This window comes from Saccharothrix espanaensis DSM 44229, from assembly GCF_000328705.1.
In the GTDB taxonomy this organism is placed as follows: domain Bacteria; phylum Actinomycetota; class Actinomycetes; order Mycobacteriales; family Pseudonocardiaceae; genus Actinosynnema; species Actinosynnema espanaense.
The window spans coordinates 3,370,644-3,428,171 of the sequence record NC_019673.1; the positions used below are offsets into that span (position 1 = coordinate 3,370,644).

Sequence of the window (57,528 nt, forward strand, 5' to 3'; positions counted from 1 at the left end):
GTGCTCTACGCGCCGCTGGTGGGGCGGATCGCGCCCGGCATCAGCGGGCTCGCGGGGGTGCTGCTCGCGGCCACGTTCGCGGTGTTCCTCGGGCTGTCCGTGCTCGCCCACGAACTCGGGCACAGCCTGGTCGCGCTGCGGCTGGGGCTGCCGGTGCGGCGGCTGCGGCTGTTCCTGCTCGGCGGGGTGTCCGAGGTGATGCGCACGCCGACCAGGCCCGGTCACGAGGGGATGATCGCGGCGGCCGGGCCGGTCGTGTCGATCGTGCTGGCCGGGGTGTTCGCGCTGGGCGCGATGGCGATCCCGCAGCCCGACGCGGTGTGGCTGTTGATCGCGCAGACCGCGTTCGCCAACGCCGCCGTCGCGGTGTTCAACCTGCTGCCCGGCCTGCCGCTGGACGGCGGGCGGATCCTGCGGGCCGGCGTGTGGGCGGTCACCGGGCGCCGCGCGACCGGCACGAAGGCCGCCGTGGCCGGTGGCGGGGTGGTGGCCGCGGCGCTGGTCGTGTGGGCGGTCTGGGGCCTGATGGCGGGCACCGAGGACCGCTGGATCCGGTTCGGGGTCTGCCTGGTCACCGCGTGGTTCGTGGTGGCCGGGGCGCGCGGCGAACTCGCCGCCGAGCGCAAGCGCACCTGGCCGGAGGGGCTCACCCTGGGCGAACTGGTCCGGCCGGTGCTCCAACTGCCCGCCGAGAGCCCGGTGTCCGGGGCGCTGACCGCCTCCGCCGGGCGCGGGGTCGTGCTGGTCCGCGCGGACGGCGTCGCGGCCGGGCTGCTCGACCGCGAGCTGGCCCAGCGCCTCGCGGCCACCTCGCCGCACGCGCCCGCCGAGCAGGCCGCCGTCCCGATCCGGCCGGAGACCGTGCTGCTGGAGAACGAGACCGGCGACGAGGTCGTGGAACGCGTGCAGGGCACCGCCGCGTGGGAGTACCTGGTGGTCGACCTGGAAGGACGGCCCGCGGGCGTGCTGCGCCGCGAGGACCTCAAAGCCGCCCTGGATCGTCGCTGAGCAGACCGGCGTCCTGCGCGAGGATCGCCGCCTGCACCCGCGACCGCAGGTCCAGCTTCGTCAGCACGCGGGACACGTGCGTCTTCACGGTCGTCTCGCCGATGTGCAGCTTTCGCCCGATCTGGTGATTCGACAGACCTTCGCCGAGGCACCGCAGCACGTCCACCTCGCGCTCGGTCAACGCGTCCAGCGCCGGCGGGCGGCTGCGCGGCGCGGACGACGCGAACTCGCGCATCAACCGCCGCGTCACGCTCGGCGCGAGCACCCCGTCACCGGCCGCGACCTGCCGCACGGCTTCCACCAGCGCCGGGGCCTCCACGGACTTCAACAGGAAGCCCGCCGCACCCGCGCGCAACGCCCCGTGCACGTACTCGTCGAGGTCGAACGTGGTCAGCACGAGCACCTCGCACACCCCGCTCAACTGACGGGTCGCCTCGATCCCGTCCACGCCGGGCATCCGGATGTCCATCAGCACGACGTCCGGCCGCAGCTCACGGGCCAGCCGCACGGCCGCCGCGCCGTCCGCCGCCTCGCCCACCACCTCGATGCCGTCCGCGCCGCCCAGGATCATCACCAGACCCGTCCGGATCGCCGCGTGGTCGTCCGCCACCAGGACCGTCGTCACAGGGGCGCCCTCTGGGGAGCTGTCTGGGGTGCTCACAGGGGCAACTCCGCCCGTACCAGCCACTGGTCACCGTCCCGGCCCGCGACCAACGTGCCGTGGACCGCGTGCGCGCGCTCCGCCATGCTCACCAACCCCGTCCCCGAGCCCTTCGACGCCTCGCGCGCCGTGTTGCGCACGACCACCACGAGCCGCCTTATCTGCCGTTCCACCCGTACCGACGCCGACGAGCCGTGCTTGAGGGCGTTGGTCAGAGCTTCCTGGAGGATCCGGTACGCCGCCACGTCCACGGCGACCGGCAGGTCCTCCACGCGGTCCATCTCGAAGTCGACGTCCAGCCCGCCCGCGCGGGCCGACTCGACCAGCCGCCCGGCGTCGGCCAGCCGCACCGCCACCGGCTCGTCCACCGGGTCGTCGGCCCGCAGCACGTCGATCATGGTGCGCATCTCCTCCAGCGACCGCACGCTGTTCTCCCGCACCGACCGGAGCACCGTCCGCACGGTCTCCGAGTCCGCCGGCATGGACAGCACCGCCTCGGACTGGATCGCGATCGCGGACAGGTGCCCGGCGATGACGTCGTGCAGGTCACGGGCCATCCGGTTGCGCTCGGCGTCCACCGCCGCCCGCCGGTCCAGCTCGGCGATCCGGGCCACCTGCCGCGCGCTGTCCCGGTGCTGCCGGATGTTGGTCGCCCACCACACCGGCACGCCGAACAGCGAGAAGACCTGGAAGCCGGCGTAGATCGACTCCCGCCAGTCGAACAGCACCGCCACGGTCAGCGTCAGCCCGAGCGTCGCGACCGCGACCACCCCGATCAACGCCTGGTGCAGCCTGCGCGGCCCCTCCAACGTCACCACGAACAGCACGTCGACGAACACCATGATCACCGGCAGGCTGAGCCCGAGGGTCAGGTCCACGGCGGCTGCCGCGGCGACCGTGACCAGCGCGAACGCGGGCAGGCTGCGGCGGAACGCGGTGCCGACGCACGCCACGGCCAGGACCGCCACGTGGGTGCCGAGCGGTGCGTCCGCGCTGCGGCGCGAGAACACCACGTCCATCTCGAGGTGGTAGATCAGCATCCCGATGGCGAGAAAACCGACCGCGACCAGCAGGTCTCGGTTCTTCGGCCGGAACTTCACCCCCGAATCTCAACACACGCCCGCGTGACCGGTCGTCCTACGAAGTGATGACACCCGGTCGATCCGCCCACTGACGCGCCGCACGTGCTCCGAGCAGCAGTGTTCTCCTCGTGGGCGAACTGCTGGTCGTGGTCATCGTGGCGTGTGAGATCGGTTTCTGGGCGGTACTGGGGGCGGGCTTGTTCGCCCGGTACGTGCTGCGGATGCCGAAACTGGGTGCGGTGCTGTTGGTGTGCACGCCGCTGGTGGACGTGGTGCTGCTCGTGGCGACCGTCTTCGACCTGCGGTCGGGGGGCGAGGCGAAGACGGCGCACGGGCTGGCGGCCATCTACCTGGGGGTCAGCATCGCGTTCGGGCACAGCATGCTGCGGTGGGCCGACCAGCGGTTCGCCCACCGGTTCGCGGGCGGTCCGCCGCCGGTCAAGCCGCCCAAGCACGGCGTCGAGCGGGTCCGCCACGAGTGGCGCGAGTGGTTCAAGTTCCTGCTCGCGTGGGCCGTCGCCGGTGCCGTGGTGCTGCTGTTGACCTTCGTCGTGAGCACGCCGGAACGCACCGAGGTCCTGTGGGGGCAGATGCGGGGGATGTCGGTCGTGGGGCTGATCTGGCTGGTCGGCTGGCCGGTCTTCTACTCGGCGAAAGAGGCGACCGCGAAGGTCGCCGGGAGGGGGGAGTGATGCGCGAGTTCATCGGGATCATCCTGCTGGTGCCGCAGGGGCTGGTGCCGTTGGTGCTGATCGCGCTGGGTGTGGAGAGCCAGGGCTGGTCCTTGGCGATGCACCTGCCGCCGTGGGCGCAGCTGCCCGGCGCGATCGCGTTCGCGGTCGTCGGCGCGCTGCTGACGGTGTCCGGGATCCGCTCGGAGCGAGGCCGCTGAGCTGGGCCGCCGGACCTTCTGCGACCATCGTGCGCCGTTGTACGCAGGTTTGTTCAGGAGGTTCGCCGCGGTGAGCACCGCCAGTGGTCCGTTCCAGCCCGGAGACCGGGTGCAGTTGACCGACCCGAAGGGACGGCACTACACGATCGTGCTCGAACCGGGCAAGGAGTACCACACCCACCGTGGGGCGTTGTCGCACGACAGCCTGATCGGCCGGCCGGAGGGGTCGGTCGTCGCGTCGGTCGGCGGCACGTCGTTCCTGGCGCTGCGGCCGCTGCTGTCCGACTACGTGCTGTCGATGCCGCGTGGCGCCCAGGTGATCTACCCCAAGGACGCCGCGCAGATCGTGATGTACGGGGACGTGTTCCCCGGTGCGCGGGTCCTGGAGGCCGGAGCGGGCTCGGGCGCCTTGACGTGCTCGCTGCTGCGCGCGGTGGGGGAGAAGGGCAGCGTCACGTCTTACGAGGTCCGCCAGGACCACGCCGACCACGCGATCCGCAACGTCGAGCAGTTCTTCGGCGAACGCCCCGGTAACTGGTCGCTCACCGTCAGTGACCTCGCCGAGCACGAGGGCGAGGTCGACCGGGTCGTGCTGGACATGCTCTCGCCGTGGGAGGTGCTGCCCACCGTGGCGCGCAGCCTCATCCCCGGCGGTGTGCTGGTCGTGTACGTGGCGACCACGACGCAGCTGTCCAAGGTGACCGAGGCCATCCGTGAGCAGCAGCACTGGACCGAGCCGCACGCGTGGGAGACGCTCGTGCGCCCCTGGCACGTCGTCGGCCTCGCGGTGCGCCCGGAGCACCGCATGATCGGCCACACGGCGTTCCTGCTGACCACCCGCCGGCTGGCCGACGGCGTCACGCCGCCGCGCCCGCAGCGCCGCCCGTCCAAGGGCTGAAACATCCGCTGAAACACCCGCTGAACAGCGAAAACGGCCCGTGCACCGGAGTGCGCGGGCCGTTGTCGTCCGACGGCTACTTCTTCTCGCAGGCCACCCAGCCCGCGTCGGTCTTGACGAACGGGACCTTGTTGGTCGTGTCGCCCTTCATGAGCTCCTTGAGCTCGTCCGGGACGCCCTCCAACTTGATCGCGATCTCCGCCTCGGCGTGCGTTTCGTCCTTCTCGGTGACGCTGTTGACGGTGGCGGTGAGCTTGATGTTCTTCGCCGCCTCCTGCATCGCCTTCATCTTGTCCTGCAACTCCGGCGGCAGGCTGCCGAGGCTCTTCTCGATCTGCTTGTTGATCTCGTCGGGGTCGAACGCCTTCTTCAGGTCGTCGATCTCCTTCTGGTCCTCGGCACAGGTCAGCGTGCGCAGCTTGTCGTAGTCCTTGCTCGACATGGCCGCCGCGAAGCTGTCCGCCGCGTCCTTCGGCGAGCTGTTGGAGCCGCCGCCGAGGGTCAGGATCAGGACCACCACGACCCCGATCACCAGGACACCGCCACCGGCCAGGATCCAGGGCAGGGGGCTCTTCTTGCGGGGCGGGCCGTACGGATCGCCGAATCCACCCGGTTGGCCGTACCCGGGCTGCCCGAACTGGCCGGGCGGCCCGTAGGGCGGCTGGCCGGGGCCGGGCTGACCCGGCTGGCCGGGGGGTGGGAAACCGCCCGGCGGAGGTCCGTAGCCGGGCTGCTGCTGCCCACCCTGTGGGAAGCCCTGGGGCGGCGGGGGGTACCCGCCGGGCTGCTGCCCGTGCCCCGGCTGCTGACCGAATTGGCCTGGTTGTCGGCCGGATTGGCCCGGCTGCTGACCGAAGGGGCCCGGCTGCTGCGGCGGGACGGACATCACGTTCTCCTAGAACTTTCCGCTGGTGGCAGTGGAGACTGCCCGGAACACGCAAGTAGTGCTCGTACTTGGACGCACGGTAGCCGGTTGGCGGTTCCGCCAAGCACCGGGATGGAGCAGTTCATCCGGCCGAGCGGGGGGAATGTGTGATCACACGACCTCCTCGACCGGCCGGGGTGGCCGCTTTTGTCGGTGATCGCCGGTACCGTTGTCGTACGAACACGGGAGGAGGGTGCCGACATGCAGCACGGTCATCCCGGCAGCCGGCCCGATGAGGGCGGCGAGCTGAACAAGGGCAACAACTCTGGTGAGCTGACGGCGCAGATCAGGTTCCTCGAGGACGAGATCGCGTTGTTGCGCCGAAAGCTGACGGAATCCCCACGACACGTCCGCCTGCTGGAGCAGAGGCTCGCGGAGGCGACGGAACGCGTCAGCCAACTCACCGAGCGCAACACGAAGCTCATCGACACCCTTCGAGAAGCACGGAGCCAACTCCTCGCGCTGCGCGAGGAAGTGGACCGCCTGGCCCAGCCTCCCAGCGGGTACGGCGTGTTCCTGGCGCGGTTCGAGGACGGCACGGTGGACGTGTTCACCTCCGGCCGCCGGATGCGCGTCTCGGTGTCGCCGGCCGTCGAGTCGGCGTCGCTCGTGCTCGGCCAGTCGGTGCGCCTGAACGAGGCGCTGACGGTGGTCGAGGGCGGCGACTTCGAGCGGACCGGCGAGGTCTGCACGCTGCGTGAGATCCTGGAGTCGGACGACGCCTCCATCGGCCGGGCCCTGGTCGTCGGGCACGCCGACGAGGAGCGCGTCGTGTGGCTCGCGCAGCCGCTGATGGACGCCCCGCTCAAGTCCGGTGACTCGCTGCTGGTCGACTCGAAGGCGGGCTTCGCCTACGAGCGGGTCCCCAAGGCCGAGGTCGAGGACCTCGTGCTGGAAGAGGTCCCGGACGTCAAGTACGAGGACATCGGCGGCCTGTTCCGGCAGATCGAGCAGATCCGCGACGCCGTGGAACTGCCCTTCCTGCACGCCGACCTGTTCCGCGAGTACAAGCTGCGCCCGCCCAAGGGCGTGCTGCTCTACGGCCCTCCCGGCTGCGGCAAGACGCTCATCGCGAAGGCCGTGGCGAACTCCCTGGCCAAGCAGGTCGCCGCCGCGCGCGGCGAGGACCACCGCGAGGCGAAGAGCTTCTTCCTCAACATCAAGGGCCCCGAACTGCTCAACAAGTTCGTGGGCGAGACCGAACGGCACATCCGGCTGATCTTCCAGCGCGCGCGGGAGAAGGCCTCCGAGGGCACCCCGGTGATCGTGTTCTTCGACGAGATGGACTCGATCTTCCGCACCCGCGGCAGCGGGGTGTCCTCCGACGTCGAGACGACGATCGTGCCCCAGCTCCTCAGCGAGATCGACGGCGTCGAGGGCCTGGAGAACGTGATCGTGATCGGCGCGTCCAACCGCGAGGACATGATCGACCCGGCGATCCTGCGTCCGGGCCGACTGGACGTGAAGATCAAGATTGAACGTCCCGACGCCGAGGGCGCGAAGGACATCTTCAACAAGTACCTGACGCCCGACCTGCCGATCCACGCCGACGACCTGGCGGAGTTCGGCGGCGACCCCTCCGCGTGCATCGACGGCATGGTGCAGCACACCGTGGAGCGGATGTACGAGGAGTCGGAGGAGAACCGGTTCCTGGAGGTCACCTACGCCAACGGTGACAAGGAGGTCCTGTACTTCCGGGACTTCAACTCGGGCGCGATGATCCAGAACATCGTCGACCGGGCCAAGAAGGCGGCCATCAAGAGCCTGCTGGACACCAAGCAGCCGGGTCTGTCGGTGCGGCACCTGCTCGACGCGATCGTGGACGAGTTCGCGGAGAACGAGGACCTGCCGAACACGACGAACCCGGACGACTGGGCCCGGATCTCCGGCAAGAAGGGCGAGCGGATCGTGTACATCCGCACCCTCGTGACCGGCAAGAACCAGGAGTCCGGTCGGGCGATCGACACCGCCACGAACACCGGCCAGTACCTGTAGCACGACCTCGGGAGCCCGTCCGGCGGCCGGACCGCCGGGCGGGCTCCCGCGCGTGGTTCACCCGGCGGGCGCGACCAGGCCGGACTCGTAGGCCGCGATCACCAGCTGGGCCCGGTCGCGGGCCTGCAACTTGTGCAGCAGCCGGCCGATGTGGGTCTTGACCGTGCCCACCGACAGGTGCAGCTCCCGGGTGATCTCGGTGTTGGACAGGCCCCGCGCGATCAGCGCGAGCACCTCCCGCTCCCGGTCGGTGACCCCGGTCAGCCGGACGGTCCTGCGCTCGGGCAGCCGGGCGAACTCGGCGATCAGCCGGCGGGTGACCGAGGGGGACAGCAGGCCGTCGCCGTCGGCGACCACCCGGATCGCGGCGAGCAGCTCGGCGGGCGGCGTGTCCTTGAGCAGGAACCCGCTGGCACCGGCCCGCAGCGCCGAGTACACGTACTCGTCCAGGTCGAACGTGGTCAGGATCAGCACCCGCGCGGACGAGAACGCCGAGAGCTCCCGGGTCGCGGCGATGCCGTCCATGCCGGGCATCCGGACGTCCATCAGCACCACCTGGGGCGAGGTCTCCCGCACCACGGACACCGCCGCGGCACCGTCACCGGCCTCGCCCACCACCCGCAGGTCCGGTGCCGAGTCCACCAGCACCCGGAAGCTGCCGCGCAACAACGCCTGGTCGTCGACCACCACCACGTCGATCACGCGAACGGCACCTCGGCCGACACCTGGAACCCGCCGTCGCCGCGCGGTCCCGCCGAGAACGTCCCCCCGTACACCGCCACCCGCTCCCTCATCCCGATCAGACCGTGCCCGCCGCCGGTGGAGCCGAGCACGCGTTCGCCCGGCCCGTCGTCGGTCACCGAGATGCGCACCGCTGCCTCCCCGACTTCCACGACCACCGCGCACCGGGCCGGTGCCGCGTGCTTGACCACGTTCGTGACCGACTCCTGCACGATCCGGAACACGGTCAACCCGACCGCCTCCGGCAATTGTCCACCGGTCACCGACAGCTCGACCGGAACCCCGGCCATCGACGCCCGTCCCAGCAATCCGGGCAAGTCGGCCAAACCGGGCATGGGGGCCAGTTCGGCGTCGGAATCGGACCGCAACACCCCCAGCAGCCGCCGCATCTCCACCAACGTGCTCCGGCTGGCGGTCTCGATCACCTGCAACGCCTCCTGGGCCTGCTCGGGCTGCTCGGCGGCCACGTGGTTCGCGATCCCGGCTTTCACCGCGATCAGCGACAGGCTGTGCGCGACCACGTCGTGCAGTTCCCGGGCGATCCGCATCCGCTCGTCCACGACCGCCCGCGCCGCGTGTTCCGCCGCCTGGCGCTCGGCGTAGCCGCGGCGGACCTGCGTGGACCGGCCCAACGCCCAGGCACCGCCGGACAGCAGCACCACGAACGCGGCCAGGCCGATGTCGTCCGGCCACGGCTCACCGATGAAGATCGACACCGCCGACAGCACCAGAGAGCAGACCAACGCACCTACGGCGCGCTTGTGGGCCACTACCGCCGCGACCATGTACAAGGCGAACGCCGTGGGCACGAAAGGCTCCAGCGTGATGTGCACGGTGGTGGCGACGGTCTGCGCGACCACCACGACACCGAACACCGCCAACGGCCACTTCCGCCGGACCGCGAGTGGCAGCCCGATCAGGACCGCCAGGGCGTACCCGAACCACAGCGGCACGGTCGCCGCCCGTTGCTCGGCGAACCCGAGGTACGTCACCGTCACGGCCACGCCCGCGACCACGTCGAGTGCGAACAGGTACGCCGTGGGCAGCCATCGGACGAAGCGGGATCTCACCGGCCGAACCTAACGGCCCCGGCCGGGCACCACATCGGACCGTGGTCCGACCTCGGCCGAAGACCTCCGTCCGATCCGGCGGGCCGGCGCGACCGCGAAGCTCGTCACCGTGATCGAAGTACGCGAACTCACCAAGCGCCACGGCAGCGCCAGAGCCGTCGACGGCCTGAGCTTCGAGGTGAAACCCGGTTACGTGGCGGGCTTCCTGGGCCCGAACGGCGCGGGGAAGTCCACCACGATGCGGGTCATCCTCGGGCTGGACCGCCCCACCTCCGGCGAGGCCCTCGTCAACGGCCGGCACTACGCCGACATCGAACACCCCATGCGCCACGTGGGCGCGCTCCTGGACGCCGGCGCGGTGCACGGTGGCCGCAGCGCCCATAACCACCTGAACGTGCTCGCACGCAGCAATGGCATCGGCCGGGCCCGCGTGGTGCAGACGCTCGAACAGGTCGGGCTCGCGGGCGTGGCCGACCGCCGGGTCTCGACCCTCTCGCTGGGCATGAAGCAACGCCTCGGCGTGGCCGCCGCCCTGCTCGGCGATCCGGGCGTGCTGCTGTTCGACGAGCCGGTCAACGGCCTGGACCCGGAGGGCATCCGCTGGATCCGGCACCTCATGCGCGGGCTGGCCGCCGAGGGGCGGACCGTCCTGGTCTCCAGCCACCTGATGAGCGAGATGGCGCTGACCGCCGACCGGGTGATCGTCATCGGCCGGGGCCGGTTGATCCTGGAGGCGTCCATGCAGGACCTGGCCGACCGGTTCCAGAAGGACGTCCTCGTCCGCACCTCCGCCCGCGCCGAACTGGCGGAATCGCTGCGGCGGGCGGGTGCCGAGGTCCGCTCCGAGCCGGACGCGCTGATCGTGCACGGGCTCACCGCCTACGACATCGGCGAACTGGCCGCGCGCCACCACCTCCCGGTGCACGAGCTGACCCCGAGGACGGCGTCGCTGGAGGACGCCTACCTGGAGCTGACCGAGGACAGCGCCGAGTACCGCACCGAGTACCGCACCGAGGGGGTGGCCCGGTGACCGACGCGCTCGCTTCCGAGTTCCTCAAGCTCCGGACCGTCCGCTCGACGGTGCACCTGCTGCTGTCGCTGGCGTTGACGCTGGCGGCGGGCGTGCTGGTGTCGTACCTGATGACCGCCGACTACGACGCGCAGCCGCCGGAGGTGCAGGCCCGTTTCGGGTCCGCCGACCCGGGCATGGTGGTGGTGACGTTCGGCCAGTTCGTGCTCGGCGTGCTGGGCGCGCTGGCGGTGACCTCGGAGTACGGCAGCGGGATGATCCGCACCGCGTTGGTGTCCGTGCCCCGGCGCAGGTCGTTGCTGCTGGCCAAGACCGTCGTCGTCGGAGGGGTGTCGACGGTGGTGGGCGCGGTGGTGACGCTGCTGGCGTACCTGGCGGGCGAGGCGATCACGGGCGACCGGCCCAAGCCGATCTCGGCCTACGACTCGTTCGCCGAGGCGTGGCCGACGCTGCTGGCGAGCACGGCCGCGCTGGCGCTGCTCGGTCTGCTCGGGCTGGGCCTGGGGTTCCTGCTGCGGTCCACGGCGGGCACTCTGGTCACGTTGTGCGGGCTGCTGTTCGTGCTCCCGGCGATGACGATGTTGCTGCCCTCGCCGTGGGACGAACGGGTGAGCGCGGTGATGCTGCCGGGCTTGCCGGCACAACTCGCCGGTCACCTCCCGGACGCGCCGCTGACACCGTGGGGAGCAGCGCTGTTCATGGTGATGTACCTGGTAGCGGCCTTGGGCGGGGGATTGGTGGCGTTGTCGCGCCGGGACGCCTGAGTGTCTTGACGGACGCGGAGCGTGGTCACTACAGTCCGATTCATAGTAAGGAAACTTTCCTGACTAATTCCGCTCAGTCACCGCCGCCCAGACCGAGAGGGGAGAGCCGCATGGCACGGCTCCGGATCGCACTGGCCCTGGCGGCCACGCTCGCACTACCCGGCGTCCTGGTGGGCGCGGCACAAGCGGCACCCACGCCCGGGTTGTCGACCCAGGCGGCAGCCGCCCTGCCCGCGGGCTCGCCCGCCGCGGTCAACGGCCAGCTCAAGGTGTGCGGCGTCAAGCTGTGCAACAAGTACGGCAAGCCGATCCAGCTCCGCGGCATGAGCACGCACGGCATCCAGTGGTACTCGCAGTGCGTCAAGACCGCCTCGCTCGACGCGCTGGCGGGCGACTGGAAGGCCGACGTCCTCCGGATCTCCATGTACATCCAGGAAGACGGGTACGAGACCAACCCGCGCAAGTTCACCGACATGGTGCACGGGTACATCGAGGAGGCCACCAAGCGCGGCCTGTACGCCCTGGTCGACTGGCACCAGCTCGACCCCGGCGACCCGAACTACAACACCTCGCGCGCCAAGACGTTCTTCAAGGAGATCGCCCAGCGGCACAAGGACAAGACCAACATCATCTACGACATCGCCAACGAGCCGAACAACGTGTCGTGGGCGAAGGTCAAGTCCTACGCCGAGCAGGTCATCCCGGTCATCCGCGCCGAGGACTCCGACAGCCTGGTGCTGGTCGGCACGAACGGCTGGTCCACCTTCGGGCACTCCGACGGCAAGGACCCGCAGGACGTGGTCAAGAACAAGGTGTCCGCGTCGAACGTCATGTACACGTTCCACTTCTACGCCGGCGACCACGGCAGCGACTACCTCGCCGTGCTGTCGAAGCTCGCCGACCAGGTGCCGGTGTTCGTCACCGAGTTCGGCACCCAGAAGGCGTCCGGCGACGGCTCGAACAACTTCACCCAGTCGCAGAAGTACATCGACCTGATGAACGCGAAGAAGATCAGCTGGGTCAACTGGAACTTCTCCGACGACGAGCGCTCCGGCGCGGTGTTCAAGCCCGGCACCTGCTCCGGCTCCTCGTTCACCGGCACCAGCAAGCTCAAGCCCGCCGGCGTGTGGATCCGCGACCGCATCCGCACCGCCGACGACTTCCCGACGAGCTGACCGCCCCGGCCCGGATGTACCCGCTCTGATCACGGTGACCCGCGGCCCGACGTGGCTGCGGGTTACCGTAGGCAGGTGTCCGACATCGCCCTTGGTCTCGCCGCGCTCGGCCGTCCCGCCTACATCAACCTGGGACGGGAGGATGCGCTGCCGGCCCACCGCGACGTCGACGCGATGCGCGCCGCCTGCCACGAGGTGCTCGACGCCGCCTACGCGGCCGGCGTGCGGCGGGTCGACGCGGCCCGCTCCTACGGCCGGGCCGAGGAGTTCCTGGCCCAGTGGCTCGCCGAGCGCGGCCACCGCGACGTCCGGGTCTCCAGCAAGTGGGGCTACGAGTACGTCGCGGACTGGCGGCCGGACGCCGAGGTGCACGAGGTCAAGGAGCACTCCGTGGCCCGGTTCACCCGCCAGTGGGGTGAAACCGAGGCGCTGCTCGGCCACCACGTCGAGCTGTACGAGGTGCACTCGCTGACCGACGACAGCCCCCTGTTCGGCGACCTGGAGCTGCTGGCGGCGCTCGGCGCGCTGCGCGACTCCGGCGTCCGCCTGGGCTTCTCCACCTCCGGGCCGCGCCAGGCGGACACCGTGCGCCGCGCCCTGGAGCTGGAGATGGAGGGGCGGCGGCTGTTCGAGGCCGTCCAGTCCACCTGGAACGTCCTGGAGCCCTCCGCCGGCGCGGCGCTGGCGTGGGCGCACGAGACCGGCGCCGAGGTGTTCGTCAAGGAGGGGCTGGCCAACGGCCGGCTCGCGGTCGACCCGCCGGCGCGGGTCCGCGAGCTCGCCGAGAAGCACGACGTCGGCCCGGACGCGATCGCGCTCGCCGCCGTGCGCGCCCAGCCGTGGGCGGACGTGGTGCTCTCCGGCGCGGCGAGCGCCGGGCAGCTGCACGCCAACCTCAAGGCGCGCGAGGTCGACCTGGACCCCGACGAGCTCGACCTCGCCGAGGACCCGGGCGGCTACTGGGCTACTCGGGCCGCGCTGCCCTGGGCGTGAGGCGCACCGCCCCCGAGTCGAGGTCGATCGCCCGGTCGTTCGGCGGCGCGCCGTCCTCCTCCTCGTCGCGCAGCATCAGCTCGGTGCGCCGCTGGTCCATCTCGGCGAGCTTGGTGCCGTAGAGCATCAGCGTGAACTCGTCGAGGCCCGCCTGCCCGACCACGGGGTGCTCGCCCCTGCGCCGGCGGATCCACCGCAGCAGCTTCTCCCCGGTCGCCAGGGCGAACAGCAGCACGGCGAGGCCGGGGATCGACATCGCGAAGATCATGCCCACGAGAACCACTCCCTGATCAGGGCCCGACCGTCCGGCACCACCGGCCACTCGGGGCACTCCGCCTTCGCCCGGACTTCGGCCACGTCCACCCACTCGCCCGATGCGACCTCTTCGGGTTGCAGGGTGAACGGACCGTCGCAGCGCACCTCGTAAACGTGCGCGATGTAGCGGATGGTTCCGTCGACGAACGGTGTCTTGAAGAGGAACTTCGGCGGTTCGGTGACACCCAGCTCCTCGGCCAGCTCGCGCACCGCGCACTCGTCCGGCGTCTCGTCCGCCGCGACGACTCCGCCGCACGTCGGGTCGTACAGGCCGGGGTAGACGTCCTTGGTGTCCGTACGACGGTGCACGAACAGCCGCTCGCCGTCCCGTGACCGCACGACGATCACCGCGCACGCGTGCCACAGGCCCTCCGCGCGCATCCGTGCCCGCGTCGCCGAGCCCACCGGAGTGCCGTCCGGGTCCACCACCAGCACGTGCTCCACGAGATCCTCCCCAGGTCGTATCCACCAGTGATACCTCGGGGCGACGCCCGCCGACGACTCCCGTTCATACGGTCTTGTCGTTCGCGTCATGAGGAGGAGTTGTGCCCACATCCCTGCGGCTCGCGGTGGCCGAGTTCCGCAACCGACCAGGCCGGGCCGTGCTGCCCGGGGTCGCCCTGGTCGTCGGCGTCGCCTGCCTGCTGGCCGCCCTGATGCTCAGCGACGCCATGGTCAAGGCCACCAACGACGGCGCTCCGGTCGTCCCGGCCGACGTGGACCTCGTGGTGCGCACGGTGCCCCTCACCGACGGGGTGCTCGACCAGGCGACCGCCGACCGGGTCGCCGCCGCGCCCGGCGTGCGCGAGGTCGTCGCGGTCAAGCGGACCGGGGTCGACCTGCTGCTCGCCGACGGCCGGGCGGACCCGCGCCGGCGCGCCGTGGCCGACGTCGAACCGGACCGGGAGGGGCTGCGCCGGGTGCCGATCCTGGAGGGCCGCTCGCCCGGCCGCGACGGCGAGATCGCCCTCGACCGGGTGACCGCCTACCAGCACGACCTGCACCCCGGCGCGTCCGTCCGGATCGCCGACGCGGCCGGCAAGCCGCTCGACGTCGTCGTCCGGGGGATCACCAAGCGCGGCGCGCAGGGTGAGCAGCCCTCGCTCGTCGTGGGGGAGGGGCTCGCCGCCAAGCTCGGCGGCGAGCCCGACCACCTGGCGCTGTACGTGCTGGGCGGTGACGCGGCGGGCGTCGCGCAGGCGGCGGGCGAGTCGCTGCGGGTCACCCCGGCGGCCGCGGTCAAGGCCGAACCGCCGTCCGACGACCTCGCCGTCGTGCTGCTGCCCTTCAGCATCCTCGCGCTCGCCACCTCGGTGTTCGTCGCGGCGGCGACGTTCCGGGCCGTGTACGCGCAACGCCAGAAGCACACCGCCCTGATGCGCTGCCTGGGCGCGCACCGGGGGCCGCTGGTCTGGGCGAACCTGCTGGAAGCCCTGCTCACCGGCGCGGTCGCGGGCGCGGTCGGCGCGCTGCTGGGCGGCACCGTCGCGTGGCTGCTGGCCCGGCTGTTCGACTCGACCGGGCTGTCCACGATGCTCGGCGCGGTCCAGCTCGACCCGGCGCTGGTGCCCTCCGGCGGGCAGTTGCTGCTCGGTGTCGCGGTGGCCGCCCTGCTCAGCGCGTTCGCCGCGGTCCGGCCGGCGCTGGCCGCCGCGCGCATCTCGCCGCTGGCCGCGCTGCGGACCTCCGAAGGCGCCACGCCGGACAGTGCCGTGGTCCGCCGTCGACGGGTGTTCGGCCTGGTCCTGGTCGCGGCCGCGACGGGGATGGCGGCGCTCGGCGTGCTCGCCAAGGGTTCGGTCGCGGCGATCTTCCTCATCCTGTTCTCCGGCATCACGGCCGTCTTCGGCCTGTTCGGCGTGCTCGGGCCGGTCGTGGTGCCCGCGCTCGGCCGGATCTTCGGCTCGGTGGCGAGCCGGTTCGGCGGCGCGCAGTGGAAGCTGGCCTCCGCCGAGGTGCGGCGGGTGCCGCAGCGCTCCGCGTCGGTCGCCATGCCGCTGCTGCTGGCCGCCGCCATGGTCACCTACTTCGCGGTCACCGTCGGGTCGGCGCAGAACCTGGAGGACGAGTTCAGCAACGCGCCCCGACCGGACGCGGTGGTCGCCGACTCCGGCGGCCGTCCGCTCGACCCCGCCGCGGCGGCGGCCGTGAACCGGCCGGAGGTCGCCGGCACCGTCGTCCTGCACACCACGCGGGGCAGCCAGACCGACAACGTCGGCGAGCGCTACACCACCCGGGTCGCCGGCGTGGACGCCGGGCGGATGCGCGACTTCCTGGCCGGGCAGTCCGTCGCCCGTCCCGACTTCGTCGACGGGACCGTGCTGCTGGAGGAGTACACCGCGCGCAACCTGGGCGCGACGGTCGGCCGGCCGGTCACGGTGGAGGGCCTGCCCGGCGGGTCGCGCACGGCGACGTTCGTCGGCACCGTCCCCGACACCCTCGTGGACAACGCGGACGTGATCCTGCCCGACACCGGGCTGGCCGCCGCGTCGAAGGTCCTGGTCTCGTTCAAGCCGGGTGCCGATCCCGCGGCGTTCCAGAGCGCCGTGCGCGCCTCCCTGGGCTCCGCGCCGACCGTCCTGGTGACGACCAAGGTCGACACGAATTCGGAGAACCAGCGCTACCTCGACCTGGGGATCATGATGCTGATGGTGCTGCTGGGGCTTTCCGTCGCGGTGGCCGTGACCGGGATCGGCACCGCGCTGACGATCTCCGTGCAGGAACGTCGCAAGGAGATGGCGCTGCGCCGCGCGCTGGGCGTGACCAAGGGCGGCCTCCAGGGCGGGGTGATCGCCGAGGCGGTGCTGTTGTCGCTGGTGGGCGTGCTCGGCGGCGGGTTGTTCGGGTTGGTGTACGCCGAGCTGACGCTGCTGGCCTTCGGCGTCTACGCGCTGCCCGGCGCGTCGCTGGTGCCGCTGCTGGTCGGCGGGCTGGGCGTGGTCGTGCTGGCCGTGGTCGCGGCCTTCGGACCGGCCCGCGGCGCGTCCCGGATCCGGCCCGCCGCCGGCCTGGCCGCCGGGTGAAACGTGACCTGGGCCCCCGCGAAATGTCGGCCCCACGCCGTAGGCTGCCAGCTATGCGGCGGATCATGGGAACCGAAGTCGAGTACGGCATCTCGGTGCCGGGTGACGCGACGGCCAACCCGGTGCTCACCTCGACACAGGTGGTGCTCGCCTACGCGGCGGCCGCCGACATACCGCGGGCCCGGCGCGCCCGCTGGGACTACGAGGTCGAATCGCCGCTGCGCGACGCGCGCGGCTTCGACCTGGGCGGGCCCGGCGGCCACCCCGGCGACAGCGACGTCGAGGACCTGGGCGCGGCCAACGTCATCCTGACCAACGGCGCGCGGCTCTACGTCGACCACGCGCACCCGGAGTACTCCGCGCCCGAGGTCACCAACGCGCGGGACGCGGTGATCTGGGACAAGGCGGGCGAGCGGATCATGGAGGAGGCGGCCATGCGCGCCGCCACCGTGCCCGGCCAGCCCCGGCTCCAGCTCTACAAGAACAACGTGGACGGCAAGGGCGCCAGCTACGGCACCCACGAGAACTACCTGATGCAGCGCAGCACCCCGTTCACCGCCGTGATCTCGGGCCTGACGCCGTTCTTCGCCTCCCGCCAGGTCGTGGTGGGCTCCGGCCGGGTCGGCATCGGCCCGTCCGGCGAGGAGGCGGGCTTCCAGCTCTCCCAGCGCTCGGACTACATCGAGGTCGAGGTCGGCCTGGAGACCACGCTCAAGCGCGGCATCATCAACACCCGCGACGAGCCGCACGCCGACGCCGACAAGTACCGCCGGCTGCACGTCATCATCGGCGACGCGAACCTGGCCGAGTACTCCACCTACCTCAAGGTCGGCACCGCCTCGCTGGTGCTGGACATGATCGAGGCCGGCCGCCGGTTCGACGACCTGCGGCTGCTCGACCCGGTCCGCGCGGTGCACCAGATCAGCCACGACCCGACGCTCAAGACCAAGGTCGAGCTGACCGGCGGCCGCAAGTTCACCGGCCTGGACATCCAGTACGCCTACCACGAGCGCGCCTCGCGGTTCGTGGAGCAGGAGGGCTACGGCGACCGAGACGTGCTGCGGGTGTGGGGCGAGGTGCTCGACGCGCTGGCCCGCGACCCGCAGGAGTGCGCCGACCGGCTCGACTGGCCCGCCAAGCTGCGCCTGCTGGAGGGCTACCGCGCCCGCGACGGCCTGGCCTGGGGCTCGCCCCGGCTGCACCTGGTCGACCTGCAGTACTCCGACGTGCGGCTGGACAAGGGCCTGTACAACCGGCTGGTCGCCCGCGGCTCGATGAAGCGCCTGGTCAGCGAGGAGGAGGTGCGCGCCGCGGTGCTCGCGCCGCCGGAGGACACCCGCGCCTACTTCCGCGGCCGGTGCCTGGAGCGGTACCCGACCTCGGTGGCCGCCGCGTCGTGGGACTCGGTGATCTTCGACCTGGGCCGCGAGTCGCTGGTCCGGATCCCCACCCTGGAGCCCCTGCGCGGCACGAAGGCGCACGTCGGAGCGCTGCTGGAGGCCTCGGACACGGCGGAGCAACTGGTCGAGGCGCTCACCCGCGGCTGATCAACGCCACGCGAGTGGCAGGCGCAGGATGTCGTGCCCGGTGGGTAGTGTTGGACACGAGGACCGGATGAGCGGGGAGGTCGACATGGCCCAGGAACAGGTCCAGCGGCAAGGCGGCGGTGACGGCGACGACGAGGGCGACGGCGCTGCCGCCGCCGGTCAGGAACGTCGGGAGAAGCTCGGCGAGGACGTCGACGCGATCCTCGACGAGATCGACGACGTCCTGGAGGAGAACGCCGAGGACTTCGTCCGCGCGTACGTGCAAAAGGGCGGCGAGTAGCAGCCTCCGGCTGGAGTAGGGAGAAAAACGCACCTATGGACTACAGCTCGACCGGGCACTTCCCGGCCGCGTCGCTGCCCCCGGCCTACCTGCGGCCGGGGTCGTCGTCGTTCACCGATTTCCTCCGTGCCCAGGCCCCCGAGCTGCTGCCGTCCGCGCAGCGCTACCCGGAGGGCTCGGTGGTGCAGGCTCCGCACGGCACGACCGTCGTGGCGCTGACCTACAAGGGCGGTGTGGTGCTCGCCGGCGACCGGCGGGCCACCATGGGCAGCACGATCGCCCAGCGCGACATGAAGAAGGTCTTCGTCACCGACGACTACTCGGCGGTGGGCATCGCGGGCACCGCGGGCATCGCCATCGAGATCGTCCGGCTGTTCGCGGTGGAACTCCGGCACTACGAGAAGATCGAGGGCGTCTCGCTGTCCCTGGACGGCAAGGCCAACCGGCTGTCCGCGATGATCAAGGGCAACCTGGACGCCGCGCTCGCCGGGCTCGCCGTGGTGCCGCTGTTCGCGGGCTTCGACACCGAGGCGGTCGACCCGGACCGGGCCGGCCGGATCGTGTCCTACGACGTGACCGGCGGCCGGTACGAGGAGTCGCTCGGCTACCAGGCCGTGGGCTCGGGCTCGCTGTTCGCGAAGTCGGCGCTCAAGAAGCTCTACAACCCGGACGCGGACGCCGACGCGGCCGTGCGGGCGGCGATCGAGTCGCTCTACGACGCGGCCGACGACGACACGGGCACCGGTGGGCCGGACATCGTCCGCAAGATCTACCCCACCGTGGTCACGATCACGGCCGCCCAGGGCGCGGTGCACCTGCCCGAGGCGCAGACGGCCGCGATCGCCGAAGCCGTGGTCGAGTCCCGCCGGTCCAGCCCCGCGGGCTGACTTCTCCCCACCCGCCGACACCAGGAGTCGCACAAGTGACGATGCCGTTGTACGCCTCACCCGAGCAGATCCTCCGGGACCGCTCGGAGTACGCCAGGAAGGGCATCGCGCGCGGCCGCAGCGTCGTCGTGCTGCGCTACGCGGATGGCGTGCTGTTCGTGGCGGAGAACCCCTCAGCGACCCTGCACAAGGTGTCGGAGATCTACGACCGCATCGGGTTCGCCGCGGTCGGCCGCTACAGCGAGTTCGAGAACCTGCGCCAGGCGGGCATCCGGTTCGCCGACATCCGCGGCTACCAGAACGACCCGCGCGACGTGACGGGTCGTTCCCTGGCCAACGTGTACGCGCAGACCCTCGGTTCGGTGTTCAGCGAGCAGATCAAGCCGCTGGAGGTGGAGATCTGCGTCGCCGAGGTGGGCCGCGCCCCGGAGCAGGACACCCTGTACCGGCTGACCTACGACGGTTCCATCGTGGAGGAGCCGCAGTACGTCGTGATGGGCGGCCAGGCCGAGGCGACCGGCACCGCGTTGAAGGACGCCTACACCGAGAACCTGCCGCTGGTCGACGCCCTGCGGGTCGCGGTGAAGGCGCTCAGCGCGGGCAGCACCAGCACCGGCAACGGCAAGCCGGACCTGCTCGACCAGCCCAAGCTGGAGGTGGCCGTGCTGGAGCGCGACCGCCCCTACCGCGCGTTCCGGCGCATCCACGGCGCGGCGCTGACCCAGCTGCTGCCCGAACCGCCCGCCGCCGAGGCCCCGGCCGCCGACGCGCCGGCGGAAGCACCGACCGACGCCCCGGCCAAGGGCGCCGGCAAGAAGCCGGTGACGGACGTGAACCTCCCGCCGAACGACAGCGAGAAGTAGGCGTCGCGACGCGAAAGGCCCCCGGTTCCGCGCCGGGGGCCTTCGTCGTGCCTAGAGGAAGATCTTGACCAGCTGGTCGCGGCCCTCGGGGTCGCGCAGCACGACCTGGTTGCCCGCGCGCAGCTCGGCGTCCACGAACTCGTAGACCAGCAGCGCCCGGTTCACCAGGTCGACCTTCTTCAGCCCGGTCCGCTCCTGCAGCTTCCCGAGCGCCTCCACCGCCTCGGCGATGAGCGCGACGTTCACCCGGTCCGCGACCGCCGGCCGCTCACTGGTCCGTTCGGTCGACGACATGCGCGTTCCTCTCCTCGACCCCGAGCCCAGTATTGCAGGGAGCGTGCGCACAAGCCACACAATCGGTGGTGAATGTGTGGCAACACCTTGCGCGCAGCACTGCCGGGGGTGCAGGATGCAGATGCCGGGCTAGCGACCAGTTGGGCGGGAATGGATGGGGGTCAATCCCCGCCCCAGTGGAAGGACGTCCGGCATGAGCAGTCACGCAGGACCGGATCGGGCCGTGCCCGGATTCGGCAGCACGGAGGGTGTGGGCGACGAGCCCACGCCCGCGGCGCGGATCCGCGTGGAGAAGACCGGGTTCTCGGTGGAGGTGGCGGTACCCGCCGCCCACACGTCCCGGCTCCTCACCGTCGCGGGGTACGCGACAGCGGCGGTCGGGGTGCTGGTCGGCCCCGGTCTGACGCTGCGACTGGTCCCGCCGGAGTTCCCGGTGTGGGCGGTCGTCGGTCTGATCGCCGGGCAGTTGGCCCTGCTCGGGCTGGTCGTGCTGATCACGCGCGCGCAGTGACGAGAGGCCCGGCACGACGTGCCGGGCCTCCCGCACGTGCGCGGTCAGGCGCGGGCGAGCAGCTTGCCGGTGCGCTCGCGCACGGACGGCGTGTCGAGCCCGCGCACCACGCCCGCCGCCACGCCGTTGCCCAGCAGCAACAGCAGGGCGGTGTCCAGGGGCCCCGATGAAGATCGACTGGTCGGTCAGCCGCGCGGCCTTTCGAGCCTGAATGCCGTTCGACAAGTGTCGAACCCCTGCGTCACAGGTCGAGTGCCCACGTCTCCTCGACCACGTCCTTGCCCCACTTGCGGACCGGCTCGCTGCGCACCGGCTCGAACCCGGCCCGCCGGTAGATGCCCCGGGCCACCTCGACCTCGGAGACCGTGGCCAGCGTCATCCGCCGGTACCCGACCCGGGTCGCGAACCGGACGCACTCCTCGACCAGCCGCTTGCCGATGCCCAGCCCGCGGGCCTGGGGTTCGACCAGCAGCAGGCGCAGCCGTGCGGTCTCGGCGTCGCCGCGCACGCAGAAGATCGAGCCGACCGGCTCGCCGTCGACCTCCGCGATCCACGCCGCTTCGCGCGTCGGGTCGTGGTCGAGCACGTAGTCCGCGACGACCCGGGCGACCAGAGCTTCGAAGTTGTCGTCGTAGGCGTACTCCTCGGCGTACCGGACGCCGTGCCGGTGGACGACCCAGCCCAGGTCGCCGGGGCGGAGCGGGCGCAGGAGGTAGGAGCGCGGGGTGTCGGTGAGGATGCGGCGGATCCGGGCCATCGCGGCGACCAGGGCTGTCCGGTCGGATGCCGGGACGCGGTCGAGCAGCGCGCCGATCGCGGCGTCCGAGCGCGTGTCGAGGTCGGCGAAGACCTGCCGGCCGTGCCCGGTCACGGTGACCACGTGCCGGCGCGCGTCGTCGGGGGAGGGGGAGCGGGTGATCAGGCCGTCGCGCTCGAAGCGGCCCAGGATCCGGCTGAGGTAGCCGGCGTCCACGCCGAGCGCGGCCTTCACGTCGGTCGTGCCGGCGACGAGTTCGAGCAGGACTCGCACCTCGGTGAGTGAGTAGGGCGAGTCGAGGTACGCGTCGTCGAGCAGCCCGATGACCCCGGTGTAGAACCGGTTGAACGCCCGCACGTCCGCGACCGACACGGTTGACCCCCTCAACTGAATGGTTGACGGAGTCAATCATATTCACGCCGACGTGTCACGGGCGGTGTCACCCGAGCCGGCCCGAGACAGTCCCTTCCACGTCCGGTGTGCGCCACGCCGCCGCGAGCAGTGCACCGCCGACCCCGCCGGCCTTCTCCTGCTGGTGGCGGCGCGGGCGGAGGTGCGTCACGGCCGGTAGATCGCGAGGGCTGCCGGGCGGGCTCGGAACTCGAACGTCGTGCCGGTGGGCCCGACCTCGCCGTCGGTGGCGATCGCCACGCCTCGGCCGCCCAGCACCTTCACGTCCAACCGGCGGGTTTCCAGGTGCTGGTACGTGCGGCTGCGGTTGAGCGAGCCGAGCAGCGCGCCGATGAAGAACCGGGCACGGGAGAACCGGGTGTCCGCGCGGATGTACCGGACGTCCATCAGGCCGCGGTCCAGCGCCGGGCGCATCGTCGGTGCGAAGCCCTTCGGGCGGTACGGGCCGTTGCCGACGAACAGCATCCACACCAGGTGCGGCTCGCCGTTCAGCTCCACCCGCAACGGCCGTGACGAGCGCAGCACCTCGGCCATCGCGATCCCCGCCGCCGGCCACTTGCCCCACCGGTCCTGCAGCTTCTCGCGGAGCCGGACCATGTCCGGGTAGCCGCCCAGTGACGCCGTGTTGACGAACCAGCGTGGCCCCACCCCGTCCACGGTCACCGCCGACAGGTCCACCAGCACCCCGTCGCCCGCCGCGACGGCCTGCGCCGCGTCGTCCAGGCCGGTCACGCCGACGTCGCGGGCGAAGTGGTTCAGGGTCCCGGCCGGGACCAGCACCAACGGCAGGCGGTTGGCCGCGGCGACCGCCGCCACCGCCGCCACCGATCCGTCACCGCCCGCCACGCCCAGCGCTTTCGGGGCGTGCTCGGCGACGACCGTGTCCAGCTCCTCGATCGACGCGATCCGGGCCTTCGGCCACTCCCGGGTGATCTCCTCGGTCGGGTCGCCGCCCAGCCCCGAGTTGGGGTTGACCACGACGACCAGGCCCTCGCCGTCCTCCAACGCCTGTAGCGCGGCGTGCTCCCGGGCGGACGCCGGCTCGTCCCGGCCCAACGGCCACCAACGCCTGGTCAGCAGGCCCGCACCGACCCCGATCAGGGCTCCGGCGGCCACGTCGGACGGCCAGTGCACGCCGGTGTGCACCCGCGAGTACGCCACCGCCGCCGCGACCGGCGCGACGACCGCCGCCAGCGCGGGCGACTCCATCGCGACCGCCGTGGTGAACGCGGCGGCCGACGCGGCGTGGCCGGACGGGAACGACGACGACTTGGGCCGCTTGGTCAGCCGGCGCGGCACGTCGAGCAGCTCGGCGGCCGGCCGACGGCGCGGGAACAGGCGCTTCGCGACCAGGCTCGCGCTCGCGCTGGCACCGGCGATCGCCGCGACACCCCGCAGTCCGGCGCGTCGTGACCGACCCTTGCGCAAGGCCAGCACGGCCGCCACGCCCAACCACAGCACGCTGTGGTTCGCGGCCTTCGACAGGCTCTTCATGCCCTGGTCAACGGGCGTCGCGGGGAGCATCCCGCAGCGCTTCATCAGGGCCTCGTCCAGGCTGTTCACTCTTCGGAGCACACGGGAACGTTATCCGCGAATCCCGCGTGCCGCCCGATTGGATCACTGAGGAAAGCACCGAATGCGCCTACTGTTGAGGCATGCAGCGGCGGATCTTCGGCATTGAGACTGAGTTCGGGGTGACCTGCACCTTCCACGGGCAGCGCAGGCTGTCCCCGGATGAGGTCGCGCGTTATCTGTTCCGCCGGGTCGTGTCGTGGGGCCGTTCCTCGAACGTGTTCCTGCGCAACGGCTCTCGGCTCTACCTGGACGTGGGGTCGCACCCCGAGTACGCCACCGCGGAGTGCGACGACCTGGCCCAGCTCGTCACGCACGACAAGGCCGGCGAACGGATCCTCGAAGACCTGCTCGTCGACGCCGAGCGCAGGCTCGCCGACGAGGGCATCGGGGGCGACATCTTCCTGTTCAAGAACAACACCGACTCGGCGGGCAACTCCTACGGCTGTCACGAGAACTACCTGGTCGCGCGGGCCGGGGAGTTCTCCCGGATCGCGGACGTGCTGCTGCCGTTCCTGGTGACCAGGCAGCTGATCTGCGGCGCGGGCAAGGTGCTGCAGACCCCGCGCGGCGCGGTGTACTGCCTGTCCCAGCGGGCCGAGCACATCTGGGAGGGCGTGTCGAGTGCCACCACCCGCTCGCGCCCGATCATCAACACCCGGGACGAACCGCACGCCGACGCCGAGCGGTACCGCAGGCTGCACGTGATCGTCGGCGACTCGAACATGTCCGAGGTGACCACGCTGCTCAAGGTGGGCAGCGCGAACCTGGTGCTGGAGATGATCGAGCAGGGCGTCCAGTTCCGCGACTTCAGCCTGGACAACCCGATCCGCGCGATCCGCGAGATCAGCCACGACCTGACCGGGCGGCGCACGGTGCGCCTCGCGGGCGGCAAGGAGGCCTCGGCGCTGGACATCCAGCGCGAGTACTTCGAGCGGGCCGTGGAGCACGTGGCCAAGCGGGCACCGGACCCGATGGCGGAACGGGTGCTGGAGCTGTGGGGCCGCACGCTGGACGCGGTCGAGGCCGAGGACCTGTCCAAGATCGACCGCGAGATCGACTGGGCCATCAAGTACCGGCTGATGCAGCGCTACCAGGCCAAGCACGACATGGACCTGTCCAACCCGCGGATCGCCCAGCTCGACCTCGCCTACCACGACATCCGGCGCGGCCGGGGCATCTTCGACCTGCTCCAGCGCAAGGGCCAGGTGGAGCGGGTCACCGACGACGGCGAGATCGAGGCCGCCAAGGACACCCCGCCGCAGACCACCCGGGCCAAGCTGCGCGGTGACTTCATCGCCGCCGCGCAGGCCGCCGGCCGGGACTTCACCGTCGACTGGGTGCACCTCAAGCTCAACGACCAGGCGCAGCGCACCGTGCTGTGCAAGGACCCGTTCCGCGCGGTGGACGAGCGGGTCGAGCGGCTGATCTCCTCCCTCTAGCCCTAGCGGACCGGGAAGGCTCTTCGTGAGGCTCACACCTCGTGAAGAGCCTTCTCCTCGTCGTGGCCACGGCGGCATCCCTGCTGGTGGCACCCTCCGCAGCCCAGGCGCACGACGCCTCGTGGGAGCTGCGGCCCACCGGCACCGACGCCCGCTTGCGCGGCCTGTCGGCGGTCAGCTCCAAGGTCGCGTGGGTCAGCGGCAGCAAGGGCACGGTGTTGCGCACCGGCGACGGCGGCCGGTCGTGGACGTCGGTGCCGCCGCCGGACACCGCGGCGTTGGACTTCCGGGACATCGAGGCGTTCGACGCGCGGACCGCCGTGGCGTTGTCCATCGGTCCCGGCGAGAGCTCGCGCATCTACCGGACCTCGGACGGCGGCCGGACGTGGGCCGAGGCGTTCCGCAACACCGACCCGAACGCGTTCTACGACTGCGTGGCGTTCTTCGACCGGTTCCGCGGCCTGGCCGTGAGCGACCCGGTGAACGGGAGGTTCCGGGTGCTGGCCACCCGGGACGGCGGCCGGTCGTGGCAGCAGGTGCCGACCGAGAACTTCCCGCCCGCGCTGGAGGGCGAGTTCGCGTTCGCGGCGAGCGGGCAGTGCCTGACCACGGCCGGGCCGCGGGACGCGTGGATCGCGACCGGCGGCGGCGCGAAGGCCCGGGTGCTGCACTCGGCGGACGGCGGCCGGCACTGGACGGCGTCCGACACGCCGTTGCTCAGCTCCGCGTCGGCGGGCGTGTTCGCGGTGGTGTTCCGCAACCGGCGCCAGGGCGTGGCGATCGGCGGCGACTTCGCCGACCCGTCCGGCGCGGTGGCGAACCTGGCGCTGAGCCGGGACGGCGGCCGCTCGTGGCAGGGCAACTCCCGTTCGCCGGTCGGCTACCGGTCGGGCGCGGCGTGGCACGGCTCGACGGTGCTCGCGGTGGGACCGACCGGCAGCGACGCGAGCCGGGACGGCGGGCGGACGTGGCGCGCGTTCGACGAGGGCAGCTTCGACACCGTGGACTGCCCGAACGCCTGCTGGGCGGCCGGTGAGAAGGGCCGGGTCGGGGTGCTGAGCAGGGGATAGGAGTCGGCAGCGGCCTCGGCCGGTGGTCGTCGCGCACTATTGACAAAATGGATTTGTACATTCAAAGTTGTCCTCGCGATGAGAGACGTCCTGTACCTGGAGCAGATCGAGCAGGCCGAGGCACTGCTCAAGCCGCAGCGCATCGAGGTGCTGCGGCGGTTGGCCGAGCCGCACTCGTGCACCGAGGTCGCGGGGGAGCTCAACCAGACCCCGCAGCGGGTCTACTACCACGTGAAACGCCTGGTGGAGGCCGGTCTGGCGACGCTGGTGTCGGAGCGCCGGGTGCGCGGCATCACCGAGGGCGTCTACCAGGCGACGGCCCGCGCGTACTGGCTGTCACCGGGCCTGGTCGGCCGGCTCGGACTGCGCCGCGCGCAGGACGAGCTCAGCCTGGGGTACCTGCTGGACCTGGTGGAACAGGTCCAGTCGGACATCGCCGCGCTCGACCGCGACCGGCCGGAACTGCCCTCGCTGGGCGTGTCCGGCGACATCCGGGTCCGGCCCGAGCTGCGCCGGGAGTTCTTCGACGAGCTGCGCACGACCCTGCAGGACCTGTTCAGCCGCTACGGCGGGGCCGAGGGCGACGCCTTCCGGCTGGCCGTGGCGTGCTACCCGACCCAGACGGAGGAACAAGACCATGAGTGAGACCGTGACCATCCGCGCCCGCGTCAACGCGCCGGTCTCCCGCGTGCACCGCGCGCTGACCTCGCCCGACGAACTCGGCACGTGGCTGGCCGAGCACGTCGCCGTGGACCTGCCGGACCGCTACCAGTTCTGGGGCCGGCACACCCCGGACGGGGACGCGCCGCACCAGGAGGTCCAGCACGCCGACGACACCACCCTCCGGTTCACCTGGCACGTCGGCGGCGAGGCCACCACGGTCGAGTTCGCCCTGGCCGCCGAGGGCGACGGCGACACCACGATCGTCTCGGTGTCGCAGAGCCACTTCCCGGGCTGGGCGGCGGCGGTGTCCGAGCAGGGCGTCCTGGGCGCCCTCTACACCTACTGGTGCCTGGCGCTGGCCAACCTGGTCGAGCACGTCGACGGCCGCCCGCTCACGCCCCGCGCCGACTTCACCACCTCGGACCTGCGCGCGTCGGTGGAGATCGCGGGGAGCAGGGAAGCGGTCTACCGGGCGCTGTCCGACGCCGACGAGTACTCCCGCTGGTTCGGCGCGAAGATCGACATCGAGCCGTGGGAGGGCGGCCGGGTCGCGATGGGCGGCTTCGACGCCAACCCCGAACCGGGCAAGGTCGTGGACCTGGTCGAGAACGAGCGGATGACCATCGACTGGGGCGGCGGCCTGGCCACCGCGTGGGAGCTGGCCGAGTCCGGCGGCAAGACCCGGCTCACGTTCGTGCAGAGCGGGTTCATGGACGGCCGGCCGCCTTACGCCGCGTGGACGGGGTGGCTGTCCGGTGTCGCCGAGCTGCGCCGGTACGTCGAGCTCGGCTCGGCGTGGACGCCGATCTGGCTCCAGGCGGAGATGCCCGGCGCGCCCGAGGGAATGCTCACAGGCGGGTGAGGCGGATCAGCCGGCGTTCGACGGCGATCGTCACGGCCGCCGTCCGGGTCGCCACGCCGAGCTTGTCGAAGATCCGCACCAGGTGCGTCTTCACCGTGGCCTCGCTGATGAACAGCGCTCTCGCGATCTCCCGGTTCGACAGGCCGCGGGCGAGGTGGTCCAGGATCTCGATCTCCCGGCGGCTCACCGCCGGCGCGGGGTCGCGGACCGTGCGCAGCAGCCGACGGGCGATGTCGGGGGACAGCACGGTCTGCCCGCGCGCCGCCCGCCGGACCGCGTCGGCCAACTCGTCCGGCGGCGAGTCCTTGAGCAGGTAGCCGGTCGCGCCCGCCTCGACCGCGCGCACCACGTCCGCGTCCGAGTCGTAGGTGGTCAGCACCACGACCTCGGGCGGGTCGGGCAGCGCGCGGACCCGCCGGGTGGCCTCGACGCCGTCGATGCCCGCGCCGAGCTGGAGGTCCATCAGCACCACGTCCGGCCGGAGGTCGGCGGCGCGCCGGACCGCGTCCTCACCGGTCGCGGCCTCCGCCACCACCTCGAAGTCGCGTTGCAGCAGACCGGTCAGCCCGAACCGGACCACCGGGTGGTCGTCCACCACCAGGACCCGCAGGGGGCCGGTCACGTCGGCACCGGTCACGTCGGCACCGTGACGCCCAGGGCGGTTCCCTCGCCGGGCGCGCTCTCTACCGACAGCGTGCCGCCGAGTTCGGCGACCCGGCTGCGGATGGAGGCCAGCCCGAAGCCCCGGCCCTCGCCCGGCGTCACGGCCCGGGGGTCGAAGCCCCGGCCGTCGTCGCACACGTCGAGCGTCACCGCGTCGCCCAGGTAGGAGAGGGTCACCACGACAGTGTGCGCCTCGGCGTGCTCCCGGACGTTGGCCAGCGCGCCCTGCGCGACCCGCAGCAACGCCACCTCGGTCGGCACGGTCAGCGGGTACGGCTCGCCGTGCACCTCGACCCGGTCGCACAGGCCGCGCAGCGCATCCTCCAGCGAACGGCCCTGCAACGGCGACAGGTCGCGCACGAACCGGCGTGCCTCGGCGAGGTTCTCCTTGGCCACGTCGGCGGCCCGCCGGGTGTCGCCGAGTTCGAGCAGCAACGTGATGCTGGACAGGCCCTGCGCCAGGGTGTCGTGGATCTCGCGGCCCAGCCGCTGCCGCTCGGCGAGCACGCCCGCCTCGTGGATCAGCCGCCGCCGGTCGAAGAACACCGCGCCGGTGATGACCGCGACCCCGACCGGCCCGAGCACCAGGCTGGGCTCCACCGCGTCGGCCAGCCTGATCTGGGCCAGCACCACGGCCAGCGTGAGCACGCCCGCGAGCGGCACCGCGAGGCGTGGCCGCAACTGGCGCAAACACTGGAAGAACAGCGGGATGGCACACCACCCGAAGCTGGGTGCGAGCCAGACCAGCACCAGCCACACGCCCAGCACCGCCGGCAGCGCTCTCGTCCACCGCACGCCCGCCGGGTACAGCGCCCCGAGGCAGAGTGCCGCGCCCAGCACGACGGGGTCGGCGCCGTGGTACGCGAGGTACCGCGCCGCCGACGCCGCCAACAGCACGTAGAAGCCCGCGTGCATCGCCCGGTGCAGCCACACGGCGCTCACCGTAGGCCGTCCGCGACGTCCTGGGGTCAACCGATGGGTTGAACCTCGGTCCAACCCATTTCACCAGGTCACGGGGGTGGGTCGGCGGCGATTCTGGTGTCGCCGACGTTCGAGGGAGAGTGCGATGAACAAGACCGTGGTGGGTGCGCTGGTGGCGCTGACGGTGGTGGGTGCCGGCGGGTACGCGCTGGCGGAGCAGCCGCAGGAGCGCGGGCGCGGTGGGGTGCCGGTGCGCAGCGAGAAGGTGCTGACCGTGGACGCGGCGGTGCGCGCGGCGCAGGTGGCGCTCGACGCGGCGGAGAAGGAGGGCCAGCGGGTGACGGTCGCGGTCGTGGACCGGGGCGGTGACCTGGTCGTCCTGCTGCACGGCGACGGCGCGGGCCCGCAGACCGAGGACTCGGCCCGGCGCAAGGCCTTCACGGCGGCCTCGTTCAACGCGCCGACCTCCGCGCTGGCCGGCCGGGTGACCGGGGCCGGTGCGACGCTGCGGGACATCCCCGGCACGTTGTTCCTGGCCGGCGGCGTGCCGGTGGCCTCCGACGGTGCTCCGGTGGCGGGCATCGGGGTCGGCGGCGCGCCCAGCGGCGACCTGGACGAGAAGTACGCCAAGGCCGGGCTGTCCGCGATCGGCGGCTGACCCGGCGCGCCGGGCCCGCCCGGGGACCCGAGCCGGAGGAGCCCGGCCCCCCGGGTGGTGGGTCGGGTTTGTCCGGTTCCGGCGGTCGCGCGCGACCGAATGGACCATCGGGTCGGATTCGGGTGGGGATGGGCGTCACCGGGGGTTCGGGCGGGGTTAGGGTTCACCGGTGGCCATCGCACGTGCCGAACGGCTCGTCAACCTGGTGCTGTGCCTGCTCTCCACCCGCCAGTACCTGACCGCCGAGCGCATCCGCGCCATCGTCCCCGGCTATTCGGACGCCGTGACCGACGAGGCGTTCTTCCGCATGTTCGAACGCGACAAGACAGAGCTGCGCGACCTCGGCGTGCCGCTGGAGATCGGCCGCAACGTGGGCGTTGACGGCCCGGACGGCTACCGCATCGCCCGGCGCGACTACGAGCTCGGCGACATCGACCTGGAGCCCGACGAGGCCGCGGCGGTCGCACTGGCCGCGCGGCTGTGGGACTCGCCGCAGTTCACCGGTGCCGCGCACGGCGCGCTGATCAAGCTGCGCGCGGCGGGCGTCGACGTCGACCAGGACGTGCACGTGGCGGTCGAGCCGAAGGTGCGCACCAGCGAACCCGCGTTCCCGCCGCTGCTCGCGGCCGTCCAGCAGGGCCGCGTGGTCGAGTTCGACTACCGCCGGCCGGTGCCGATCGAGGTGCGGCGGCGCACCGTCGAGCCGTGGGGCGTGGTCGCCTGGCGCGGTCGGTGGTACCTGGTCGGGCACGACCGGGACCGGCGCGCGCCGCGCTGCTTCCGGCTCTCGCGGATCGTCGGCGAGGTCGCCGCGGTCGGCAAGGCCGGTGCCGTGGAACGGCCCGACACCGTCGACCTGCTCAGCTTCGTGGCGCGCAGCGAGCCGGTCACCCAGAACGTGGCCACCGCCAAGCTGTGGGTGGCCCGGGGCCGGGCGCAGGGCGTGCGCCGGCGGGCCCGGCCGGTGGGCGAGCGGGAGGTGGACGGCGAGCCCGGCGACCTGCTGGAGATCGACCTGAGGTTCCCCGACTCGGCGGCCAACTGGATCGCCGGGTTCGGCCCGGACGTGCTGGTGCTGGAACCCGAGGTGCTGGCCAAGACGGTGCGGGAGAAGCTGGTCGGCGCGCTGCGCGGGGCGGGGGTGCGGGCGTGACCGCCTCCAACTCCTCCGCGGACCGGCTGCCCCGGCTGCTCGCGCTGGTGCCCTACCTGCTGGCCCGGCCGGGCATCCCGATCGTGGAGGCCGCGGCCGACTTCGAGGTCACCCCGCGCCAGTTGCGCAAGGACCTGGAACTGCTGTGGATGTGCGGCCTGCCCGGCTACGGACCCGGTGACCTGATCGACCTGTCGTTCGAGGGCGAGACGGTCACCGTCACGTTCGACGCCGGCATGAGCCGCCCGCTGCGGCTGACCGCCGCTGAGGCGACCGCGCTGCTGGTGGCGCTGCGCGCGCTGGCCGAGACGCCCGGCGTGGCGGACAAGGCCGCGGTGCGCCGCGCGGTGGCCAAGATCGAGGCCGCCGTGGGCCAGGCGCAGCCCGCCGGGGTCGCGGTCGGCCTGGCCATGCGTGAGGCCCCGGAGACGGTGCTGGTCCGCGACGCGGTGTCCGACGGCGTGCTGCGCGGGCGCGCGCTGCGGCTGAGCTACTACACGCCCTCGCGCGACGAGGTGACCGACCGGGTCGTGGACCCGATGCGGCTGCTGCTGGTGGAAGGCCGAAGCTACCTCGAAGCGTGGTGCCGGCTCGCGGACGGCGTCCGGCTGTTCCGGTTGGACCGGATAGACGGTGTCACCGTGCTGGAGGAGCCCGCCAGCCCGCCGCCGCACGCCGAGCCCACGGACACCTCCGAGGGGCTGTTCCGCCCCGACCCCTCCCAGCGCACGGCCGTGCTGGTGCTGGAGCCGGATGCGCGCTGGGTGGCCGAGTACTACCCGGTGGACGGCCTGACCGAGCTGGACGAGGGCCGCGCGCGGGTGCTCTTCCGGTACGCCGACACACCGTGGATGGTGCGCCTGCTGCTCGGGCTCGGCGGCGAGGTGCGGGTGGAGCAGCCGGCCGAACTGGTCGAAGCGGTCGCCCGGCAGGCGGAGGCGGCATTGCGCCGGGCGGATCACCTCCCGGCAACCTAGGACCTATACGGTGGTGTGGTGCCGTACTTGCCGAGCCTGGTGTTGTTGCTGGTCGGGATGGTGTTTTTGATCGTCGTCCTGGTCAAGGTCCTCGGAGCCTTGCGCCGCTTCCGCGCCGCAAGCACTCTGGTAGGAGACAGGGTCGGCGACGGCGTCGGATTGCTGCGCGCGCGGTTCGCCGCGCTCGGGGTGGCCTTCGCCGAACGGCGTCCGGACCAGGCCCGACAGGGCGGACCCCGCGTACCATCGGTGGACCGGGGGATGAAGGAGGACTACCGTGGGTAACCTCGGAGCTACTGAGCTGATCATCATCGCCGTGGTGATCATCTTGCTGTTCGGGGCGAAGAAGCTGCCCGACATGGCGCGTTCGCTGGGCAAGTCGGCCAAGATCCTCAAGGCCGAGACCAAGGGCCTGCGCGACGAGGACGAGCAGCAGCCGCAGCCGAACACCGCGCAGCAGACCACCGCTGTGCAGCAGCCGGCCCCCCAGCAGTTGCCGCCCGCGCAGCCGCAGCAGGTCGTGCAGCAGCCGGTGCAGCCCGTCGCGCAGCCGGTCCAGCCCCAGGTGGCGCAGCCGATCGAGCAGTCGGCGCAAAACCTCCAGAACAAGCAGAACTAGACGGAGAAGGACGGTCCGCGCCGTGGGGGCAACCAGTCCCGTCCGGTGGTGGTCCGAGCGCCGGGATCGTCGGAAGCTGACGAGCCGTCGGAGCAACCCCGACGGCACCATGTCGCTCAAGGACCACCTGTACGACCTCCGCCACAGGCTGGGGTTGGCTCTGCTGATCATCGCGATCGGTGCGGTCTTCGGCTGGTTCTGGTGGGAATGGCACATCTTCGGCCTGCCCAGCCTCAGTGACGTCGTCATCGCGCCCTACTGCGGCATCCCGGTGCAGCAGCGGCTCACCCAGGGCGGCCAGGGCTGCCAGCTGCTGCAGACCCAGCCGTTCGAAATCTTCATGATCCGGCTCAAGGTCGGCGCGGGCGCGGGCATGGCGGTCACCGCGCCGCTGTGGCTGATGCAGGTGTGGCGGTTCATCGCGCCCGGCCTGTACGCGAAGGAGCGCAAGTTCGCGCTGATCTTCGTGGGGATCGCGTCGGTGCTGTTCGTGGCGGGCGCGACGCTCGCCTTCTACGTGGTGCCGCAGGGCCTGTCGGTGCTCGTCGGCTTCGGTGACGAGAAGTTCATCACCGCGTTGACCGCCGGCGACTACATCAGCTTCATCATGGCGCTGCTGCTGATCTTCGGGGTCAGCTTCGAGCTGCCGCTGATCGTGGTGATGCTCAACCAGGTCGGCGTGCTGACCTACGACAAGCTGCGCAAGTGGCGGCGCGGGATCGTGTTCGCGCTGGTCGTCTTCGCCGCGATCGCGACCCCCGGTGTCGACCCGATCTCGATGATCGCGCTGGCCATCGCGCTGACGCTGCTGTTCGAACTGGCGATCCAGCTCGCCCGCATCCACGACAAGCGGGCCGCGCGCAAGCGCAAGGCCGAGGGCCTGGACGAACTGGACGACGACGAGGCCGCGCCGTTCGACTACAAACCGTCGCAGGTCGAGGAGATCGTGAACGAGCCGGTGACGCAGAAGCAGCCGCACCGGGTCAACTACGACGACGCCACCTGATCCGAGGCCGGCCGGCGGTGCTGTGAGGTCGCCGCCGGGCCGTGGATCTCCGGGCGGGCGCTGTGCCAGGATGCCGGGACGCACCGGACCCGGAGGTCTCCCCACCATGGCCTGTCCCGCCCCATGACCCGCGCCGCCCTGCTGGTCTGCCCGACCTCGGGCAAGGGACGTGCCGCACGGCTCGCGGGCACCGTGGCCGCCCGTCTGCGCACCGCCGTCGACTCGCTGGACCTGCACGTCGCCGGCTCCGCCGAGGGCACCGCGGACCTGGCCCGCCAAGCCGTGGACGACGGCGTGGACGTCCTGGTCGTGCTGGGCGGTGACGGCGGCGCGCACCTGGGCGTGCAGGCGTGCGCCGGCACGTCCACCGCGCTGGCCGTGGTGCCCGCGGGCACCGGCAACGACCTGGCCACCGCCCTGGGCACCACCTCCGTGGACGACGTGGTCCGCGCCCTGCACGAGGGCCGCACCCGCCCGCTGGACCTGGGCCGGCTCGGCGACGGGACGTGGTTCGCCACGGTCCTGTGCGCGGGCTTCGACTCCGCGGTCAACGAGCGCGCCAACGGGATGCGCTGGCCGGCCGGACCCCGCCGCTACGATCTGGCGATCCTGGCCGAACTGGCCACCCTGCGGCCGGAACCGCTGGTCGTGGCGACCGAGAACGGCCGGCTGGAGCTGGACGCCCTGCTGGTCGCGGTCGGCAACACCGGCAGCTACGGCGGCGGCATCCCGGTCTGCCCGGACGCCGACGACGCGGACGGCCTGTTCGACATCACCGTGGTGGCCGCCGCACCGCGCCGCACGCTGCTGCGGATGCTGCCCACACTGCGCACCGGGCGGCACGTCGACCACCCGGCGGTCCGCACGCTGCGGGCCAAGTCGGTGACCCTGTCCGGCCCCGGCTGGGTCGGGTACGCCGACGGCGAGCGGCTGCACGCGCTGCCGCTGGAGGTCTCGTGCCGGCCGGCGGCGCTGACGGTGGTGTCGGCGCAGGTCGGGGCCTAGTCCCGGCACGACGCGGGGCGGGTCGCGCGGTATCGGGAGCGCTTTTGTCGGTCCCGTGTGACAGCCTGGGAGGGTGTCAAGCGCTTCGCGGTCTCCGGCCGACGCCTACGCGGACTTCCGCCGCCGCACCACCCGGCCCAAGCTGACCGACTTCCTCTCGGTGCTCTCCTTCGAGCTCGACCCGTTCCAGCAGCGCGCCTGCGAGGCCCTGGAGGACGGCCACGGCGTGCTGGTGTGCGCGCCGACCGGCGCCGGCAAGACCGTCGTCGGCGAGTTCGCCGTCCACCTGGCCCTGTCCGAGGGCCGCAAGTGCTTCTACACCACCCCGATCAAGGCGCTGTCCAACCAGAAGTACGCCGACCTGGTGGCCCGCTACGGCGAGGGCAAGGTCGGCCTGCTGACCGGCGACACGTCGGTCAACGGCAACGCGCCCGTGGTCGTGATGACCACCGAGGTGCTGCGCAACATGCTCTACGCGGGCTCGTCCACGCTGAACAGCCTGGCGTACGTGGTGATGGACGAGGTGCACTACCTGGCCGACCGGTTCCGCGGCCCGGTGTGGGAGGAGGTCATCCTGCACCTGCCGGAGTCGGTGCGGCTGGTGGGCCTGTCCGCGACGGTCAGCAACGCCGAGGAGTTCGGCGAGTGGCTGGTCGAGGTGCGCGGTGACACCACCGTCGTGGTGGACGAGCACCGGCCGGTGCCGCTGTGGCAGCACATGCTGGCCGGCGGCCGGATGATGGACCTGTTCGCGGGGGAGGACGCCGAGGGCGCCACCCGGCTCAACCCGCAGCTCCTGCGGCACACCGAGGACCTGTTCCGCTACCACGTGCCGTGGAGCCGCAACAAGAACAACAAGGGCCGCCCGCCGCGCGGGTCGGGGTTCAAGCCGCCGTCGCGGGTGGACATCGTCCAGCGGCTCGACGGCGCGGGCCTGCTGCCCGCGATCGACTTCGTGTTCAGCCGGGCGGGCTGCGACGCGGCGGTCGGCCAGTGCGTGCGGGCGGGGCTGCGGCTCACCGCCGAGGCCGAGGTCGAGGTGATCCGCGAGATCATCGACTCCAAGACCCGCGACCTGCCCCAGGGCGACCTGATGGTGCTGGGCTACTGGGAGTGGCGCGACGCGCTGGAGCGGGGCATCGCGAGCCACCACGCCGGCCTGCTGCCGGCGTTCAAGGAGACCGTCGAGGAGCTGTTCGTCCGCGGCCTGGTGAAGGTGGTGTTCGCGACCGAGACGCTGGCGCTGGGCATCAACATGCCCGCCCGCACGGTCGTGCTGGAGAAGCTGGTCAAGTACAACGGCGAGGCCCACGTCGACCTGACGCCGGGGGAGTACACCCAGCTGACCGGCCGGGCCGGGCGGCGCGGGATCGACGTCGAGGGCCACGCGGTCGTGGTGTGGCAGCCGGGCATCGACCCGAAGGCGGTGGCGGGGCTCGCCTCCACCCGCACCTACCCGCTGCGGTCGTCGTTCCGGCCGGGCTACAACATGGCCGTCAACCTGGTCAACCAACTCGGCGCGGCCGCCGCCCGGGAGATCCTGGAGCAGTCGTTCGCGCAGTTCCAGGCCGACCGCTCGGTGGTCGGCCTGGCCCGCCGGCTGGACCGCAACCGGGAGGCGCTGGCCGGGTACGCCGAGGCGATGAGCTGCCACCTGGGCGACTTCACCGAGTACGCCTCGCTGCGCCGCCGGGTCGCCGACCGGGAGAAGGCGCTGGCCCGGCAGAACTCCTCCGCGCGGCGGGCCGAGGCGGCGTCGTCGCTGGAGCGGCTGCGCAAGGGCGACGTGATCGCGGTGCCGTCCGGCCGGCGCTCGGGGCTCGCGGTCGTCATCGACCCGGGCCTGGAGCCGCTGGGCGAGGCGCGGCCGCTGGTGGTCACCGAGGACCGGTGGGCGGGCCGGCTGTCGTCCGCGGACTTCCCGCTGCCGGTCGAGGTGCTGGGGCACGTGAAGCTGCCCCGCCAGGTCGACACCCGGTCGCCGAAGTCGCGGCGCGACCTGGCGTCGACGTTGCGCAACACCGGGATCGTCGCGCCGTCGCTGCGCAAGCGCCGGTCGACCGCAGACGACGACGCGGAGCTGGCCACGCTGCGCCGGGCGCTGCGGGCGCACCCGTGCCACGGGTGCGAGAAGCGCGAGGACCACGCCCGCTGGGGCGAGCGCTACCACCGGCTGCTGGCCGAGACCGAGCAGCTGGAGCGCAAGGTCGCGGCGACCACGCACTCGCTGGCCCGCGAGTTCGACCGGATCCGGGGCCTGCTGCGCGAGCGCGGCTACCTGCACGAGCAGGAGAACGGGCCGGGTGAGGAGGTCACCGAGCACGGCAAGCGGCTGACCCGGCTGTACTCCGAGTCCGACCTGCTGGCCGCCGAGTGCCTGCGGCACGGCGTGTGGCGCGGCCTGGACCCGGGCGAGCTGGCGGCCGTGGTGTCGTCGCTGGTCTACGAGGCGCGCCGGGACGGCCCGCTGGAGACCAGGCTGCCGCCGGGCAAGGTGGACGACGCGATGACCGCCACCGCGCGGCTGTGGGCGGAGCTGGAGGACGACGAGCGCCGGCACAAGCTCGACCGGACCCGGCAGCCCGACCCCGGCTTCGCCTGGCCGGTCTACCGGTGGGCGCGCGGCGAGTCGCTGGAGAAGGTGCTCAGCTCGTCCGAGGCGAGCGGCACCGAACTCGGCGCGGGCGACTTCGTGCGCTGGTGCCGGCAGGTGATCGACTTCCTGGACCAGATCAGGGACGTGGTCGGCGGCGGCGACCCGGTCGGCGCGACCGCGCGCAAGGCCGTCGACGCGTTGCGCCGGGGAGTGGTGGCGATGGCCACGGTCTGAGATAGCTTTGCGGGGTCGCTGGGTGCGCCCGGCGCTCCTGTGGTTTGATCGCGCCCGCAAGACTTGACACATCTTTTCCAGACCGACCGTCGGAGGCCGAGCATGACCAGTCCGTACGGACCGTCCGGAGGGAACGACCCGCAGCAGCAGTGGGGCCAGCAGCCCTACGGCGGTGGTGGGTACCCCGGCACGCCGTCGGGTGGTTTCCCCGCTCAGCAGCAGCCCGGTTACGGGCAGCCGGACCCGTCGCAGCAGCAACAGCAGCAGTGGGGGCAGCAGCCCCAACAGCAGCAGCAGTACACCCAGCAGTACCCCGGCGGCTACGACCCGACCCAGCAGCAACAGCAGCAGAACCCGTACGGTCAGCCGCAGCAGCAGAACCCGTACGGCCAGGCGGACCCGTCGCAGCAGCAGTGGGGCCAGCAGCCGGGCCAGTTCGGGCAGCAGCAGAACCCGTACGGCCAGCCCGGTTACGGCCAGCAGCCGCCCGCGAAGAAGTCCGGCGCGGTGCTCTGGGTGGTCGTCGCGCTGGTCGTGCTGGTGTTCGCGGCGGTGGCCATCACCGGTTTCGTGACGCCCGGCTTCTTCAAGAAGAAGATCTTCGACAACACCGCCGTCCAGACCGGGATCGTGCAGATCCTCAAGGACGACTACAAGATCTCCGACGTGGAAGGCGCGACCTGCTCCGGGGAGAACCCGGTGGAGCCGAACCGCACGTTCACCTGCAAGGTGAAGATCGGCGGCAAGGACAAGGACGTCAAGATCACGGTGAAGACCGCCGACGGCGAGTACGAGGTCGGCCAGCCCACCGGCTGACCCGCTCCGGCCGCACCTGTCGCGAAGCCACCCCGCCCGGGGTGGCTTCGTCGTTCCCGGGGCCGCTGAAACTCGTTCGCGATCCGGCCCCCCACCAGGCACCATCGGGTGGTGACCGACCTCGACATCCGCGTCCTCGACGACGCCCACTTCCGCGCCGCGAGCGCGTTGTTCCGGGGAACCCTGCACTACGCCCCGCCGACCGACGAGGCGTGGGAGACCGTCCGGACGACCTACCACGCGGGGCAGGCGTTGGGTGCCTTCGCGGAGGGTGAGCTGGTCGGCACGGTGCAAGCCTTCCCGTCCGCCCTCACGGTGCCGGGCGGCGCGGTCGTGCGGATGTCGGCGGTCAGCCGGGTCGGGGTGCGCGCCGACTGGACGCGGCGCGGCGTGCTCACGGCGATGCAGCGCGCCCAGTTGCGGGCGATGCGCGACGCGGGCGACGTGGCGGCGACCCTGCGGGCGTCGGAGAGCGTGATCTACGGGCGGTTCGGCTACGGCGTGGCGACGCGCTACCGCGAGATCCGGGTCAAGCGCGTCGAGACGCGGGTGCGGGTGCCGATCGCGGGCCGGGTGCGGCTGGTGGACGGGGAGACCGCGCTGCCGCTGTGCCGCGGGCTGTTCGACCGCCTGACGCCGGGCCGGGCCGGGTCGATCGCGCGGTGGACGGGCTGGTGGACCTCGAACGTGCAGCGCGCGCTCAAGGAGGACAACCTCAAGTTCGCCGTGGCGTCGGGGCCGGACGGCGACGACGGGTACGCGATCTACAAGGTGACGCCCGGGTCGTGGGAGACCGGCAACGAGAAGCCGACCGTGCTGGCCGTGCAGGACCTGTGGGCGGCGACCCCGCGCGCGTGGGCCGACCTGTGGGCGTTCCTGCTGGGCGTGGACCTGGTGGGCGAGGTGCTCGCCGAGGGCCGGCCGCTGGACGAGCCGGTGGAGTGGCTGGTGACCGACCGCCGGGCGGTGCGGACGGTGGACGAGTCGGACGAGACGTGGCTGCGCCTGCTGGACGTCGAGGCGGCGCTGGCGGCGCGCACCTACCGGGCGGGTGAGCCGGTGGTGATCGGCGTGCGGGACCGGTTCCTGCCGGAGAACGACGGCGCGTACCGGATCACCGCGCAGGGGGCGTCCCGGACGTCGGACGAGCCGGACTTCGTGGTGGACGTCGACGTCCTGGCCGCGGCCTACCTGGGCGACGTGACCTTCGGCGCCCTCGCGATGACCGGCCGCTTCGAGGAGGCGTCGGGCGACGCCGTGGCGCGCGCGGACGCACTGTTCGCCGCAGCTCAAACTCCGTGGTGCGGCACGTTCTTTTAGGAAGAGGAGGCGCGCCCCGGGCTCACGGGCTCGGGACGCGTCCGGTCAGGCGTTGCGGCGTTCCAGGGCGGTCAGCAGGCGGGGGAGGGAGCTGCCCAGGCCCCAGCGGCGGGTCAGTTCCTCCACGCGGTCCGGGTCGACCGGTGCGGCCGGTACCGGGTCCGGGCGGTCCTGGATGATCTCGGCGTCGGTGGCCACGTTGACCACCGTGGGTGCCACGGCGAGGTAGTCCTGGGCGTTGATCAGCGACGTGCGGGCGCGGGTGGTGAGCTTGCGGTCCTTGCCGTCGTGCACGGCCGCCAGCACCGCCTCCAGCGAGCCGAACTCGGTGATCAGCTTGGCGGCCGTCTTCTCGCCGATGCCCGCGACGCCGGGCAGGCCGTCCGACGGGTCGCCGCGCAGCACCGCCATCCCCGCGTACGCCCGGCCGGCGTCCCGCTCGGGCAGCGCGTACTTCGCGGCCAGTTCCACCGGACCGATCAGCTCCGCCTTCGCCCAGCCCCGACCCAGGTACAGCACGCGGACCGGGGTCGGCTCGTCGCGCACCACCTGGAACAGGTCGCGGTCGCCGGTGATGACCTCGACCGGGTCGGTGGCCTCCCGGGCGGCGAGGGTGCCGATCACGTCGTCGGCCTCGTAGCCGACCGCCTCGGCGGTGGCGATGCCGACCGCGTCGAGCACGTCGAGGATGATCGGGACCTGCGGCGTCAGCGTGTCCGGCACGTCCTCCTCGCCTTCGGCGCCCTCGGCGGCCACCCGGTGCGCCTTGTACGACGGCAGCGCGGCCACCCGGAACTCGGGCCGCCAGTCGGCGTCGAGGCAGGCGACCACCCGGCCCGCGCCGCGGTCGGTGATCACCTTGGTGATGGTGTCGACGAAACCGCGCACGGCGTTCACCGGGGTGCCGTCCGGCGCGGTCATCGATTCGGGCAACGCGTAGAACGCCCGGAAGTAGAGGCTGGCGGCGTCCATGAGGACTAGCGGGCTGCTCACCCCGGACAGCTTGCCAGACGGGTACGACAGCGGCCCGCGCGCACGGTCGGTGCGCGGTCGTGCCCGGTGCGTGGTGATCAGGTGTAGTGGCACGTTGCGGGCCTGGCAGTACTAGGCTAACGAGACATGTCGACCCATGTTGGACCCATTGACGTGGACGCCCTCCGCGCGCGACTGGACAAGGCCGCCACCGCGGCGACCGTCGCCGGCGTGGACGCCCTGCTCATCACGCCCGGTTCGGACCTGCGCTACCTGATCGGGGCGGGCGGGTCGTCGTTCGAACGGCTCACCTGCCTGGTGCTGCCGGTCGGCGGCACCCCGGTGCTGGTGGTGCCTAAGCTGGAGCAGCCCGGCTACGCGGCCGTCCCGACCGGTGAGCTCGGCGTCGACGTGGCCACCTGGGTCGACGGCGAGGACCCGTACGCGCTGGTGCGCCGGGCGCTCAAGGGCACCGACCGGGTCGCCGTGGCGGACATGATGCCCGCCCTGCACAACCTCAGCCTGCGCGACGCCATCGGCGGCGACCAGGTGCTGGCCGGTCCGATCCTGCGCGAGCTGCGGATGCGCAAGGACGCCTCCGAGGTCGAGGCGCTGCGCAAGGCCGGCGCGGCGATCGACCGGGTGCACGCGCGGGTCGGCGAGTGGCTGCGGCCGGGCCGCACCGAGGCCGAGGTCGGCGCGGACATCGCGGCCGCGATCGTCGCCGAGGGCCACGAGCTGGCCGAGTTCGTGATCGTCGGCTCCGGCCCGAACGGCGCGTCGCCGCACCACAGCCTGTCCGACCGGGTCATCGAGGCCGGCGACGTGGTCGTGGTCGACATCGGCGGTCCGGTGGCCGAGGGCTACAACTCCGACTCCACCCGCACCTACGTGCTGGGCGAGCCGCGCGACAAGGACGTGTGGGACACCTACGCGGTGCTCCAGGCGGCGCAGCGGGCGGCCGTGGACGCGGTCAAGCCGGGCGTCACGTGCGAGTCGATCGACGCCGCCGCGCGCGAGGTCATCGCCGACGCCGGCTTCGGCGAGTACTTCGTGCACCGCACCGGCCACGGCATCGGGCTGGACGTGCACGAGGAGCCCTACATCGTGGGCGGCAACGACCTGGTGCTGGAGGCCGGCATGGCGTTCAGCGTCGAGCCCGGCATCTACCTGCCCGGCCGGTGGGGCGCGCGGATCGAGGACATCGTGATCGCCACCGACACCGGTGTCGAGTCCGTCAACAACCGACCCCACGACCTGGTGGTGCTGCCCGCGTGACCGCCCTGGAGCCGATAGACCGGGCGATCCTGCGCGAGCTGGCCGCCGACGGCCGGTGCAGCTTCACCGACCTCGCCGAGCGGGTGGGACTGAGCGTGTCGGCCGTGCACCAGCGGGTGCGCCGGCTGGAGCAGCGCGGCGTGGTGCGCGGGTACGCGGCGCGGCTGGACGGCGACGAGATCGGCCTGCCGCTGACCGCGTTCATCTCGCTGACCCCGATCGACCCGGCGGCTCCGGACGACTACCCGAAGCGGCTGGAGCACCTGCCGCAGGTCGAGGCGTGCTACTCGGTCGCGGGGGACGCCTCGTACGTCCTGCGCGTCCGGGTGGCGTCGCCGACGGCGCTGGAGGAGCTGCTCCGGCAGATCCGCGAGGCGGCGAACGTGTCCACCCGGACGACGGTCGTGCTGTCCACGCCGTACGAGGACCGGCCGCCGGCGGTCTAGCGGTCGCGGGTCAGGACGTGGTCGTGTCGGTGCGCACGGGCGGGCGGACCGGTGGTGCGGGCCCGTTGGCCATGCGTTGCAGCACCAGGCCCGCTGTCAGGGAGGGCGGTCAGGTCTCCTGGCCGCGGCCTTCGGCGAGCTTGCGCATGGTGTCGGTGAACCGGTCGACCACGCGCATCACCGGCCGGTCCGGTTCCGGCAGGAGGGCCATGACCTCGTCGTCGGACGCCGCCCGCGCGGTCTTCGCGAACGCCAGCGACGCCTCCTTGTCGGCCTGCTTGGGCACGATCGCGGTGACCTCGACCTCCCCGTACCGCCGGACCCAGACGTGGGCCGCCGGGTCCTCCCGGTAGACCGGGACGTCCTTCCACGTGGTGGGCTTGACCTTGTGGGTCACCAGCCTCGGGCGCTCGCCCAGCGGCGCGTCCGGGCCGGTGGCCGCGTACTCGACGACGGCCCGGCCGTCCTCCAGCCGGAACGTCGGCGAGCCGTAGCCCGCCTGCGGGGAGAGGTACGGGGTGACCCCGGCGGCCTTGGTGCGCGTCTTGGCGGTGTCCGGCTCCTGCCACGTCGGGCCGGTGTTGGCCAGGGCGATCAGCGCCACCGCCACGACCGCCGTGCCCAGCGGGAGCAGCACACCGCGTACGAGGATCGCGGCCACCAGCGCCACCGGCAGTCCGAAACCACCGTAGAGCAGCCACGTCGGGCCATGCGGCTGCCACGAGTCCAGCGCGCTGGAGTAGAACACGACGCCGATCAGGCCCACGACCGACATCAGCGCCGCCCACAGCACCCGCCACCCCGGTGTCCCGGTGAGCGGGCTCGCCTCCTTGGTGACCGTGCCGATCAGGTAGAACAGCCCGAACACGGGGATCAGGCTGACCAGCACCAGAACCTTGCTGCCGACCCAGAAGCCGAACATCACCAGCCAGCCGCCCAGGTACATCACTAGGAGGGCGGCGGTGAACGCGGCAACCACCTGGATGACGACCGGGAGCGCGTGCTTCGGGGTGTCGATCACCGCCATACGGTCTCCTATCACCCCTTCCGGTGGCATCGGGGGTTCTACTCAAACGCGTCCCACGGCACGGCGTCGTAGGCGGCCCGCACCCGGCCGATCGCTCCGGCGTCCACTTCGTACTCGACCTCGTCCACAGCGGACACCGCGACCACGCCGATCGAGTTCGTCAGGAAAGCGCCCCGGTAGGACCCGAGGTCCGCCAGCCGCACCACGGCCCGCCGCGACGGCAGTTCGCGTTCGAGGAGCTGCATGGTGATGCCGTGCAGCCAGTCCGCGTCGGCCCACACGACGTCGTCGCCGTCGAAGAACGCGATGTTGGTGATCGCGCCCTCCACCACCACGCCGTCCGGGGTGGTGAGCAGCGCTTCGTCGTACCCGGCCGCCGCCGCGCGATTGCGGTGGTGGGCCTGGCCGAAGCCGCCTAGGTGCTTCACGTGCGGCAGCGGGCGGCGGTAGTCGACCGACATCAGGCGGTGCGGGCGGTCCGCCGGGCTCGACGGGTCGCGCACCGCGACCAGCACCGCCGGGTCGGCGGTGCCGAACACGACCACGCGCACGGCGGCGTCGCGGACGTCGTCGGCCAGGGCGTGCGACACCAGGGCGCGCACCCGGTCACCGTCCAGTCCGGTGCCGTACAGCTCGCGGTTGGCCGCGTCCAGCCGGCGCAGGTGGGCGTCCAGACCCCGGACCCGCCGGTCGCGGACCTGCATGGCGGTGAAGTGGCCGTAGTTGGCCAGCACGGCGGGGGCCAGTTGTTCCGCGGTGGGAGCGGCACCGTCGATCTCGATCCTCAGCACGACCCGACCGTAACGTGGCAGGAATCGAGGGTCGCGGGTCGTTGCCGCCACCCGCGCGGATCGGGAGGGTGGTCGGTGTGGAACGAGAGGTGCTCGTCGTCGGCTTCCCGGACGCCGCGCTGCTGGACATCGCCGGTCCGGTGGAGGTGTTCCAGGGCGCGTCGGGGGTGCGCGACGGCGGCTACCGCGTGCGGCTGGCCGCGGTGGGCGGGGGTTTCACCGCGTCCGGCATCGGGGTGGCCGCCGACGACCTGCGCGAGGTCGCCGGACCGGTGGACACGGTCGTCGTGGTCGGCGGCTTCGGGTTCGAGGCCGCCGCGCGGGACGCCGTGCTGCTGGGCGAGCTGCGGCGGGTCGCCGGCTCGGCCCGGCGGGTCACGTCGGTGTGCACCGGCGCGTTCCTGCTGGCCGCCGCCGGCCTGCTGGACGGGGCGCGGGCCACCACGCACTGGGCGTACTGCCGGCGGCTGGCCGCCGACCACCCGCGGGTGGAGGTGGTGCCGGACGCGATCTTCGTCTGCGACGGGCGGCTGGCCACCTCCGCCGGGGTCACGGCGGGCATCGACCTCGCGCTGGCGCTGCTGGAACGCGACCACGACGCGGCGCTGGCCCGGCTGGTGGCCCGGTGGCTCGTGGTGTTCCTGCAACGGCCCGGCGGCCAGTCCCAGTTCAGCGTCCGGGCCAGGGTGCCGCCGGTGCGCGAGCCGGGGCTGCGGGCGGTGCTGGACGCGATCGCCGACGACCCGGCCGCGGCGTGGACGGTGGGGGAGATGGCCCGCCGGGCCGCGATGAGCCCCCGGCACTTCGCCCGGGTGTTCCCGCGCCGGGTGGGCGCTTCGCCCGCCCGGTACGTGGAGCAGGCCCGGGTGGAGGCGGCGGCGGGCGTGCTGGAGTCCGGTGACGAAGGGCTCGACGTGGTGGCCCGGCGCAGCGGGTTCGGCTCCGCGGAGACCATGCGCCGCGCGTTCCTGAGGGTGCTCGGCGTGACGCCGGGCGGCTACCGACACAGGTTCCGCACCACCGGTGCGGCCTGACCACCGATGGGGGATGGGGAATGGACCTCGCATTCGTGCTGTACCCGAAGTTGACCGCGCTGGACCTGATCGGGCCGTACGAGGTACTCGCCCACCAGCGGGACGTGACCGTGCGCTTCGTCGCGGCCACCTTGGACCCGGTCACCGCCGACGCCGGGCTGATCATCACGCCCACCGCCACGTTCGACGAGGTGGACCGCGCCGACGTGATCGTGGTGCCGGGCAGCGGCGCGTGGCCCGAGCCGCTGGCGGACGGCGCGGTCGCGCGGTGGCTGCGCAAGGTGCACCCGACCGCCACCTGGACCACGTCGGTGTGCACCGGCTCGACCCTGCTCGCCCAGGCCGGGATCCTCGACGGCCGGCCGGCCACCACGCACTGGGCGGTGCGCGAGGAGCTGGCGCAGCTCGGCGCGGTGGTCAGCACCGACCGGGTGGTGCGCGCCGGGAACGTGCTGACCGGCGCTGGGGTGTCCGCCGGGATCGACATGGCGCTCACCCTGGTCGGCCTGATCTGGGGCGACGACCGGGCCCGGTTCACCCAGCTGCTCATCGAGTACGCGCCCGAGCCGCCCTACGACTCCGGCACGCCGGACACCGCGCCCGCCTCCGTCCTGGCGATGATGCGCGCCGAACTGGGCACCTGACGCCCCGCTCCGGCACGCCACCCCCGCGAAGCCCCTGCTCACACCGTCCTTCCGACAGCCTCGTCGTCGGCGGACCCGTCGAGCAGGGGCGTCCGGCAAGGCCGACCCTTGGCACGTCAGGCCACCCACGCGACCCACACGCGAGGCCGCGTCGGTGTGTCGCGTCGCCTTTCCCTCCGATCACGCTCTTCGATCGGAGGGAAACGCGGCGCGATGCACCGACTCCCCAGCGGCCGAGCCGCCGCGACGGAGTCGCGGCAATTCAACCCAGCCGAGCCCGCCGCGACGGAGTCGCGGCAATCCAACGCCGTGTAGCTTTCCCACGCCACCTCCATCCGGTGGAGTCTTCGCTGCAAGGGTTGTGAGCCAGTGGACCTCGGTGCTCCGCACGGAATCCGGTTCCGCTTCGAGGCGGGTTTGTTGCGTGCCGTCCTGCTCGACGTGCACGGCAAGCCGCCGCTCGTGGTGTGCGAGCACCTGACCGTCGAGACCGGCGCGCGCGATCTCGTGGTGGACGAGTCGCGTGACGGCCGGGTGCGCACGGTGCTGCGGCGGCGGTTCGACCTGTCCGCGCCCGCGCAGTGGCGGCTCGACGTCGACGCGCCCGCCGCGCGGACCGCCGACGGTGTCGTCTTCATGCTTCCCGACGACGTGTCGCTGCACGTCAGCGGCTCGTCGTCGTATGCCGCGGTGCCCGGTGGGGTGGCTGTCGCGCTGCCGGCCGGCTGCTCCGAAGTGCACCTCACGGTGACCAGCGCCCCGGTGTTCGACGTCGCCGACACGGTCGTGGTGTGCCGCCCGGACCAGGTGCGGCAGGCCGCCGTCGTGGTGTCGTGCCTGCCCGCGGACCGGTTCACGCCGATCGTCGCGCTGCATCCGCCGCCGCTGGCCGAGGCCGACTACCTGGCGCTGCACGCCGAGTACACCGCGAGCCGAGCGTTGGACGACCCGGCCGAGACCGATCGGCTGCGCCGCGCCTTGACGCCTTACCGCTCGTGGTTGCGCCACCACGAGCGGCTCGCGGACCTGCTGCGCCGGGTGGGTGTGCGGCGTGCGGTGTTCCTGTGCGACCCCGATCCCGAACACGTCAACGCGGTCGATCCCGCCGACGGCGGCGGGCTGTTGTTCGACGGCCTCGACGCCGTGCGGCTCTCGCAGAGCCCGAACCTGACCACGGCCGCGTGGCAGGCGTTGCGCGACGGCGAGCCGGAGCCCCTCGACGTGCCGCCGGACGCGGACTTCACCGCCGCCCTGTTCACCGCGTTGCGGTTGGGCCGGCCGCTGCGCGTGGTGCCCGGCGCGCCGCAGCCCGCGTTCGCCGAGCACCAACCGCACGGTGACGAAGCCGTTCTGGTGGAGGACGACGGCACCGCCGACACCCTGGTCGCGGCGGCCTACGCGCACCACCGGGGCGCACGGCTGGTGATCACCCCGCCGCCGGACCTGGTCGAGGTGCGGCGGGTGGTCGCCGAGGAGCAGGAACGGTTCACCGCCGCCGCCCGCGCGATCGGCGACGCGGTCAAGGGCATCGGGTTCGTCGAGGCGCTGTGGCGCTACCTGTCGACGGGCGACCACGACCCGTACGCGGCGGTGGAGGCGGTGGTCGGCGCGCAGGTCCCGGCGCACGCGGCGGCCGAGGTGGGCGATCGGCGACTGACCGCGTTCACCACCGGGCTGCCGTACTCGTTCGTGCGGACCGCCGAGGTCGACTGGACCCGCAAGCCGATCGGGCACGTCGTCGCCGACCCGACCCTGGTCGTGCTCACCGAGCTGTACGGGGCCGCCGTGGAACGCCACCCCGGCACGTTCAGCCTGGTGTTCGACAGCGACGAGCACAGCGGCTCCTACCGCGTCGACCACGACCGCGTCGACCCTGGCCGGACCGACGACGGGCCGCCGGAGGCCCGCCGGGTCGGCCACCACACCCACCCGATCGTGCTCTCCGGCGCGGCGGCCTCGGTCGACGTGCTGGACGAGCTGGCCGGGCTGCCGGTGGAACTGGTGTTCTTCAACACCCACGGCGACGACGACGGCATCGTGCTGGGCGGGCAGGAACTGCCGGACTGGCTGGTGCCGCACCGGGTGGCGCTGCGCCACCGGCCGATCGTGTTCAACAACTCCTGCCGCTCGTGGACGGGGCTGGGCCGGGAGTTCGTCCGGGCCGGCGCGCGCGGCTACATCGGCGCGCTGTGGTCGGTCCCGCCCAACCTGGCGGCCGGTTTCGCGCGGACGGTGGTGCACCGGCTGACCGCCGAGGAGGCGCCCGCCGCGCACGCCGTGGTGGACACCGGCACGCCCGGCGGCGTCGAACGGTCCTATTTGTACGTCGGCACGGTCAACGGCCGGCTGGACGAGTGGCGCGACCGGTCCACGACGGGCGGCGCGGCGGCGTTGGCCGGGTGCGCGCTGCTCGCGGCCGTCGCCCGGGACCGCGGCGAGCCGCTGGCCCGCGTGCTGCACCGGGAGATCGTGGCGCTGCGCGAGATCGCCGAGCAGGCGGCCGCGACCGGCACCGCGTCCTACGCCGACGTGCTGCTCGACGAGCTGGAGCTGACCCGCGACGACGCCGAGGCGGCCGGGCTGGTGGCGAAGCTGGACAGCGTGCTGCCCGGCCTGGACCTGCCCGCCGCCGAGGCGGGCGCGCGGTGGGCCGAGCGCTACCGGATCACCGGGCAGCGGCACGAGGAGCGCGGGGAATACCCGGAGGCGCTCGCGGACTTCGAACGGTGCGTGGGACAGGGTGACGCGTACCGGGACCGGGCGGGGGTGCTGCTGCGCATGGCGCGGCTGCTGGCCGACCGGGGCAGACCCGACCAGGCGCGGCGGGCCGCGCTGGAGGCGCAGGCCGCGTTCCGGGTGAACGGCGGTGGAGCTCGGCTGATGGAGGCGATCGGCGTGCTGGGTGAGCTGAGCGACGACCACGCGACCGCGGCGCGGTACGCCGTGGAGGGGCACGACGTCGCGGTGGAGCTGGACGACAGGCGGCGGCAGGCCGCGTTCAAGTTCGAGGAGTGCGTGCGCCACCACGGGGCGGGCGACCTGGCCGCCGCGGTCGACGCCGGGGTGCGCGCGGTGGAGCTGTTCCGCGCCGAGGGCGACGGCCCGGCCGAGCTGGCCGCGCTGCGCGAGCTGGGAGCGTGCCACCGCGACCTGGGTGAGCCGGCGACCGCGCGGCACTACGCGGAACTCGGGGTGGCGCTGGCCGAGCGGCTGGGCGGCCCGCTCGACCTGGCCGCCTGCCACCACGAGCTGGGCCGGGTGCTGACCGGGCTCGGCGAGCACCCGGCGGCGCTGGAGCACTACCGGCACGCGGTGGAGCTGCTGGTGGCCAAGGGGGAGTGGGAGCAGGGCGCGGCGCTGCTGCCCGACCTCGCGGTGGGCGCGGTGCGCGCCGACGACCCCGGCGCGCTGTGGACCACCGCCCTGTGCGGCGGTCTGATCTGCGAGATCGCGCCGCGCGCCACGTGGGCGTCGGTGGTGCCGCTGGTCGTGGACTCGCTCAGACGCGCGATCGAGACCGGGCCGCTGGAGCTGACCGAACGCGGGATGACCGACTTCGCGCACGCCGTGACGACCGGCAACCGCGACGACATGCCGTTCCCGGTGGGGGTGCTGGCCGACGTCGTGGTGGTGCTGCTGGCGTGGCTGATGGGCCGCGTCGACCACGACATCACCGCGTTCGCCCGGGAGCTGGACCGGACCACCGGCGGTGTGCTGGAGCTGGCCGGCTACATCGCCGTCCCGTACGCCGACCGCGCCCGCAACCCCGGGCGTTCCCGCCGGGCCTGAACCGGGTCAGACCGGCCCGGATCACCAGTGGCGACCGCGCGGCAGGTCGTCGAGTTCCGGGTGGGACAGATGCAGCACCCGGTAGCGGACGCCGTCGTCCTGCGGCTCGTCGTGCCACAGGGTGAACCGCAGCAACTGCCAGTTCCGGGTGTCCACGGCCAGCGCCGTCGAGTGCACGCCGTCGCCCGCCACGAGCCCGGCCACCGCCTCCTCGATGACCCCGGCCGGGTCGACGTCCGGCGGGATCGGGCTGGTGTGGCTGGTCGCCACGACCGGGGTTCGGGCCAGGTCGCCGGACTCGAACGCCAGCCCGGTCCACTGCCGCACGGCCGGCCGGCCGAAGTCCGCGCTCAGCCCCCGGAACCCCGGCCCCCACAGGAACGCGTTCATCCCCTCCGGCGCGCGCCACAGGTAGAACGGGGCGTACTGGTTGACCGGCGAACCGTCCACACCGCGTTCGCGCACGCAGTACGCCTTGAGCCCGAGCCCGGCCCACCCGTCCAGCGCCGACCCGCGGGTGGCGACCCTGGTGCGGATGATCCCCATGTCGTAGTCGGCGGGCAGCGTGATCTCGTACTGCATGGCCAGCATCAGAAGTTTCCCCCGCATCGAAACCCACGCCGCATCGAAACGCACGCCGCGTCAGAACGCACGCCGCGTCGGGTACCCGGCTGCGGTGCGAGGGTAGTGCTCCCGGTAGGACGTGAGGTGCCCCCACGGCGTGGTCACCGATTCGGCGGACAGCAGGCCGTGCACCAGCGCCCGCGCGAACACCTGCCGCGCGGCGGTGAGGACCGCCTCGGCCGGTGCGTCGTGCGTCCCCGTCGACGCGGCGAACACCGTGTCGCCGTCGGGCAGCCCGTGCGCGGGCCGCACGGCCAGCGCCAGCCCGTCCTGCGCGGCGTTGGCCAGCGCGAACAGCGCGGGCAGCCGGGCATTGGTGGCGATCACGCCGATCACCGTGTTGAACGGGTGCTCGAACGCCGGCAGCGGCCGGTCCAGGTCGTCGCCGCCGCGGGCCGGGAACTCGCCGGCCAGGCCCAGCGCGGCGCCGAACGGCAGCCCGGTGGCCAGGTCGACGGCCAGGCCGGCGGCGTTGAGCGCCGCGACCGCCCCGACCACGACCCCGCCGCCCAGGTCGGCGCTCGCCGTGCCGATCCCGCCCTTCAACGCCGCGTTGAGCGCGCCCGTGCCCGCGCCCACGTTGCCCTGCGCCACCTCCGTGCCGGCCGCGCGCACCGCCTCCGCGCCCAGCTCCGCCGTCGGGTAGCCGCCGAACTCGCCGCCGCGCCCCAGGTCGAACAGGGCGGCGGCGGGCACCGGCTCGTCCAGCTCGCGGGCCGCGCCGTCGGCGGCGGCCAGCCCGTAGGCGCTGCCGCCGGTCAGCACGGCACCGCGCACCACCCGTCCGCCGTACCGGGCGTCCAGCGCGGCGGTGTCCCGGGTGGCCGGACCGCCGCCCCGGACGTCCACAGTGGACCGGGTGCCCGGCGGGAACAGCACGGCGGTGGTGCCGGTCAGCGCGCCGCCGCCGATCCGGGTGGCGTGTCCTACCAGGACTCCGGGCACGTCGGTGATCGCGTTGCGCACGGTCGCGATGCTACTGACCGGGTTCGATCCGGTCGGCGAGCCGCGCGCCGATCTCCCGCACCACCGAGGCCAGCAGGTCGATGTCCTCGGCGGTGGTCCGCCAGTTCACGATCGCCGGCCGCAGCGCGACCCGGCCGCGGTAGACCGTCGTGCCGACGTAGACCCGACCGTCGTCGAGCAGTTCCTCGCCCAGCCGCCGGTTGAGCTCGTCCAGCCGGTCCTCCGGCACGCCCGGCGGCCGGTACCGGAAGCACACGACGAACAGGTTCACCGGGGCGAGCAGCTCCAGGTCCGCCGAGCGCTCCACGATCCCGCCCAGCCGCACCGCGAGGTCCCGGTGCCGCTCCACCATCGCCCGGTGCCCGGAGCGGCCGTAGGCGCGCAGCGTGGTCCAGATCGGCAGCGCCCGCGCCCGCCGCGACGACTCCGGGCCCAGGTTGTTGTAGTTGACGAACTCGTCGTCCGGCTCGGGCAGGTACGGCGCGTTCCAGCCGCCGAACGCCCGGCCCAGCGACAACGGGTCCTTGACGAACGCGAACCCGCTCTCGTAGGGCACGTTGAGCCACTTGTGGCCGTCCGCCGCGAGCGAATCGGCCCGCTCGACGCCCCGCACCAGGTGCGCGGTCTGCGGCGACAGCGCGGCGAACAGCCCGAACGCGCCGTCGACGTGCAGCCAAGCGCCGTGCTCCCGCGCCAGGTCGGCCATCTCGTCGACCGGGTCGAAGTCGCCCGCGTTCACCTCGCCCGCGTTCGCGATCAGCACCGCCGGCCCGGACACCGCCAGTTCCCGGTCCAACGCCTCCAGGTCGAGCCGGCCGGCGTCATCACGGGTGAGCGTGCGCACGTAGTCGCGCCCCAGACCCAGCAGCTGCAACGCCTTGCGGCTGCTCGCGTGCACGTACCCGCTGGAGAACACCGGCATCCGAGGCAGGCCCACCAGCCCGTCGGCGGTCACGTCCACGCCGTGCCGCGCCGCCCACCAGTGCCGCGCGCACGCCAGCCCCGTCAAGTTCGCGAAGGTCGCGCTCGGCGTGAGCACCCCGCCGTAGCCCGCGGGCAGGCCGAACATCTCCTTGAGCCAGCGCAGGACCGTGGTCTCGGCCTGCGTGGCCAGCGGCGAGGTCAGCCACAGCCCGGCCGCCTGGTCGAGCAGCGACGTGACCCAGTCGCCCGCCTGCGCGGCCGGCGTCGAGCCGCCCACCACGAAGTGGAAGAACCTCGGGCCGGAGGAGTGCGTCGCCGCGCGCGTCCCGATCCGCAGCAGGTCCGCGACGGCGGTCATGGTGCCGTCACCGTCCTCGGGCAGCGGGCCGTCGAGCTCCTTCACCAGGTGCGCCTGCGACAGGTCCCGCACCGGCAGGTGCGGCAGCACGTCCAAGTACTTGCCGGCGGCGCGGGCCACCATCCCCAACGCCTCGGCGGCGTCCTCTCGCGAGATCAACGGGTCACCCATCATGGCAGAGTAGACGGCGATGACCAGGCGTGGACGTTTTCTCGGCCGGGCGGTGCAGACCGCCGCCGGGCAGTCCGGGGTGGACGTGTTCCTCGGCATCCGGTACGCCGAGCCGCCCTTCGGTCCGCGCCGGTTCGCCGCGCCCGTGCGGACCGACTTCGCCGGTGCCTGCACGCGGTTCGGGCCGATCGCGCCGCAGTCCGCCGAGCTGCCCGGCGCGCCGGTGTGGCGGCCCGGCGACGAGGACGTGCTCAGCCTGAACGTGTGGGCGCCGAGCGCCGCCGAAGGCAACCCGGTGCTGCTCTACCTGCACGGCGGCGCGTACACCTACGGCTCGTCCGCCCAGCCCGACTACGACGGCGTGCACCTGGCCCGCGCCGGGCTGGTCGTCGTGACCTGCAACTACCGCCTGGGTTTCGAGGGTTTCGGGCACGTCGAGGGCCACCCGGACAACCGCGGCCTGCTCGACCAGGTCGCGGCGCTGCACTGGGTGCGCGACGAGATCGCCGCGTTCGGCGGCGACCCCGAGAACATCACCGTGGCGGGCCAGTCGGCGGGCGCGGGCTCGGCGCTGTTCCTGGCCGACGCGTCGCGCGCGGTGCGCCGGGTGATCGCGCACAGCGTCCCGAACCGGTGCTACACCGGGGGTTTCGCCCGTCGGGTGGCGCGCTGGATCGACCCGACGACACCGGAGTCCGCGGTCGTCTCGGCCGACGCGCTGGCCCGCGCCCAGCGCTCCGGGCCGTTGGGCCACGACCCGGTGCTGTTCGGCCCGGTCGCGGACCGGCTGCCCGTTCCGCCGGCCGACGTGCCGCTGCTGCTGTGCCACACCACGGCCGAGTACCGGCTGTTCGACCGCACCGGCACGGTCGCCTCGGTGCGCACGGACGCCGAGTACGCCGCGTTCGGCCGGGCGTTCGCCTTTCCGCCGCACGTCGTGGCCGGCTACCGCGAGTTGTTCGCGACCCCTTCGGAGGCATACCTCGCGCTGCTCGGTGACCATGTGTTCACCGAGCCCACCACCCGGTTGGCGCAGGCGCGCGGCGCGCCGCTGGCCAGGTTCAGCCGGCCGCCCGCCTGGCACGCCGCCGACGTGCCGTTCGCGTTCGGCACCCTGGCCGGCGCGGACTTCCTGATCGGCGGCCCGCCCGGACCCGCCGAGCACGCGCTGTCCCGCCGCGTGCTCGCGTCGTGGGTCGGGTTCGCGCGCACCGGCGACCCAGGCTGGGCCGGTGTGCGGTGGTGGGGCGAGGAGGTCGACGTGTCCACGACCCGCGCGCTGTGGCGCGGGGTCGACCTCGACGTCCCGGTGGACTTCCCGGTCAGCGGTATCGGCGCTCGCCGGCCTCGACGGGCACCGTGACCACGTTGCCCTGCGGCGGCACCGGGCACGTGCCGTAGGGCGTGAACGCCGAGGGCAGGTTCACCGCCCGGTTGAAGTCCAGCCGGAGCCGGTCCCCGGCCGGCCGGTCGGCGAACAGCGTCCGCCACGGCGCGGTGGTCGTGCCGTTCGTGGCGTCGTGGAACAGCACCTGGACCTGGTCGCCGGACTCGTGCACGAGCAGCCGCTGCGACTCGCCGGCCAGCACGAACCGGGCGTGACCGAGGGCCTGGAAGCGGTGCTCCAGACCGTCGCGCGCCGCGCCGACGACGATCGGGCGCGGCTGGTCGAACGCCTCGAACTCCGCGTCCACCACCCACCGCGGCCGCACCTCGAACGCCGGCACGCCGGTGAACGCGGCCAGGTCGGGGCTGCGCGGGTCGCGCACCCGCAGCCCGTAGCGGCCGGTGCGCCGCAGGACCTCGACCTTGATCCCGTCCTCGCCGTCGAGCAGGGTCGACGCGGCTTCGGCCAGGGTGTGCTCCGCGCCGCCGCTGCCGCGCGCGGCCGTGCCGGTGGTGCTCCACTCGCCGGGCACCCCGGGGAACGCGCGGGGCGTGCCGTCCAGCCAGTGCAGCGCGGTGACGCTGAGCCAGCCGTGCGGGTGGCGCAGCGCCGCCTCGCGGTCGGCGTGCCACGCCGCCCACGCGGTGGTGAGCGCCTCGTCCTCGACCGTGGTCATCGGTGTCCTTCCCTCGAAAGGTTCGTACACCGGCGAATCAACCACGGGCGGGGCCGTCGCCACCACCGCGTCCACCTGCCGGCCGGGTCAGCGCAGCTCTTCGCGCTCCCGCCGGATGGTCACCTTGCGGCCCTTGATGGTCGCGCCGCGCAGCGCCGTGATCACCTGCTGTGCCGAGCCCTCGGGCACCTCGACCAGCGAGAACCGGTCGGCGATCTCGATCGCGCCGATCTCGCGGCCGTTGAGCCGGGCCTCGCCGGCGATCGCGCCGACCAGGTCCTGCGGGCGGATGCCCGCGCTGCGGCCCGCGCCGACGAACAGCCGGGTCATGCCCGCGGTGGGCCGGCGCGGCTTGCGCTCCCGGCGCGGCTCGCCGGTGCCGGGGCGGCGGTCGCCGCGCGGGGCGACCTCGGGGATCTCCTCCTCGTCGGCCGCCGCGCCGCTCGCCTCGTGGGCCAGCTTGACCGCGGCGAGGGCGACCTCCATCACGTCGAACTCGTCGGCCAGCGTCTCCACCACGACCCGGAAGCCCTCCAGGTCGTCCTCCAGCAGGCTCTCGTGCAGCGCCGCGCGGGTCAGCTCCAACCGCCGGGCCCGCAGGTCGGCGATGGTGGGCACCTTCTCCATCTGGATCCGCTGCTTGGTGACCCGCTCGATGGTCTTGAGCATCCCGTGCTCGCGCGGCTCGGCCAGCGTGATGGCCACGCCCTCGCGGCCCGCCCGGCCGACCCGGCCGATCCGGTGCACGTAGGACTCCGGCGCGGAGGGCACGTTGTAGTTCACGACGTGCGTGAGCTGCTCGACGTCCAGGCCGCGGGCGGCGACGTCGGTGGCGACCAGCAGGTCCGCGGTGCCGTTGCGCAGCCGGGCCATGACCCGGTCGCGCTGCTCCTGGCTGATGCCGCCGTGCAGCGACTCGGCCCGGTAGCCGCGCCCGTTGAGCGTCTCGGTGAGCTGGTCGACCTCGTCGCGGGTGCGGCAGAACACGATCGCCGCCGTCGGGGCCTCGATGTCCAGCACGCGGCCCAGCGCCGCCGGCTTGTGGGCGCGCGGCACGACGTAGGCGCTCTGCCGCACGCGCGGGGCCTCGCCCGGCTCGGGCTGCTCGCGGCTGATGGTGATCCGCACCGGGTCGGTCAGGTGCTGGCGGGCCAGCCGGTCGATGCGTCCCGGCATGGTCGCCGAGAACAGCACCGTCTGCCGCTGCTCCGGGGCCTCGGCCAGGATGGCGTCGAGGTCCTCGGCGAAGCCCATGTCGAGCATCTCGTCGGCCTCGTCGAGGACGACGACCTCCAGGTGCTCCAGCTTGAGCGTGCCGCGGTTGAGGTGGTCGACCGCGCGGCCCGGCGTGGCCACGACGACGTCCACGCCCTGCTCCAGCACGCGCAGCTGCCGGCCGATGGGCTGGCCGCCGTAGATCGGCAGCACCCGCGCGCCGATCTCGCGGCCGTACCGGTGCACCGCCTCGGAGACCTGGACGGCCAGTTCCCGGGTGGGCACCAGGACCAGGGCCATCGGCGCACGCTCGGTGCGCCCGCCCTCGGCCATGCGCTCCAGCACGGGCAGGGCGAACGCGGCGGTCTTGCCGGTTCCGGTGGCGGCCTGACCGAGCAGGTCGCGGCCGTCGGTGAGCGGTGGGATGGCCTCTCGCTGGATGGGGGTGGGTTCTTCGTAGCCGAGTCCGGAGAGCGCCCGCAGCAGCTCGGGGCGGAGCCCGAGGTCGGCGAAGCTGGTCCTGTCGTCGTCGGGCGCGTCGGCGGTCATGGCGTCAAGTCTCGCTGATCGCTCCGCAACCGCTCGGCGAGGGGTACGCCAAAGCCCGTCCGCCGGCATCGTGATCCCGGTCACCGTGAACCGTTTCGGGGTGGTCGGAGTTTCCGCAGAAAGGCGGTCCGGCCGGGCCTGGGTTTTCCCGGCGGGGCGTTGCGGGGTTCCGCCGGCGGGGCCGGCGAATGTCCGGTGAACGGCCGGCGGCGGTCCGGGGTTAATGTCCCGGTAAAATCCGAAGGAATATCGGGTTCGGGCCGGCTGATCGACAACACCGTTCATTCGTGGCGGAGCGCCGTCGGACGTGGCCGGAACGAGTCGTTGCGGGCCCTCGAACATCCGGTTCAACTCTGGGGAACGGTCCGGTCGGGCGCTATGCCCGGCCTATACTTCCGCGCCTCGCGCGCGGGTGGGCGGATACCTCGCCGAGCCTGTCGAGACGGGATACCCAGCGTGACGTTCGGGTCGCCGAAGGCGTGCTCACCTGGCTGGCCCAGCGGGCACCCCACGATCGTCGCGGAGAGTCCCCGACCAGCCGGATCTCGCGCAAGACCGCCTGTATTCGCTATTGTGGAACCGCCTCGGCGCGGAAATCGGGAGCAGTCCGGCCGCGGCCGAACGGCGGTGGCTCTGCGTGTCGGTGACCGCCGTCCCGCCCAAGCGGGCCCCGTCCCGGACCGGCAGCCGGAGTCCCGTGCTGAGCCGTTCGGCCGCATACCGCGCGGGTACGTCCCGAGTGGTCCAAATGATATTTCCCCCCATCGGGCCGAGGTGGGCAACATGTCAACGCTTTAGCTGGGGGATTTTTGGGCTGACCGCCCCCGGCGGAGCGTGCTCCGCATCGTCCAGTGGCTGGGGGTCATGACCATGCAGGTGCAGATTCTCGGTGCTGTCGCGCTCGCACATGAGGATCGCCGGATGGGTGTCGCGGCCCGCCAGGTGCGCACCCTCCTGGCACTGCTGGCGCTTTCACCG

The 57,528-nt window shown here is 72.7% G+C and carries 56 protein-coding genes (2 of these 56 running past the window's edge); 36 read left to right on the forward strand and 20 right to left on the reverse strand.

The annotated features are described in order from the left end of the window. On the forward strand, nt 1-1,008 hold the 3' portion of the coding sequence (locus BN6_RS15395) for a site-2 protease family protein (protein ID WP_231905304.1). It extends 123 nt beyond the left edge of the window; only the last 1,008 of its 1,131 coding nucleotides appear in the window; the start codon falls outside the window, past its left edge; it ends in the stop codon at nt 1,006-1,008. Here the strand turns inward: BN6_RS15395 and BN6_RS15400 are convergent. Then, nucleotides 983-1,633 carry a response regulator gene (locus BN6_RS15400; RefSeq protein ID WP_041312863.1) on the reverse strand — a complete coding sequence of 217 codons (651 nt, stop codon included), beginning with the start codon at nt 1,631-1,633 and terminating at the stop codon, nt 983-985. The two genes, BN6_RS15395 and BN6_RS15400, sit on opposite strands and share 26 nt — an antisense overlap. Before the next feature lie 32 nt (nt 1,634-1,665). Continuing rightward, a complete protein-coding gene (locus BN6_RS15405; protein WP_015100583.1) occupies nt 1,666-2,769 on the reverse strand; it encodes a sensor histidine kinase in 1,104 nt (367 codons plus the stop codon). Between the two features lie 110 nt (nt 2,770-2,879). Here BN6_RS15405 and BN6_RS15410 point away from each other — a divergent pair, with 110 nt between their 5' ends. The 3 genes from BN6_RS15410 to BN6_RS15420 all read left to right on the forward strand — a co-directional run bounded on the left by BN6_RS15410 (nt 2,880) and on the right by BN6_RS15420 (nt 4,541). After that, nucleotides 2,880-3,443, forward strand: a complete 564-nt coding sequence (locus BN6_RS15410; protein WP_015100584.1) for a hypothetical protein — start codon at nt 2,880-2,882, stop codon at nt 3,441-3,443. Next, a complete protein-coding gene (locus tag BN6_RS15415) occupies nt 3,443-3,643 on the forward strand; it encodes a hypothetical protein (protein WP_015100585.1) in 201 nt (66 codons plus the stop codon). Before BN6_RS15410 ends, BN6_RS15415 begins: the two co-directional genes overlap by 1 nt. 70 nt (nt 3,644-3,713) lie before the next feature. Then, on the forward strand, nt 3,714-4,541 hold the full coding sequence (locus BN6_RS15420) for a tRNA (adenine-N1)-methyltransferase (protein WP_015100586.1): 828 nt from the start codon (nt 3,714-3,716) through the stop codon (nt 4,539-4,541). Nucleotides 4,542-4,617: 76 nt separating this feature from the next. On the opposite strand, the gene BN6_RS46670 is transcribed toward BN6_RS15420, so the two are convergent. Next, entirely contained in the window at nt 4,618-5,073 is a 456-nt protein-coding gene (locus BN6_RS46670; protein WP_041312865.1) for a hypothetical protein, read from the reverse strand. A gap of 594 nt (nt 5,074-5,667) precedes the next feature. Between BN6_RS46670 and arc the strand changes: the two genes are divergently transcribed. Further along, entirely contained in the window at nt 5,668-7,461 is a 1,794-nt protein-coding gene (arc, locus tag BN6_RS15430; protein WP_015100588.1) for a proteasome ATPase, read from the forward strand. 57 nt (nt 7,462-7,518) lie between these two features. On the opposite strand, the gene BN6_RS15435 is transcribed toward arc, so the two are convergent. Both BN6_RS15435 and BN6_RS15440 read right to left on the reverse strand, forming a co-directional pair. Next, entirely contained in the window at nt 7,519-8,163 is a 645-nt protein-coding gene (locus BN6_RS15435) for a response regulator (protein WP_015100589.1), read from the reverse strand. Next, nucleotides 8,160-9,272 carry a sensor histidine kinase gene (locus BN6_RS15440; protein ID WP_015100590.1) on the reverse strand — a complete coding sequence of 371 codons (1,113 nt, stop codon included), beginning with the start codon at nt 9,270-9,272 and terminating at the stop codon, nt 8,160-8,162. Before BN6_RS15440 ends, BN6_RS15435 begins: the two co-directional genes overlap by 4 nt. 109 nt (nt 9,273-9,381) lie before the next feature. On the opposite strand from BN6_RS15440, the gene BN6_RS15445 reads away from it, so the two are divergent. From BN6_RS15445 to BN6_RS15460, 4 genes are all read left to right on the forward strand, one after another. Next, the gene (locus BN6_RS15445) at nt 9,382-10,302 is read left to right on the forward strand and encodes an ATP-binding cassette domain-containing protein (RefSeq protein WP_015100591.1); all 921 of its coding nucleotides are present in this window, start codon (nt 9,382-9,384) and stop codon (nt 10,300-10,302) included. Continuing rightward, a complete protein-coding gene (locus BN6_RS15450; protein WP_015100592.1) occupies nt 10,299-11,066 on the forward strand; it encodes an ABC transporter permease in 768 nt (255 codons plus the stop codon). The genes BN6_RS15445 and BN6_RS15450 overlap by 4 nt, the downstream gene beginning before the upstream one ends. A gap of 110 nt (nt 11,067-11,176) precedes the next feature. Further along, entirely contained in the window at nt 11,177-12,241 is a 1,065-nt protein-coding gene (locus BN6_RS15455; RefSeq protein ID WP_015100593.1) for a glycoside hydrolase family 5 protein, read from the forward strand. A gap of 75 nt (nt 12,242-12,316) precedes the next feature. Further along, on the forward strand, nt 12,317-13,234 hold the full coding sequence (locus BN6_RS15460) for an aldo/keto reductase (RefSeq protein ID WP_015100594.1): 918 nt from the start codon (nt 12,317-12,319) through the stop codon (nt 13,232-13,234). Here the strand turns inward: BN6_RS15460 and BN6_RS15465 are convergent. Together BN6_RS15465 and BN6_RS15470 are read right to left on the reverse strand one after the other, a co-directional pair. Further along, entirely contained in the window at nt 13,206-13,502 is a 297-nt protein-coding gene (locus BN6_RS15465; RefSeq protein WP_041316873.1) for a DUF6191 domain-containing protein, read from the reverse strand. The genes BN6_RS15460 and BN6_RS15465 overlap by 29 nt on opposite strands. After that, the gene (locus BN6_RS15470; RefSeq protein ID WP_015100596.1) at nt 13,499-13,993 is read right to left on the reverse strand and encodes an NUDIX hydrolase; all 495 of its coding nucleotides are present in this window, start codon (nt 13,991-13,993) and stop codon (nt 13,499-13,501) included. Before BN6_RS15470 ends, BN6_RS15465 begins: the two co-directional genes overlap by 4 nt. 101 nt (nt 13,994-14,094) lie before the next feature. Here BN6_RS15470 and BN6_RS15475 point away from each other — a divergent pair, with 101 nt between their 5' ends. The 5 genes from BN6_RS15475 (at nt 14,095) to prcA (ending at nt 20,149) form a co-directional block, all read left to right on the forward strand. Then, nucleotides 14,095-16,572, forward strand: a complete 2,478-nt coding sequence (locus tag BN6_RS15475) for an FtsX-like permease family protein (protein WP_015100597.1) — start codon at nt 14,095-14,097, stop codon at nt 16,570-16,572. A 53-nt stretch (nt 16,573-16,625) separates the two neighbouring features. Then, a complete protein-coding gene (gene dop, locus BN6_RS15480) occupies nt 16,626-18,119 on the forward strand; it encodes a depupylase/deamidase Dop (protein WP_041312867.1) in 1,494 nt (497 codons plus the stop codon). A gap of 85 nt (nt 18,120-18,204) precedes the next feature. Further along, nucleotides 18,205-18,399, forward strand: a complete 195-nt coding sequence (locus tag BN6_RS15485) for a ubiquitin-like protein Pup (RefSeq protein ID WP_015100599.1) — start codon at nt 18,205-18,207, stop codon at nt 18,397-18,399. A 35-nt stretch (nt 18,400-18,434) separates the two neighbouring features. Continuing rightward, nucleotides 18,435-19,286, forward strand: coding sequence for a proteasome subunit beta (prcB, locus tag BN6_RS15490; protein ID WP_015100600.1), 852 nt, complete (start codon nt 18,435-18,437; stop codon nt 19,284-19,286). Between the two features lie 35 nt (nt 19,287-19,321). Continuing rightward, nucleotides 19,322-20,149 carry a proteasome subunit alpha gene (gene prcA / locus BN6_RS15495; RefSeq protein ID WP_015100601.1) on the forward strand — a complete coding sequence of 276 codons (828 nt, stop codon included), beginning with the start codon at nt 19,322-19,324 and terminating at the stop codon, nt 20,147-20,149. Between the two features lie 51 nt (nt 20,150-20,200). Here the strand turns inward: prcA and BN6_RS15500 are convergent, their stop codons facing one another. Beyond that, nucleotides 20,201-20,443 (reverse strand): hypothetical protein, encoded by a 243-nt coding sequence (locus BN6_RS15500; RefSeq protein WP_015100602.1) that lies wholly within the window; start codon nt 20,441-20,443, stop codon nt 20,201-20,203. Between the two features lie 193 nt (nt 20,444-20,636). Here BN6_RS15500 and BN6_RS15505 point away from each other — a divergent pair, with 193 nt between their 5' ends. After that, nucleotides 20,637-20,954 carry a hypothetical protein gene (locus BN6_RS15505; protein ID WP_148302888.1) on the forward strand — a complete coding sequence of 106 codons (318 nt, stop codon included), beginning with the start codon at nt 20,637-20,639 and terminating at the stop codon, nt 20,952-20,954. Between the two features lie 241 nt (nt 20,955-21,195). On the opposite strand, the gene BN6_RS15510 is transcribed toward BN6_RS15505, so the two are convergent. Beyond that, nucleotides 21,196-22,083 carry a bifunctional helix-turn-helix transcriptional regulator/GNAT family N-acetyltransferase gene (locus tag BN6_RS15510; RefSeq protein WP_015100605.1) on the reverse strand — a complete coding sequence of 296 codons (888 nt, stop codon included), beginning with the start codon at nt 22,081-22,083 and terminating at the stop codon, nt 21,196-21,198. A 186-nt stretch (nt 22,084-22,269) separates the two neighbouring features. Then, on the reverse strand, nt 22,270-23,697 hold the full coding sequence (locus tag BN6_RS15515) for a bifunctional phosphatase PAP2/diacylglycerol kinase family protein (RefSeq protein ID WP_015100606.1): 1,428 nt from the start codon (nt 23,695-23,697) through the stop codon (nt 22,270-22,272). A gap of 80 nt (nt 23,698-23,777) precedes the next feature. Between BN6_RS15515 and pafA the strand changes: the two genes are divergently transcribed. From pafA to BN6_RS15535, 4 genes are all read left to right on the forward strand, one after another. Then, nucleotides 23,778-25,136 (forward strand): Pup--protein ligase, encoded by a 1,359-nt coding sequence (pafA, locus tag BN6_RS15520; RefSeq protein ID WP_015100607.1) that lies wholly within the window; start codon nt 23,778-23,780, stop codon nt 25,134-25,136. A gap of 41 nt (nt 25,137-25,177) precedes the next feature. Continuing rightward, on the forward strand, nt 25,178-26,206 hold the full coding sequence (locus BN6_RS15525) for a WD40/YVTN/BNR-like repeat-containing protein (RefSeq protein WP_041312873.1): 1,029 nt from the start codon (nt 25,178-25,180) through the stop codon (nt 26,204-26,206). Nucleotides 26,207-26,284: 78 nt separating this feature from the next. After that, entirely contained in the window at nt 26,285-26,851 is a 567-nt protein-coding gene (locus BN6_RS15530) for a winged helix-turn-helix domain-containing protein (protein ID WP_015100609.1), read from the forward strand. After that, nucleotides 26,844-27,731: an SRPBCC family protein gene (locus tag BN6_RS15535; RefSeq protein WP_015100610.1), complete on the forward strand. Its 888-nt coding sequence runs from the start codon at nt 26,844-26,846 to the stop codon at nt 27,729-27,731. Before BN6_RS15530 ends, BN6_RS15535 begins: the two co-directional genes overlap by 8 nt. On the opposite strand, the gene BN6_RS15540 is transcribed toward BN6_RS15535, so the two are convergent. After that, on the reverse strand, nt 27,718-28,368 hold the full coding sequence (locus tag BN6_RS15540) for a response regulator (RefSeq protein ID WP_015100611.1): 651 nt from the start codon (nt 28,366-28,368) through the stop codon (nt 27,718-27,720). The genes BN6_RS15535 and BN6_RS15540 overlap by 14 nt on opposite strands. Continuing rightward, nucleotides 28,365-29,336: a sensor histidine kinase gene (locus BN6_RS15545; RefSeq protein WP_041312876.1), complete on the reverse strand. Its 972-nt coding sequence runs from the start codon at nt 29,334-29,336 to the stop codon at nt 28,365-28,367. The genes BN6_RS15540 and BN6_RS15545 overlap by 4 nt, the downstream gene beginning before the upstream one ends. Nucleotides 29,337-29,460: 124 nt before the next feature. On the opposite strand from BN6_RS15545, the gene BN6_RS15550 reads away from it, so the two are divergent. From BN6_RS15550 to BN6_RS15595, 10 genes are all read left to right on the forward strand, one after another. Then, complete coding sequence (locus BN6_RS15550) at nt 29,461-29,973, forward strand: GlcG/HbpS family heme-binding protein (RefSeq protein ID WP_015100613.1); 513 nt, start codon at nt 29,461-29,463, stop codon at nt 29,971-29,973. A gap of 169 nt (nt 29,974-30,142) precedes the next feature. Continuing rightward, complete coding sequence (locus BN6_RS15555; RefSeq protein ID WP_015100614.1) at nt 30,143-31,126, forward strand: helix-turn-helix transcriptional regulator; 984 nt, start codon at nt 30,143-30,145, stop codon at nt 31,124-31,126. After that, on the forward strand, nt 31,123-32,103 hold the full coding sequence (locus BN6_RS15560) for a helix-turn-helix transcriptional regulator (protein ID WP_015100615.1): 981 nt from the start codon (nt 31,123-31,125) through the stop codon (nt 32,101-32,103). The genes BN6_RS15555 and BN6_RS15560 overlap by 4 nt, the downstream gene beginning before the upstream one ends. Nucleotides 32,104-32,121: 18 nt before the next feature. Next, nucleotides 32,122-32,388, forward strand: coding sequence for a bacteriophage holin (locus tag BN6_RS15565; RefSeq protein ID WP_051075986.1), 267 nt, complete (start codon nt 32,122-32,124; stop codon nt 32,386-32,388). Continuing rightward, nucleotides 32,381-32,722 carry a Sec-independent protein translocase subunit TatA gene (tatA, locus tag BN6_RS15570; protein ID WP_015100617.1) on the forward strand — a complete coding sequence of 114 codons (342 nt, stop codon included), beginning with the start codon at nt 32,381-32,383 and terminating at the stop codon, nt 32,720-32,722. The genes BN6_RS15565 and tatA overlap by 8 nt, the downstream gene beginning before the upstream one ends. A 22-nt stretch (nt 32,723-32,744) precedes the next feature. Further along, a complete protein-coding gene (gene tatC / locus BN6_RS15575) occupies nt 32,745-33,728 on the forward strand; it encodes a twin-arginine translocase subunit TatC (RefSeq protein WP_015100618.1) in 984 nt (327 codons plus the stop codon). 123 nt (nt 33,729-33,851) lie between these two features. Continuing rightward, nucleotides 33,852-34,733, forward strand: coding sequence for a diacylglycerol/lipid kinase family protein (locus tag BN6_RS15580; protein WP_015100619.1), 882 nt, complete (start codon nt 33,852-33,854; stop codon nt 34,731-34,733). 73 nt (nt 34,734-34,806) lie between these two features. After that, on the forward strand, nt 34,807-37,563 hold the full coding sequence (locus BN6_RS15585) for a DEAD/DEAH box helicase (RefSeq protein WP_015100620.1): 2,757 nt from the start codon (nt 34,807-34,809) through the stop codon (nt 37,561-37,563). Nucleotides 37,564-37,665: 102 nt separating this feature from the next. After that, on the forward strand, nt 37,666-38,379 hold the full coding sequence (locus BN6_RS15590; RefSeq protein ID WP_015100621.1) for a DUF4333 domain-containing protein: 714 nt from the start codon (nt 37,666-37,668) through the stop codon (nt 38,377-38,379). A gap of 111 nt (nt 38,380-38,490) precedes the next feature. Further along, nucleotides 38,491-39,699 carry a GNAT family N-acetyltransferase gene (locus BN6_RS15595; protein ID WP_041316883.1) on the forward strand — a complete coding sequence of 403 codons (1,209 nt, stop codon included), beginning with the start codon at nt 38,491-38,493 and terminating at the stop codon, nt 39,697-39,699. Nucleotides 39,700-39,744: 45 nt separating this feature from the next. On the opposite strand, the gene BN6_RS15600 is transcribed toward BN6_RS15595, so the two are convergent. Then, entirely contained in the window at nt 39,745-40,692 is a 948-nt protein-coding gene (locus BN6_RS15600) for a 5'-3' exonuclease (RefSeq protein WP_041312877.1), read from the reverse strand. Nucleotides 40,693-40,818: 126 nt separating this feature from the next. On the opposite strand from BN6_RS15600, the gene BN6_RS15605 reads away from it, so the two are divergent. Together BN6_RS15605 and BN6_RS15610 are read left to right on the forward strand one after the other, a co-directional pair. Continuing rightward, the gene (locus tag BN6_RS15605) at nt 40,819-41,949 is read left to right on the forward strand and encodes a M24 family metallopeptidase (protein WP_015100624.1); all 1,131 of its coding nucleotides are present in this window, start codon (nt 40,819-40,821) and stop codon (nt 41,947-41,949) included. Then, a complete protein-coding gene (locus tag BN6_RS15610) occupies nt 41,946-42,395 on the forward strand; it encodes an Lrp/AsnC family transcriptional regulator (RefSeq protein WP_015100625.1) in 450 nt (149 codons plus the stop codon). Before BN6_RS15605 ends, BN6_RS15610 begins: the two co-directional genes overlap by 4 nt. A 109-nt stretch (nt 42,396-42,504) precedes the next feature. Here BN6_RS15610 and BN6_RS15615 read toward each other — a convergent pair whose 3' ends face one another. Together BN6_RS15615 and BN6_RS15620 are read right to left on the reverse strand one after the other, a co-directional pair. Beyond that, the gene (locus BN6_RS15615; protein ID WP_015100626.1) at nt 42,505-43,422 is read right to left on the reverse strand and encodes a hypothetical protein; all 918 of its coding nucleotides are present in this window, start codon (nt 43,420-43,422) and stop codon (nt 42,505-42,507) included. A 38-nt stretch (nt 43,423-43,460) separates the two neighbouring features. Further along, complete coding sequence (locus tag BN6_RS15620) at nt 43,461-44,213, reverse strand: aminotransferase class IV (RefSeq protein WP_051075582.1); 753 nt, start codon at nt 44,211-44,213, stop codon at nt 43,461-43,463. A gap of 77 nt (nt 44,214-44,290) precedes the next feature. Between BN6_RS15620 and BN6_RS15625 the strand changes: the two genes are divergently transcribed. From BN6_RS15625 to BN6_RS15635, 3 genes are all read left to right on the forward strand, one after another. Beyond that, entirely contained in the window at nt 44,291-45,247 is a 957-nt protein-coding gene (locus BN6_RS15625; protein ID WP_015100628.1) for a GlxA family transcriptional regulator, read from the forward strand. A 20-nt stretch (nt 45,248-45,267) separates the two neighbouring features. Then, a complete protein-coding gene (locus BN6_RS15630; RefSeq protein WP_015100629.1) occupies nt 45,268-45,891 on the forward strand; it encodes a DJ-1/PfpI family protein in 624 nt (207 codons plus the stop codon). A 369-nt stretch (nt 45,892-46,260) separates the two neighbouring features. Next, nucleotides 46,261-49,680 carry a tetratricopeptide repeat protein gene (locus tag BN6_RS15635; protein WP_015100630.1) on the forward strand — a complete coding sequence of 1,140 codons (3,420 nt, stop codon included), beginning with the start codon at nt 46,261-46,263 and terminating at the stop codon, nt 49,678-49,680. 21 nt (nt 49,681-49,701) lie between these two features. Here the strand turns inward: BN6_RS15635 and BN6_RS15640 are convergent, their stop codons facing one another. Genes BN6_RS15640 through BN6_RS15650 form a run of 3 tightly spaced genes read right to left on the reverse strand, consistent with a single transcriptional unit; the run spans nt 49,702 to nt 52,711 of the window. Further along, nucleotides 49,702-50,289, reverse strand: coding sequence for a DUF4865 family protein (locus BN6_RS15640; RefSeq protein ID WP_015100631.1), 588 nt, complete (start codon nt 50,287-50,289; stop codon nt 49,702-49,704). Nucleotides 50,290-50,322: 33 nt separating this feature from the next. After that, nucleotides 50,323-51,270, reverse strand: coding sequence for a P1 family peptidase (locus BN6_RS15645; protein WP_015100632.1), 948 nt, complete (start codon nt 51,268-51,270; stop codon nt 50,323-50,325). Between the two features lie 10 nt (nt 51,271-51,280). Then, nucleotides 51,281-52,711, reverse strand: coding sequence for a pyridoxal phosphate-dependent decarboxylase family protein (locus tag BN6_RS15650; protein ID WP_231905305.1), 1,431 nt, complete (start codon nt 52,709-52,711; stop codon nt 51,281-51,283). A gap of 31 nt (nt 52,712-52,742) precedes the next feature. Here BN6_RS15650 and BN6_RS15655 point away from each other — a divergent pair, with 31 nt between their 5' ends. Beyond that, entirely contained in the window at nt 52,743-54,086 is a 1,344-nt protein-coding gene (locus BN6_RS15655) for a carboxylesterase family protein (RefSeq protein ID WP_015100634.1), read from the forward strand. Here BN6_RS15655 and BN6_RS15660 read toward each other — a convergent pair. Beyond that, nucleotides 54,046-54,786, reverse strand: coding sequence for a DUF1684 domain-containing protein (locus tag BN6_RS15660; RefSeq protein ID WP_041312881.1), 741 nt, complete (start codon nt 54,784-54,786; stop codon nt 54,046-54,048). The genes BN6_RS15655 and BN6_RS15660 overlap by 41 nt on opposite strands. An 87-nt stretch (nt 54,787-54,873) precedes the next feature. Then, nucleotides 54,874-56,550: a DEAD/DEAH box helicase gene (locus tag BN6_RS15665; protein ID WP_041312883.1), complete on the reverse strand. Its 1,677-nt coding sequence runs from the start codon at nt 56,548-56,550 to the stop codon at nt 54,874-54,876. 921 nt (nt 56,551-57,471) lie between these two features. Here BN6_RS15665 and BN6_RS15670 point away from each other — a divergent pair. Next, a protein-coding gene (locus BN6_RS15670; RefSeq protein ID WP_041312885.1) for an AfsR/SARP family transcriptional regulator crosses the window boundary here: on the forward strand, nt 57,472-57,528 show its 5' end (the start). Its footprint extends 651 nt past the window's final position; only the first 57 of its 708 coding nucleotides appear in the window; the start codon lies at nt 57,472-57,474; its stop codon lies off the right edge, out of view.

Coding starts and splice junctions, on each gene's coding strand:
- BN6_RS15590 (WP_015100621.1), top strand. CDS start 37,666: ATGACCAGTCCGTACGGACCGTCCGGAGGGAACGACCCGCAGCAGCAG.
- BN6_RS15615 (WP_015100626.1), bottom strand. CDS start 43,422: ATGGCGGTGATCGACACCCCGAAGCACGCGCTCCCGGTCGTCATCCAG.
- BN6_RS15505 (WP_148302888.1), top strand. CDS start 20,637: ATGAGCAGTCACGCAGGACCGGATCGGGCCGTGCCCGGATTCGGCAGC.
- pafA (WP_015100607.1), top strand. CDS start 23,778: ATGCAGCGGCGGATCTTCGGCATTGAGACTGAGTTCGGGGTGACCTGC.
- BN6_RS15655 (WP_015100634.1), top strand. CDS start 52,743: ATGACCAGGCGTGGACGTTTTCTCGGCCGGGCGGTGCAGACCGCCGCC.
- BN6_RS15500 (WP_015100602.1), bottom strand. CDS start 20,443: ATGTCGTCGACCGAACGGACCAGTGAGCGGCCGGCGGTCGCGGACCGG.
- dop (WP_041312867.1), top strand. CDS start 16,626: ATGCGGCGGATCATGGGAACCGAAGTCGAGTACGGCATCTCGGTGCCG.
- prcB (WP_015100600.1), top strand. CDS start 18,435: ATGGACTACAGCTCGACCGGGCACTTCCCGGCCGCGTCGCTGCCCCCG.
- BN6_RS15465 (WP_041316873.1), bottom strand. CDS start 13,502: ATGATCTTCGCGATGTCGATCCCCGGCCTCGCCGTGCTGCTGTTCGCC.
- BN6_RS15640 (WP_015100631.1), bottom strand. CDS start 50,289: ATGCGGGGGAAACTTCTGATGCTGGCCATGCAGTACGAGATCACGCTG.
- BN6_RS15605 (WP_015100624.1), top strand. CDS start 40,819: ATGTCGACCCATGTTGGACCCATTGACGTGGACGCCCTCCGCGCGCGA.
- BN6_RS15660 (WP_041312881.1), bottom strand. CDS start 54,786: ATGACCACGGTCGAGGACGAGGCGCTCACCACCGCGTGGGCGGCGTGG.
- BN6_RS15535 (WP_015100610.1), top strand. CDS start 26,844: ATGAGTGAGACCGTGACCATCCGCGCCCGCGTCAACGCGCCGGTCTCC.
- BN6_RS15485 (WP_015100599.1), top strand. CDS start 18,205: ATGGCCCAGGAACAGGTCCAGCGGCAAGGCGGCGGTGACGGCGACGAC.
- BN6_RS15665 (WP_041312883.1), bottom strand. CDS start 56,550: ATGACCGCCGACGCGCCCGACGACGACAGGACCAGCTTCGCCGACCTC.
- BN6_RS15455 (WP_015100593.1), top strand. CDS start 11,177: ATGGCACGGCTCCGGATCGCACTGGCCCTGGCGGCCACGCTCGCACTA.
- arc (WP_015100588.1), top strand. CDS start 5,668: ATGCAGCACGGTCATCCCGGCAGCCGGCCCGATGAGGGCGGCGAGCTG.
- BN6_RS15580 (WP_015100619.1), top strand. CDS start 33,852: ATGACCCGCGCCGCCCTGCTGGTCTGCCCGACCTCGGGCAAGGGACGT.
- BN6_RS15530 (WP_015100609.1), top strand. CDS start 26,285: ATGAGAGACGTCCTGTACCTGGAGCAGATCGAGCAGGCCGAGGCACTG.
- BN6_RS15550 (WP_015100613.1), top strand. CDS start 29,461: ATGAACAAGACCGTGGTGGGTGCGCTGGTGGCGCTGACGGTGGTGGGT.
- BN6_RS15630 (WP_015100629.1), top strand. CDS start 45,268: ATGGACCTCGCATTCGTGCTGTACCCGAAGTTGACCGCGCTGGACCTG.
- BN6_RS15415 (WP_015100585.1), top strand. CDS start 3,443: ATGCGCGAGTTCATCGGGATCATCCTGCTGGTGCCGCAGGGGCTGGTG.